General features: G+C 72.3%; 50 protein-coding genes (1 of these 50 running past the window's edge). 26 read left to right on the forward strand and 24 right to left on the reverse strand.

Features of this window, described 5'->3' with window-relative positions; genetic code table 11:
- Both AB0J40_RS36350 and AB0J40_RS36355 read right to left on the reverse strand, forming a co-directional pair.
- A partial coding sequence (locus AB0J40_RS36350) for a hypothetical protein (RefSeq protein WP_364462588.1) occupies positions 1–535 on the reverse strand: 535 nt, incomplete at its 3' end.
- Positions 532–1608: a dihydrodipicolinate reductase gene (locus AB0J40_RS36355; protein ID WP_364462591.1), complete on the reverse strand. Its 1077-nt coding sequence runs from the start codon at positions 1606–1608 to the stop codon at positions 532–534. The genes AB0J40_RS36355 and AB0J40_RS36350, both read right to left, overlap by 4 nt.
- Positions 1609–1723: 115 nt before the next feature.
- Here AB0J40_RS36355 and ilvD point away from each other — a divergent pair, with 115 nt between their 5' ends.
- Positions 1724–3415 carry a dihydroxy-acid dehydratase gene (gene ilvD, locus AB0J40_RS36360; RefSeq protein ID WP_364462594.1) on the forward strand — a complete coding sequence of 564 codons (1692 nt, stop codon included), beginning with the start codon at positions 1724–1726 and terminating at the stop codon, positions 3413–3415.
- On the opposite strand, the gene AB0J40_RS36365 is transcribed toward ilvD, so the two are convergent.
- Both AB0J40_RS36365 and AB0J40_RS36370 read right to left on the reverse strand, forming a co-directional pair.
- The gene (locus AB0J40_RS36365; protein ID WP_364462597.1) at positions 3405–4742 is read right to left on the reverse strand and encodes a fatty acid--CoA ligase family protein; all 1338 of its coding nucleotides are present in this window, start codon (positions 4740–4742) and stop codon (positions 3405–3407) included. The two genes, ilvD and AB0J40_RS36365, sit on opposite strands and share 11 nt — an antisense overlap.
- A gap of 14 nt (positions 4743–4756) precedes the next feature.
- Positions 4757–5170: an SsgA family sporulation/cell division regulator gene (locus AB0J40_RS36370; RefSeq protein ID WP_364462600.1), complete on the reverse strand. Its 414-nt coding sequence runs from the start codon at positions 5168–5170 to the stop codon at positions 4757–4759.
- A gap of 386 nt (positions 5171–5556) precedes the next feature.
- Here AB0J40_RS36370 and sigK point away from each other — a divergent pair, with 386 nt between their 5' ends.
- The 4 genes from sigK (at position 5557) to AB0J40_RS36390 (ending at position 9151) form a co-directional block, all read left to right on the forward strand.
- Complete coding sequence (gene sigK / locus AB0J40_RS36375) at positions 5557–6150, forward strand: ECF RNA polymerase sigma factor SigK (protein ID WP_364462603.1); 594 nt, start codon at positions 5557–5559, stop codon at positions 6148–6150.
- Entirely contained in the window at positions 6147–6827 is a 681-nt protein-coding gene (locus AB0J40_RS36380) for an anti-sigma factor (RefSeq protein ID WP_364462605.1), read from the forward strand. Before sigK ends, AB0J40_RS36380 begins: the two co-directional genes overlap by 4 nt.
- 13 nt (positions 6828–6840) lie before the next feature.
- On the forward strand, positions 6841–8385 hold the full coding sequence (locus AB0J40_RS36385; RefSeq protein WP_364462608.1) for a molybdopterin-dependent oxidoreductase: 1545 nt from the start codon (positions 6841–6843) through the stop codon (positions 8383–8385).
- Between the two features lie 94 nt (positions 8386–8479).
- Complete coding sequence (locus AB0J40_RS36390; protein ID WP_364462611.1) at positions 8480–9151, forward strand: fasciclin domain-containing protein; 672 nt, start codon at positions 8480–8482, stop codon at positions 9149–9151.
- Position 9152: 1 nt separating this feature from the next.
- Here AB0J40_RS36390 and AB0J40_RS36395 read toward each other — a convergent pair whose 3' ends face one another.
- Together AB0J40_RS36395 and AB0J40_RS36400 are read right to left on the reverse strand one after the other, a co-directional pair.
- On the reverse strand, positions 9153–10145 hold the full coding sequence (locus AB0J40_RS36395; RefSeq protein WP_364462614.1) for an LLM class flavin-dependent oxidoreductase: 993 nt from the start codon (positions 10143–10145) through the stop codon (positions 9153–9155).
- A 45-nt stretch (positions 10146–10190) separates the two neighbouring features.
- Positions 10191–10850, reverse strand: a complete 660-nt coding sequence (locus AB0J40_RS36400; protein ID WP_364462616.1) for a TetR/AcrR family transcriptional regulator C-terminal domain-containing protein — start codon at positions 10848–10850, stop codon at positions 10191–10193.
- Positions 10851–10940: 90 nt separating this feature from the next.
- Here AB0J40_RS36400 and AB0J40_RS36405 point away from each other — a divergent pair, with 90 nt between their 5' ends.
- On the forward strand, positions 10941–11921 hold the full coding sequence (locus AB0J40_RS36405) for an NAD(P)-dependent alcohol dehydrogenase (protein ID WP_364462618.1): 981 nt from the start codon (positions 10941–10943) through the stop codon (positions 11919–11921).
- Between the two features lie 4 nt (positions 11922–11925).
- Here AB0J40_RS36405 and AB0J40_RS36410 read toward each other — a convergent pair whose 3' ends face one another.
- The gene (locus AB0J40_RS36410; RefSeq protein WP_364462621.1) at positions 11926–12855 is read right to left on the reverse strand and encodes a dienelactone hydrolase family protein; all 930 of its coding nucleotides are present in this window, start codon (positions 12853–12855) and stop codon (positions 11926–11928) included.
- Positions 12856–13096: 241 nt separating this feature from the next.
- On the reverse strand, positions 13097–13696 hold the full coding sequence (locus tag AB0J40_RS36415) for a QsdR family transcriptional regulator (protein WP_364462624.1): 600 nt from the start codon (positions 13694–13696) through the stop codon (positions 13097–13099).
- Between the two features lie 84 nt (positions 13697–13780).
- Here AB0J40_RS36415 and AB0J40_RS36420 point away from each other — a divergent pair, with 84 nt between their 5' ends.
- Positions 13781–14404 (forward strand): DsbA family oxidoreductase, encoded by a 624-nt coding sequence (locus AB0J40_RS36420; protein WP_364463014.1) that lies wholly within the window; start codon positions 13781–13783, stop codon positions 14402–14404.
- Here the strand turns inward: AB0J40_RS36420 and AB0J40_RS36425 are convergent.
- Positions 14382–14564, reverse strand: coding sequence for a hypothetical protein (locus AB0J40_RS36425; RefSeq protein WP_086856983.1), 183 nt, complete (start codon positions 14562–14564; stop codon positions 14382–14384). The genes AB0J40_RS36420 and AB0J40_RS36425 overlap by 23 nt on opposite strands.
- Before the next feature lie 142 nt (positions 14565–14706).
- Positions 14707–15693, reverse strand: a complete 987-nt coding sequence (locus AB0J40_RS36430) for a LacI family DNA-binding transcriptional regulator (RefSeq protein ID WP_364462627.1) — start codon at positions 15691–15693, stop codon at positions 14707–14709.
- 130 nt (positions 15694–15823) lie between these two features.
- Between AB0J40_RS36430 and AB0J40_RS36435 the strand changes: the two genes are divergently transcribed.
- From AB0J40_RS36435 to AB0J40_RS36460, 6 genes are all read left to right on the forward strand, one after another.
- The gene (locus AB0J40_RS36435; protein ID WP_364462630.1) at positions 15824–16753 is read left to right on the forward strand and encodes a sugar ABC transporter permease; all 930 of its coding nucleotides are present in this window, start codon (positions 15824–15826) and stop codon (positions 16751–16753) included.
- A gap of 70 nt (positions 16754–16823) precedes the next feature.
- Positions 16824–17633: a carbohydrate ABC transporter permease gene (locus AB0J40_RS36440; protein WP_364463016.1), complete on the forward strand. Its 810-nt coding sequence runs from the start codon at positions 16824–16826 to the stop codon at positions 17631–17633.
- 28 nt (positions 17634–17661) lie between these two features.
- Positions 17662–19002, forward strand: a complete 1341-nt coding sequence (locus AB0J40_RS36445) for a sugar ABC transporter substrate-binding protein (RefSeq protein WP_364462633.1) — start codon at positions 17662–17664, stop codon at positions 19000–19002.
- Complete coding sequence (locus AB0J40_RS36450; protein WP_364462636.1) at positions 18999–20537, forward strand: alpha-L-arabinofuranosidase C-terminal domain-containing protein; 1539 nt, start codon at positions 18999–19001, stop codon at positions 20535–20537. Before AB0J40_RS36445 ends, AB0J40_RS36450 begins: the two co-directional genes overlap by 4 nt.
- Complete coding sequence (locus AB0J40_RS36455; protein WP_364462639.1) at positions 20530–22278, forward strand: beta-galactosidase family protein; 1749 nt, start codon at positions 20530–20532, stop codon at positions 22276–22278. Before AB0J40_RS36450 ends, AB0J40_RS36455 begins: the two co-directional genes overlap by 8 nt.
- Positions 22279–22312: 34 nt before the next feature.
- On the forward strand, positions 22313–24274 hold the full coding sequence (locus AB0J40_RS36460; RefSeq protein ID WP_364462642.1) for an RICIN domain-containing protein: 1962 nt from the start codon (positions 22313–22315) through the stop codon (positions 24272–24274).
- Positions 24275–24358: 84 nt separating this feature from the next.
- Here the strand turns inward: AB0J40_RS36460 and AB0J40_RS36465 are convergent, their stop codons facing one another.
- Positions 24359–24697, reverse strand: a complete 339-nt coding sequence (locus AB0J40_RS36465) for a DUF3140 domain-containing protein (RefSeq protein WP_364462645.1) — start codon at positions 24695–24697, stop codon at positions 24359–24361.
- A gap of 176 nt (positions 24698–24873) precedes the next feature.
- Between AB0J40_RS36465 and AB0J40_RS36470 the strand changes: the two genes are divergently transcribed.
- Positions 24874–25593 carry a GAF and ANTAR domain-containing protein gene (locus tag AB0J40_RS36470; protein ID WP_364463019.1) on the forward strand — a complete coding sequence of 240 codons (720 nt, stop codon included), beginning with the start codon at positions 24874–24876 and terminating at the stop codon, positions 25591–25593.
- Here AB0J40_RS36470 and AB0J40_RS36475 read toward each other — a convergent pair.
- The 3 genes from AB0J40_RS36475 to AB0J40_RS36485 all read right to left on the reverse strand — a co-directional run bounded on the left by AB0J40_RS36475 (position 25553) and on the right by AB0J40_RS36485 (position 28202).
- On the reverse strand, positions 25553–26512 hold the full coding sequence (locus AB0J40_RS36475) for an RNA polymerase subunit sigma-70 (protein ID WP_364462648.1): 960 nt from the start codon (positions 26510–26512) through the stop codon (positions 25553–25555). The genes AB0J40_RS36470 and AB0J40_RS36475 overlap by 41 nt on opposite strands.
- Before the next feature lie 5 nt (positions 26513–26517).
- A complete protein-coding gene (locus AB0J40_RS36480) occupies positions 26518–27246 on the reverse strand; it encodes an SDR family oxidoreductase (protein ID WP_364462651.1) in 729 nt (242 codons plus the stop codon).
- A 77-nt stretch (positions 27247–27323) separates the two neighbouring features.
- Entirely contained in the window at positions 27324–28202 is an 879-nt protein-coding gene (locus AB0J40_RS36485) for a MurR/RpiR family transcriptional regulator (RefSeq protein WP_364462654.1), read from the reverse strand.
- Between the two features lie 128 nt (positions 28203–28330).
- Between AB0J40_RS36485 and AB0J40_RS36490 the strand changes: the two genes are divergently transcribed.
- The 4 genes from AB0J40_RS36490 to AB0J40_RS36505 all read left to right on the forward strand — a co-directional run bounded on the left by AB0J40_RS36490 (position 28331) and on the right by AB0J40_RS36505 (position 33677).
- The gene (locus AB0J40_RS36490; protein ID WP_364462656.1) at positions 28331–29722 is read left to right on the forward strand and encodes an MFS transporter; all 1392 of its coding nucleotides are present in this window, start codon (positions 28331–28333) and stop codon (positions 29720–29722) included.
- The gene (locus AB0J40_RS36495; RefSeq protein ID WP_364462659.1) at positions 29719–30141 is read left to right on the forward strand and encodes a GAF domain-containing protein; all 423 of its coding nucleotides are present in this window, start codon (positions 29719–29721) and stop codon (positions 30139–30141) included. The genes AB0J40_RS36490 and AB0J40_RS36495 overlap by 4 nt, the downstream gene beginning before the upstream one ends.
- Positions 30138–31358: an amidohydrolase family protein gene (locus AB0J40_RS36500; RefSeq protein ID WP_364462662.1), complete on the forward strand. Its 1221-nt coding sequence runs from the start codon at positions 30138–30140 to the stop codon at positions 31356–31358. Before AB0J40_RS36495 ends, AB0J40_RS36500 begins: the two co-directional genes overlap by 4 nt.
- A gap of 96 nt (positions 31359–31454) precedes the next feature.
- Complete coding sequence (locus tag AB0J40_RS36505; RefSeq protein ID WP_364462665.1) at positions 31455–33677, forward strand: tetratricopeptide repeat protein; 2223 nt, start codon at positions 31455–31457, stop codon at positions 33675–33677.
- A 422-nt stretch (positions 33678–34099) separates the two neighbouring features.
- On the opposite strand, the gene AB0J40_RS36510 is transcribed toward AB0J40_RS36505, so the two are convergent.
- On the reverse strand, positions 34100–35323 hold the full coding sequence (locus AB0J40_RS36510) for a hypothetical protein (protein ID WP_364462668.1): 1224 nt from the start codon (positions 35321–35323) through the stop codon (positions 34100–34102).
- A 228-nt stretch (positions 35324–35551) separates the two neighbouring features.
- Here AB0J40_RS36510 and AB0J40_RS36515 point away from each other — a divergent pair, with 228 nt between their 5' ends.
- Both AB0J40_RS36515 and AB0J40_RS36520 read left to right on the forward strand, forming a co-directional pair.
- The gene (locus AB0J40_RS36515; RefSeq protein ID WP_364462671.1) at positions 35552–38590 is read left to right on the forward strand and encodes a BTAD domain-containing putative transcriptional regulator; all 3039 of its coding nucleotides are present in this window, start codon (positions 35552–35554) and stop codon (positions 38588–38590) included.
- A 339-nt stretch (positions 38591–38929) separates the two neighbouring features.
- Positions 38930–39256 carry a hypothetical protein gene (locus AB0J40_RS36520; RefSeq protein ID WP_364462674.1) on the forward strand — a complete coding sequence of 109 codons (327 nt, stop codon included), beginning with the start codon at positions 38930–38932 and terminating at the stop codon, positions 39254–39256.
- A gap of 533 nt (positions 39257–39789) precedes the next feature.
- Here the strand turns inward: AB0J40_RS36520 and AB0J40_RS36525 are convergent.
- Together AB0J40_RS36525 and AB0J40_RS36530 are read right to left on the reverse strand one after the other, a co-directional pair.
- Positions 39790–40860 carry an aldo/keto reductase gene (locus AB0J40_RS36525; RefSeq protein ID WP_364462677.1) on the reverse strand — a complete coding sequence of 357 codons (1071 nt, stop codon included), beginning with the start codon at positions 40858–40860 and terminating at the stop codon, positions 39790–39792.
- 84 nt (positions 40861–40944) lie between these two features.
- Entirely contained in the window at positions 40945–42456 is a 1512-nt protein-coding gene (locus tag AB0J40_RS36530; RefSeq protein ID WP_364462679.1) for a tannase/feruloyl esterase family alpha/beta hydrolase, read from the reverse strand.
- A 136-nt stretch (positions 42457–42592) separates the two neighbouring features.
- Here AB0J40_RS36530 and AB0J40_RS36535 point away from each other — a divergent pair, with 136 nt between their 5' ends.
- The gene (locus tag AB0J40_RS36535; RefSeq protein ID WP_364462682.1) at positions 42593–45289 is read left to right on the forward strand and encodes an AAA family ATPase; all 2697 of its coding nucleotides are present in this window, start codon (positions 42593–42595) and stop codon (positions 45287–45289) included.
- Positions 45290–45381: 92 nt separating this feature from the next.
- The gene (locus AB0J40_RS36540) at positions 45382–46416 is read left to right on the forward strand and encodes an alpha/beta hydrolase (RefSeq protein WP_364462685.1); all 1035 of its coding nucleotides are present in this window, start codon (positions 45382–45384) and stop codon (positions 46414–46416) included.
- A gap of 52 nt (positions 46417–46468) precedes the next feature.
- On the opposite strand, the gene AB0J40_RS36545 is transcribed toward AB0J40_RS36540, so the two are convergent.
- The 3 genes from AB0J40_RS36545 to AB0J40_RS36555 all read right to left on the reverse strand — a co-directional run bounded on the left by AB0J40_RS36545 (position 46469) and on the right by AB0J40_RS36555 (position 49337).
- Positions 46469–47242 carry an alpha/beta hydrolase gene (locus tag AB0J40_RS36545; RefSeq protein ID WP_364462688.1) on the reverse strand — a complete coding sequence of 258 codons (774 nt, stop codon included), beginning with the start codon at positions 47240–47242 and terminating at the stop codon, positions 46469–46471.
- Positions 47242–47673 (reverse strand): organic hydroperoxide resistance protein, encoded by a 432-nt coding sequence (locus AB0J40_RS36550; RefSeq protein ID WP_364462691.1) that lies wholly within the window; start codon positions 47671–47673, stop codon positions 47242–47244. Before AB0J40_RS36550 ends, AB0J40_RS36545 begins: the two co-directional genes overlap by 1 nt.
- Before the next feature lie 71 nt (positions 47674–47744).
- Positions 47745–49337, reverse strand: a complete 1593-nt coding sequence (locus AB0J40_RS36555; RefSeq protein WP_364462694.1) for an ABC-F family ATP-binding cassette domain-containing protein — start codon at positions 49335–49337, stop codon at positions 47745–47747.
- Between the two features lie 193 nt (positions 49338–49530).
- On the opposite strand from AB0J40_RS36555, the gene AB0J40_RS36560 reads away from it, so the two are divergent.
- The 4 genes from AB0J40_RS36560 to AB0J40_RS36575 all read left to right on the forward strand — a co-directional run bounded on the left by AB0J40_RS36560 (position 49531) and on the right by AB0J40_RS36575 (position 54292).
- Positions 49531–50553, forward strand: a complete 1023-nt coding sequence (locus tag AB0J40_RS36560) for an NAD-dependent epimerase/dehydratase family protein (RefSeq protein ID WP_364462697.1) — start codon at positions 49531–49533, stop codon at positions 50551–50553.
- Between the two features lie 123 nt (positions 50554–50676).
- Positions 50677–51201, forward strand: a complete 525-nt coding sequence (locus tag AB0J40_RS36565) for a 2Fe-2S iron-sulfur cluster-binding protein (protein WP_364462700.1) — start codon at positions 50677–50679, stop codon at positions 51199–51201.
- The gene (locus tag AB0J40_RS36570) at positions 51198–52205 is read left to right on the forward strand and encodes a xanthine dehydrogenase family protein subunit M (RefSeq protein WP_364462703.1); all 1008 of its coding nucleotides are present in this window, start codon (positions 51198–51200) and stop codon (positions 52203–52205) included. Before AB0J40_RS36565 ends, AB0J40_RS36570 begins: the two co-directional genes overlap by 4 nt.
- Positions 52202–54292 (forward strand): xanthine dehydrogenase family protein molybdopterin-binding subunit, encoded by a 2091-nt coding sequence (locus tag AB0J40_RS36575; protein WP_364462706.1) that lies wholly within the window; start codon positions 52202–52204, stop codon positions 54290–54292. Before AB0J40_RS36570 ends, AB0J40_RS36575 begins: the two co-directional genes overlap by 4 nt.
- Here AB0J40_RS36575 and AB0J40_RS36580 read toward each other — a convergent pair whose 3' ends face one another.
- From AB0J40_RS36580 to AB0J40_RS36595, 4 genes are all read right to left on the reverse strand, one after another.
- A complete protein-coding gene (locus AB0J40_RS36580; protein ID WP_364462709.1) occupies positions 54293–54763 on the reverse strand; it encodes a DUF4383 domain-containing protein in 471 nt (156 codons plus the stop codon).
- A gap of 75 nt (positions 54764–54838) precedes the next feature.
- On the reverse strand, positions 54839–55108 hold the full coding sequence (locus tag AB0J40_RS36585) for a hypothetical protein (RefSeq protein WP_364462712.1): 270 nt from the start codon (positions 55106–55108) through the stop codon (positions 54839–54841).
- Between the two features lie 122 nt (positions 55109–55230).
- Positions 55231–55683 (reverse strand): TetR/AcrR family transcriptional regulator, encoded by a 453-nt coding sequence (locus tag AB0J40_RS36590; protein ID WP_364462715.1) that lies wholly within the window; start codon positions 55681–55683, stop codon positions 55231–55233.
- Positions 55684–56014: 331 nt separating this feature from the next.
- Positions 56015–56299, reverse strand: the end of a protein-coding gene (locus AB0J40_RS36595; protein ID WP_364462717.1) for a winged helix-turn-helix domain-containing protein. The gene runs 675 nt beyond the window's last position; only the last 285 of its 960 coding nucleotides appear in the window; its start codon lies off the right edge, out of view — the gene reads right to left on this strand; it ends in the stop codon at positions 56015–56017.

Genomic DNA, 56299 nt, shown 5'->3' on the forward strand with positions numbered 1-56299 from the left:
GCGTCGTTTTTTTTTTTTTTATATTTTTTTTAACAACTCTATCACCCCCCCACGACCGGTGGGACGGCAGCACGCAGACGGTGTCCAGGCCCAGGACGTGGTTCAACCGTCCGAAAGCGAGCCACGAGCCCAAGCTCATCGACAGCTCGACGATCTCCTTTTGGCTGTACTGCGCGGACATCCGCTTCCAGAACTCGTCGTCCAGGTTGTGGTGGTCGGTCGCGTACCGCTCGGCGTACTCCGCCGCGAGCCGCGTGCGCTCGTCGAACAGCTCGGTCGTGCGCCACTCCGACACCGCGTCCGCGAACTCCGGCTCGACCTTGACGCCGTCGCGTTCGGTGCGCCAGTCCAGGCAGAAGACGCACCCGTTGATCTGCGCGATCCGCAGCCGCGCGGCCTCGAACTCCCGCAGCCCCAACGTGGTGTGCTCGTACACCGCCAGCGAAAACTGCGACGCGGCGATCCCGATGCCGGGCACCAGTTCGCCCCACACATAGCCGATCGGGTCCTTGCCCTCGGGGATGTCGATGTTCACGAGCGCCTCCTTCCGAGCTTGCCGGCTGCCGGGCGCAGCGGGACGTCGAGTGCGTCGTAGAGGCCGGGTTCCGCCTCGGCCAGCCAGTCGATCGCGCCGACGAGCCGGCCGACGGCGGTGGCATTCCCGCCCGCGGACCGGTTTTCGCCTTCGTCGGAAGCCTCGACGCTGACCTCGATGCGCGGCCGGCCTTCGATGATCACGCGGTGGGCGCCGTCGCCGCTGGGCGGCGTCGGCCAGTCCGGGGCGCACGACGGGTGGATGCGCGTGACGTGCTCGATGACGATCCGCGGCTCGCCGTCGACGATGCCCTGCACCTCGAACCGCACCGCGCCCTGCGTGCCCTTCTCGAAGTCACCCATGGTCCGCGTGGACACGGTTTCCGCCAGCGGACGCCGCTGCAGCGTCTCGCGCAGTTCCTCGACCTCGACGCCGAGCCCGCGCGCGATCAGCCGGACCTGCCCGCCCCACACCATCGACGGCACGCCGGTCATCAGCATCGGCGGGTCGTAGTCCATCGGCTGGCCCATCCCGACCAGGTACCGGACGGAGTCGGGCTGCTCGTAGGTCGAGTAGTCGAAGATCTCCTGGCAGCGGATGACGTCGACGTCCGTGCCGAGCCCGCTGATCAGCAACGGCAGGACGTCGTTGCCCCAGCCGGGGTCGACGCCGGAGACGAACAGCGAGCCGCCGCCCTCCTTGATCGCCGCGAGCACCGGGTCGCGTAGTTCCGGGGGCGCGTTGCGCTGGTCGTAGAGGGGGTAGAGCGCCGGGGTCACCACGACCGCGCCCGTCCCGATCGCGCGGACGATGTCGGCGAGCGCGTCGTCGAACCGGACGTCCCCCGAAGCGGCGTACACGATCGCGCGCGGACCCGCGGCCAGCACGGCGTCGATGTCGTCCGTCGCGGCGACGCCCAGCTCCCGGACGCCCGCCAGCGCGCCCGCGTCCTTGCCGACCTTCGCCGGGTCGTGGACGAGCACCGCGGTCAGCTCCAGCGCCGGGTGGGCGTCGACGGCCCGGATCGCCGCACGGCCGACGTTGCCCGTGCCCCACACCACTGTGCTGATCATTCCGCCGAGTTTTCGCCGGTTCGCCCGGGTCCGGGAAGGGATTCGTTCCGGCCAGCGGACCGCGCGGAGCCGGGTAGCATGCAGTGCGTCCGAACGTCGTATCGGGAGGCCCGCGATGACGATCGATCCGAAACCCCGCAGCCGCACGGTGACCGACGGCATCGAGGCCGCGCCCGCCCGCGGCATGCTCCGCGCCGTCGGGATGGGGGACGGCGACTGGCGCAAGCCGATCATCGGCGTCGCCAGTTCGTGGAACGAGATCACGCCGTGCAACCTGTCGCTGGACCGGCTGGCGCAGGCGGCCAAGGAGGGCGTGCACGCCGGCGGCGGCTACCCGCTGCAGTTCGGCACGATCTCCGTCTCCGACGGCATCTCCATGGGCCACGACGGCATGCACTTCTCGCTCGTGTCCCGCGAGGTCATCGCCGACTCCGTCGAGACGGTCATGCAGGCCGAGCGGCTCGACGGCTCGATCCTGCTGGCCGGCTGCGACAAGTCCCTGCCCGGCATGCTGATGGCGGCGGCCCGGCTCGACCTCGCGTCGGTGTTCCTCTACGCGGGCACCATCGCCCCCGGCTGGGTGAAGCTGACCGACGGCACCGAGAAGGACGTCACGCTGATCGACGCCTTCGAGGCGGTCGGCGCCTGCCGGGCGGGCCGCATGCAGGCGGGCGACCTGGACCGCATCGAACGCGCCATCTGCCCCGGTGAGGGCGCCTGCGGCGGCATGTACACGGCGAACACGATGGCGTCGGCGGCCGAGGCGATGGGGATGAGCATGCCGGGCTCGGCCGCGCCGCCGTCCGCGGACCGCCGTCGCGACCACTACGCGCACCTTTCCGGCGAAGCCGTGGTCGGGCTGCTCGAGAAGGGCATCACCGCGCGGGACATCCTCACGCGCGAGGCGTTCGAGAACGCCATCACCGTCGTGATGGCCCTCGGCGGCTCGACCAACGCCGTGCTGCACCTGCTGGCCATCGCGCACGAGGCGAAGGTCGAGCTGACGCTGGACGACTTCAACCGCGTCGGCGACCGCGTCCCGCACCTGGGCGACCTGAAGCCGTTCGGCAAGTACGTCATGAACGACATCGACCGCCACGGCGGCATCCCGGTGCTGATGAAGGCCCTGCTCGACGAAGGGCTGATCCACGGCGACGCGCTGACCGTCACCGGCAAGACGGTCGCGGAGAACCTCGCCGAGCTGGACCCCGACCCGATCGACGGCGAGGTCCTGCGCCGGCTGGACAACCCGCTGCACCCGACCGGCGGCATCACCATCCTGCGCGGCTCGCTCGCGCCCGAAGGCGCCGTCGTGAAGTCGGCGGGCTTCGACACCGCCAACTTCGAAGGCCCAGCCCGCGTGTTCGAGCGCGAGCAGGAGGCGATGGCAGCGCTGAACGAGGGCCGCATCCAGGCCGGGGACGTCGTCGTCATCCGCTACGAAGGTCCCAAGGGCGGGCCGGGCATGCGCGAGATGCTCGCCATCACCGCGGCGATCAAGGGCGCCGGGCTGGGCAAGGACGTCCTGCTGCTGACCGACGGCCGGTTCTCCGGCGGCACGACGGGGCTGTGCATCGGCCACGTCGCGCCCGAGGCGGTCGACGGCGGGCCGATCGCGTTCGTCCGCACCGGCGACCGGATCGCCGTGGACATCAAGGGCCGCAGCATCGACCTGCTGGTCGACGCCGCCGAGCTGGCGCGGCGCCGCGAAGGCTGGGAGCCGCTGCCGAACAAGTTCCCGGAAGGGGTGCTCGGGAAGTACGCGAAGCTGGTCCGGTCGTCGTCCTACGGCGCCGTCACGAGCTGAGCGCGCGCTTGTCGACCTTGCCGACCTCGGTGAGGGGGAGTGCGTCGGCGAAGCCCACCTTCGCCGGAACGTAGTGGTCCTGGCCGAAGATCGTCCGGGCGTGTGCCTTCACGTCGTCTTCGGTGACGTCGCCCTCGGCGACGACGACGGCGTGCAGCCGGTCGCCGTGGCCGAAGACGGCGGCGCTCCGGACGGCCGGGTGCGTCTCCAGCGCGTGTTCGACGACGGTCGTGGCGACCTTCGTGCCGTGCTCGCCGACCACGACCACGTCGTCGGCGCGGCCGAGCAGGTAGAGGTAGCCGTCGTCGTCGAAGCGGCCGAGGTCGCCGGTGCGCAGCCAGCCGGCGCCGACGTCCGGGCCGCCGCGGTAACCGTCCATCATGGACAGTCCGCGGACGACGACTTCGCCGTCCTCGACGCGGGCTTCCATGCCCGGCACGATCCGGCCGACCGAGCCGAGCAGTTCGGGGCGCGCGATCAGTTCGGCGGCGGAGATGCTCGCGATCATCGGCGCTTCGGTGAGGCCGTAGCCCTGGCCGACGACCGGGCCGAAGACCGCGAGGGCCTGGGCGAGCCGGTGCGGGGGCAGCGGCGCGGCGCCGAGGGAGAGCGAGCGGACGCTGCCGAGGTCGGTGTTCTCCAGTTCCGGGTGGTCGAGGACGGCGGCCAGCCGCGGCGGCGTCAGGGAGAGCGTGTCGATCCGGTGTTCCTGGATCGCGCCGAGGACCGCGCCTGCGTCGAAACCGTCGTGGACGACGACGGTGTCACGCCGGAGCAGCGCGCCGAGGACGGTGGCGTTGCCGGTCATGTGCGTCATGGGGGCGACGAGCAGCGTGCGGCCGGGGCCGTCCGGGTTCGGCGTGAAGATGTGCGCCATGCCGTCGTAGATGCCGCTGTGGCGGATGAGCTTGGGGGTGCCGGTGGTGCCGCCGGTGGGGAAGAGGAGGTGCACGGTGTCCGGCGGGTCCAGCGGCTCGGGTTCGCCGTCGAGGTCGTCGAGGGTTCTCGTGTCGGCGCCTGGCCAGTCGCCGGGCCGGTCGGTGACGACGGTGGCGCCCCGCGCCGCGGCGAGCCGGTCTTGCTTCGGTGCGGAGGCCGGGACCATCAGCACGGTCGCGCCGCGCAGGAGGGCGGCGAGCTGGACGAGCACCGTCTCGGGCCGGTTGCGCAGGTCGACGGCGACGGTTCCGGTGGTTTCGAGACCGCCGTGCAGCCGGCGCAGGCGGTCGCGGGCCTGGTGGTAGGTGGTGGTGCCGTTCTGGATGAAGAGAGGACGGTCACCGCCGTCCTCGAGCGCGGCGAGGACCTTCGTCAGGAAGAAGCTCACCGCGTGGACGGTACTCAGTCCTGGTAGGAGAGCTTCTCGAATTCCTGGTCGAAGTCGAACCAGTCGCTCTCGCTCCCGGCGGGGATCACGTCGTAGGTCCGGTCGAGGAAGGCGGCGATCTCCTTGGCGGGCGCTTCGAGCACGGCGGCGCCGTCGGGGGAGGTCAGCTCGACCACGATCAGGGCGGGGTCGCCGGCGGGCCCGACGCGGACGTCGCCGTCGCCGCAGCGGGCGAGCAGGCCGTCGGCCAGCAGGTCGCGCCCGAAGAGCCACCGGACGGCGTTCGCGCCGGCGTGCAGCACCACGGCGACCGCGTAGGGGTCGCGGGTGTCGTACTCCAGCTCGGCGGGCACCGGCCGCGGCCCGGCACCGAAGGTGCGCAGGGCGAAGTCGATGCGGGCGCTGGTCACGTTGTGCGGGTCGGCCATCGGGACCGCCTTTGCTACTCGTCGGTTAACTTCGTCTTGTTCCAGGGATAACCCATCGTGAGTTCAACGCCCAGCGTTCCGAAAAACTTTCACACTCTGGGGTGATCAAGAAGTGTCCGAGGTCACCATCGGCGTGGCCGGACGGGCAATTTTTTCACCCTGAGTGAGCAGTCATTCGGTCTTGCTTTAGGGCAGTCGTTTCCCCGCCGGTGTCGTTACGTCCCGGCCCGACCTCGACAGCAGACTTTCGGAGCCACCCCGCCCCCGGATGGGTCGCGGCGGCCGAGTTGCACCGTCCGGGTGGGAAGCGCCACCGCACACCAGTCCGCGGCGCGGTCCGGCCGCGAACGCCTCGCACAACCAGGGTGAGGCGGAGGGTGCCGGGCATGGGTGAGCGAGGGCGGCTGCGGCTGCAACCGGGCGAGGCTCCGGTGCCCGCGGGCGCCGAAGAACTCCTGAGACGGGTCGCGACGGGGGACGAAACCGCCTTCGCGGCGCTGTACGACGTCATCGCCGGCCCGGTGCTCGGGCTGGTGACGCGCGTGCTGCGCAACCACGCCCAGGCCGAGGAAGTGGCGCAGGAGGTGCTGGTGGAGGTGTGGCGCAAAGCCGCCCGGTACGTCCCGGACCGCGGGAGCGCCCTGTCGTGGGTGCTGACCATCGCCCACCGCCGGGCCGTCGACCGCGTGCGCTCGCACCAGGCGGTGCTCGACCGCGAAGAAAAGGCCGGCCGGATGGACGTGCGGCGTCCGTTCGACGACGTCACCGAGTCCACTTTGGCCACGCTCGACCAGCAGCGCGTCCGCCAGTGCCTGGCGCAGCTGACCGATCTCCAGCGCGAGTCGATCGTGCTGGCCTACTACAACGGCTACACCTATCCCGAGGTCGCCGAGGTGCTGAAGGTGGCGCCCGGGACCGTCAAGACCCGCATCCGGGACGGCCTGATCCGGCTGCGTGACTGCCTGGGGGTGGAGCGATGACCGCCGAGCTGCACACGCTGACCGGGGCCTACGCGCTGGACGCACTGTCCGATGTGGAGCGCGCCGGGTTCGAACGGCACCTCGGCGAGTGCCCGGCGTGCCGCCAGGAGGTGGCCGAGCTGCGCGCGACCGGCGCCCGGCTGGGTGCCGCCGACGCGGTCGGGCCGCCGCCGCGGCTGCGGGCGCTGGTGCTCGCCGACGTGGCCCGCACCCGCCAGCTGCCCCCGAAGATCCCGGTCCAGCGGGGCGGCGGAGCCAAGCACGGCAAGGTTTTCCGGCTCCGCGTCGCGCTGTTCGGCGCCGCCGCGGCGGCCGTCGTCGCGGTCGGCGTCGGCGTCCTCACCTCGGCTCCGCCCGCGCCCGTCGACTCGGTGCTGTCCGCGCCCGACGCCTCCGCCGTCCAGGGCACCGGCGAGGGGCACGCCACGCTGGTCGTCTCGCGCAGCCGCAACCAGGCCGTGCTGCTTGCCTCGGACCTGCCCGCCCTCGACGCCGGCCACGTCTACCAGGTGTGGCTGATCCGCGCGGGCGAAGCGCATTCGGCCGGGCTCCTGCGGCCGCGGATGCTGATGTCGGACATCCCGCCCGGCACCGACCGGATCGGCATCACCGTCGAGCCCGCGGGCGGCTCCGCGGGTCCGACGACCCCGGCGGTCACCCGGATCTCCCTTGCCTAGCGATCGGACTGCGATGAGCACCTCGACGACCCCGACGGCACCCGGGCCGAAGCTGCGCCGGTGGGTGGCCGCCCTCCTGGGCATCCTCGCGCTGGCGGCGGCGCTCGCGGCGGGCCACCTCGTCGCCGGCTTCGTCGGCGTCAACGCGTCGCCCTACCTGGCGGTCGGCAACGGCGCCATCGACCTGACGCCGGTGCAGCTGAAGGACTTCGCCGTCCGCACCTTCGGCACGTACGACAAGCTCGTCCTGCTCTCCGGGATGGCCGTGGTCATGGTGCTGGTCGCCGCCGCGGCCGGGCTCGCCTCCCGCCGCACGCCGTGGCCGGGGCTCGTCGTGGTCACCGGGTTCGGCCTCGTGGGCGTCGTCGCGGTGCACGCGCGGCCCGACCTCTCCACCGTCGCCCTGCTCGCCCCGCTGGCGAGCCTGGTCGCCGGCGTCGCGACGTTCGCCTTCCTGCACCGCCTGGCCCGGCGCGACGTCGTGGCGGACTCCTCGCGCCGGACCCTGCTGCTGGCCGGCGCCGGCGTGGTCGCCGGTGCGGGGGTCGCGGGCCTCGGCGGCCGGCTGCTCGCCGGCAGCCGGGACGCGGCGTCGTCGCGCGCGGCCGTGGGCCGGCTGGTCCCGGCGCGGACCGCGCCGGTGATCCCGGCCGACGCCGACTTCGCGAAGCTGGGCACACCGGCGTTCCTCACCCGCAACGCCGACTTCTACCGCGTGGACACCGCACTGTCCGTCCCGCAGGTCCGGACCGAGGACTGGAGCCTGCGCCTGCACGGCATGGTCGACCGCGAAATCCGGTACGGCTACGGCGACATCCGCGACCGGCCGCTCGTGGAACGCACCATCACGATGACGTGCGTGTCCAACGAAGTCGGCGGCACCTACGTGTCGACGGCGAACTTCATCGGCGTCGACCTGGCAGATCTGCTGGAAGAGGCCGGGGTCCGGCCCGGCGCCGAGCAGCTCTACTCGTCCAGTGTGGACGGTTGGACGTCCGGCAGCCCGGTCGCCGCGGCGCTGGATCGCGGGCGCGGCGCCATGCTCGCCATCGGGATGAACGGCGAACCGCTGCCGATCGAACACGGATTTCCGGCGCGCCTGGTGATCCCCGGGCTGTACGGTTACGTGTCGGCGACGAAATGGGTCACCGATCTCGAGGTGACGACCTGGCAGGCTCGGCAGGCCTATTGGCTGAAACGCGGCTGGAGCCGGGAAGCGCCGATCAAGACGGAATCGCGGATCGACACACCCAAGGGTTTCGAAACCGTGCCGTCGGGAAAGGTGCGCGTCGCCGGGATCGCGTGGGCGCAGCACACCGGCGTCGAGAAGGTCGAAGTGCGCCTGGACGACGGCCCGTGGCGCGAAGCCACGTTGTCCCACCAAGTAAACCTCGACACCTGGCGCATGTGGTGGGCCGAGTTCGACGCCGCGCCCGGCGGTCACCAGGTCGCCTGCCGGGCCACCGACAAAAGCGGGTACACGCAGACCGACGCGCGCGCCGGAACCGTGCCCGACGGTGCCACCGGGTGGCACGGCATCAATTTCACGGCGAGGTGACCGGCGTCACCCGATCGGTCGGCAATCCGGTTTCCGGGCAGGTCCGAATACCCCGCAAGAAGAAGTTCACAGCCGCTTTTTTGGAGTGATTTTCGTGACCAAGCTTCGTGTCGCCGGAATCGGTTTCGCCGCCGTGGCCGCCCTTTCGCTGACCGCGTGCAGCAGCAGCGACACCGCTTCCTCCGGGAGCTCCGGCAGCGCCCCGGCCCCGGCGCCGTCCTCGTCGACGGCGCCGTCGCCGAGCATGGCCGCCGGGGACGGCGTGACCACCAACGCCGACGTCTTCGGCCCGGCCTGTTCCCAGCTGCCGCAGGGTTCCGCGCCCGGTTCGCTGGACTCGATGGGCCCGCAGCCGGTCGCTTCGGCCGCGTCGACGAACCCGCTGCTGACCAAGCTGGTGGCGGCGGTCAAGGCCACCAACCTGGTCGACACCCTCAACAGCCAGCAGGCCATCACGGTGTTCGCGCCGGCCGACCCGGCGTTCGCCGCGCTGGGCGACGCGAAGTTCGCCGAGCTGGCGGGCAAGCCGGCCGAGCTGGCGCCGATCCTGCAGTACCACGTCGTCGGCAAGCGCTACGACGCCAAGGGCCTCGAGTCGGCCGGCACGCTGGAGTCGCTGAACACCGCGGGCGGCCCGCTGAAGATCGAAGGCTCGGGCGACAACCTGACCGTCAACGGCGCGAAGGTCCTCTGCGGCAACATCCCCACGAAGAACGCCACGGTCTTCGTGATCGACAAGGTGCTGACCCCGGGCGCCAACAAGTGATCTAACGTCCGAGCAGAGGGCCCAGGCGTTCCGCGATGTCGGTGAGGATCTGCACGTAGTCTTCGTGGTCGAAGGTGAACGGCAGGGCGAAAGCCACCTCGTCGATCTCGCGGAACGCCTCGTGCGCGTGCAGCCGCTCGGCGATCTCCGCGGAGCTGCCGACGAAGTCGGGGGAGAACAGCATCCGCGCCGGGCCCTGCGGTTCCGCGGTGCGCGGCAGCCGTTTCGCGGCGTAGGCCTCGTACTTCGCGCGCTGCTCCGGCGTCGCGGAGTCGGTCGGGATGACGACCAGGCCCTGGGAGACGCGGCCGGCGGGGTGGTGCTCGCGGAAGGTCCGGATGTGCGACGCCTGGATCTCGGCGAAGTCCACGCTCTCACCCTCGGCCTTGACCACGCTGCTGGTCAGGAAGTTCATCGCGTGCTTGCCCGCCCACTCGGCCGAGCGCAGGCTCGCGCCGCCGTACCAGAGGCGCTCGCCGAGCCCGGGTGCCTGCGGCTGGACCCGGTCGGAGAAGACCTCGAAGCCCTCGGTGCCGCTGAACCCGGTGGCGGGCTCGCCGCGCACGAAGTCCAGCAGCCGTCGCACGCGCTCGTAGGAGAAGTCCTCGACGTCGGCGGTGTCCGGGTAGAGGGCGCGTTTGACCTCCTCGTAGCGCATCGGCGGGCCGACGCTGATCCCCGGGTTGAGCCGGCCGCCGGAGAGCAGGTCGACGGTGGCGAGGTCCTCGGCGAGCCGCAGCGGGTTCTCCCAGCCGAGCGGGATGACGGCGGTCCCGAGCTCGATCCGGCGGGTCCGCTGCGACGCGGCGGCCAGCACGGCGACCGGCGAGGAGATGCCGTGCTGCAGGTGCCGGTGCCGCACCCAGGCGCTGTCGAAGCCGAGCTGCTCACCGAGCTCGATGATCTCCAGCGTCGACTCGTGCCCCCGCCGCGGGTCGGCGGGGTCGAACAGGCCGATGGTCAGGAAGCCGAGCTTCCGCAGTGGTCGGGGCACGCCGCCGATTCTGCCCCGTCCGCCGGGGTGTCCCACGTGCTGGAACTACCGGTCCCGCAGCAGGTCCAGGCCGTCGAGGATGAGGTCGAGCCCGAATTCGAACTCCGCCTGGTCGTCGCACCAGCCCAGCGTCGAGTCCGGGTCGTCGTGGGCGATCTCGCTCAGCATCCCGGCCAGGTTCGGCAGCTGCGCCGCCAGGTCCCCCGGGATTTCCGCCGACGCGCCGGCGTTCGGGTCGAACACCTCGTGGCTGAACCCCAGGGCCCGGCTGCCGAGCGCGTGCAGGGCGTGGTGGATCCGGTCGTGCGAGAACCCGCCGTCGCGCATCACCCCGACCAGGGCGTCGTAGTACTTCAGCACCGCGAGGCTGGTCGACGACCGCGTCTCGAACAGCGCGGGCGCCCAGCGGTGGCGCAGGAACACCTCGCGGGCCGCGAGGATGCGCCGCCGCACCGTCCGCCGCCAGTCCGGACCGGGCTCGAGCCGGTCGACGGCCTCGTTGATCTCCTGCGCGACCACGTCGACGATCCCGTCGAGCAGGTCTTCCTTCTTGGCGACGTGGTAGTAGAGCGACATCGCCTCGGCGTCGAGCTCGTCGGCGAGCCGGCGCATCGTCACCGCCCGCAGGCCGTGCTCGTCCGCGAGCGCGACGGCCGCGCGCAGGACGCGCTCCCGGCTCAGCGGAATCCGGGCTTCGGTGGTCACGCCCAGGATCGTACAACGTAAGGCCCCTTGACCCCGTGTCGGAGCCGGAGCTACCTTACAACGTAAGACTTACAACGTAAGGGAGATGTCGTGAAGGCTCTCGTTCAGCGTGTGTACGGCTCATCGGAGACCCTGACCTGGGAAGACGTGCCGGATCCGGTGCCTGGCGAAGGCGAAGTGCTGGTCCGCGTGCACGCCACGTCGGTCAACCCGTACGACTGGCACTTCATGAGAGGCGAGCCGTACGTCGCGCGCCTGATGACCGGCGGCTTCGGCCTGCGCCGCCCGCCGGCCGGGGTCCTCGGCTGCGATCTGGCCGGCCGGGTCGAGACGCCCGGCCAGGAGTTCTCGCCCGGCGATGACGTCTACGCCCTGCTGCCGAGGGGCGCCTACGCGGAGTACGTCTGCGTGCGCGAGGACCTGCTGGCGCGCATGCCCGCGAACCTCACCCACGAGCGGGCGGCGGCGATGCCGATGGCGGCCGTGACGGCGCTGCTGTCGCTGCGGGGAGTGGCGCCGGGGCACCGGGTTCTGGTCAACGGGGCTTCCGGCGGTGTCGGCACCTTCGCCGTCCAGCTCGCGAAAGCACTGGGGACGGCGGTCGACGCCGTCTGCGGCCCGGCGAACGTCGAGCTGGCCCGGTCCCTCGGCGCGGAGCACGTCACCGACTACCACTCGGCGGACTTCACCCGCGGCGGCCGCCGCTACGACTTCGTGCTGGACATCGCCGGCGGCCGGTCGGTGTTCGCCTGCCGCCGGGTGCTCGAACGCGGCGGCACGTTCGTCGCCGTCGGCGGCCCGGCCGGGCGCTGGCTGCAGCCCGCCGGGCACGTCTTCGCCGCGCTGGCCGCCGGGCCGTTCGCGCGGCGGCGCGTGGTGCTCGCGGACGCCGTCGCGTGCCCGGACAAGAAGGCGGTACTGGGTGAGCTGGCCGCGCTGGTGGAGCGTGGCTCGCTGACGCCGGTGATCGACCGGAGCTACCCGTTCGACGACCTGCGGGCCGCGATCGCCTACCAGGAAGCCGGGCACGCCAAGGGAAAGGTGGCGGTCACCCTCGGCGTGCCCGGCTGACCGGTCAGCCGTGGTGCGGGCAGTTGCCGCGGAAGTCCGAAATGGACAGGCTGGTGGCCGGGATCGGGCAGAGGAACTGTTCGTAGCGGGTGTCGTTGTCGATGAACCGCTTGAGCCACGAGAGGGTGTACTTCGCGATCGTCGTGTTCGACGAGTTCGGCGCGAAGTGGCTGGCGCCGCGCAGTTCGAGGTACGCCTTGTCCAAGGTGGACGGCAGGCTGGTGTAGAACGGGATCGAGTGCGTGGCCACCGGGGCGACCGTGTCCGCCTCCGCCCCGACGACGAGCGTCGGCACGCTGACCGTCGACCAGTTCTTGGTCAGGTTCCAGCCGGTCAGCGGGATCGCGGCCTGCAGCGACGGCCGGGAGCGCGCCGCTTCCAGGGTGCCGCCACCGCCCATCGAGTGCCCGACCACGCCGAGCCTGCTGCTGTCGATGCGGGACCGGACGCTGCTCTGCTGGGTCAGGTAGTCGAGCGAGGCCAGCAGCTGCCTGCCCCGGCTGTCGGGCTGGTCGCTGGTCGTCAGGGTGTCGATGGTGAACACGACGAACCCCTGCGACGCGAGCCGCGGGCCCAGCCAGGCGATGCTCGACTGCAGCGCCGTGAACCCGGGTGCGATCGAGATCGCGCCGAACGTGCCGGCGGTCGTGGTGGTGGGGTAGTAGATGGTCCCGCCGCCGAAGCCGGAGACGGCCAGTCGCGACACGGTGACGGTGCTGGTCGCGAAGCTGCCGCGGCTCGCTTCGATGCTGGCGGTGGTCGGGTCGGGCCCCCGTTCGTAGGGGTTGTCGGCGGCGGGTGCCGGCGAGGTGACGGCGGTGGTGACCGTCAACGCGGCCGCGAGGACCCCGGCGGCCTTGGCCCGCCAGGAGCGGCGGCGGGAAATTTTCTCACCCGAGCCAGGCGACGTCGGCGGACTGGTGAGTACGGACATGGATCGCTCTCTTTCCCCGGGCAGGCGAAAGCGCGCCCGGACACGGACGGGCGGACCGATGGAACCGTTGCACGGCAAGGGAGACGTGCCGCGTGCGGGATGCGGGGGAACCGCTTTCCCGTGGACTCATGAAACACTTCGGCCAAATGTTCCACAACACCCGAACGGGTGAGTAGCTGACCGACTGTGCGCTTGATCGGCGAGTCGGAGAGGGCCGGCACTCACGCAGGTGAGTACTCGCTCAGCCGGTCGCGGCCGGCTCCAAGGCCCCGCGCACCAACGTGTCGAGCAACGTCGTCGCCACCTTCAGGTCCACGGTCCGCGCCGCCAGCACGTCCGAGTACAGGAACGACTCGCCGAGCCGCACCACGGCGAACGCCAGGTCCGGCAGCCCCACCAGCGGCGTCAGGCCCGCCGCCGAGGCGTCCTCGCGGAACAGCTCCACGTGCGCGTCGACCAAGGCGGGCTGGACCGCGCCGCGCGGGTCCGTCAGCACTCGCAACGCCACCGTCGACTCGGCCTCGATCAGCTTGCGCATCCCCTCGTTGCCCGCGACCTCGCGGCGGTACTCCTCCATCACCCACAGGCACCGCAGCCGGCCCTCGGGGGTGCGGACGGCCGAGCCGTGGGCGTCGCGCCACCGCTCCAGCGCCCGCTGCCAGGTCCGGTCGGACAGCAGCCGCAGCCCGGCGCCCATCAGGTCGTCGCGGTTGCCGACGCGGCGGAAGAACGTCGTGCGCGAGATCCCCAGTTCGGCCGCCATCCGGCCGAGGTCGAGGCGGGTTCCGGCGAACAGCAGCCGCGCGGCGTGGCGGACGATGTCGTCGGTCGAGACGGTCACCGGGTCACCCTATCCACAGGTCGTCGCCGGTTACCTTGAAGTGCGTGCCACCGGCCGGGTTAGGTTGGTTTCGTGCGTGTTGACATCTGGTCCGATCTCGTCTGTCCCTGGTGCTACCTCGGCAAGCGCCGCTTCGAGCGGGCGGTCGCCGAGCTCGGCGCCGACGTCGAGGTCGTGCACCACTCGTTCCAGCTCGACCCGTCGTTCCCGCGCGGGACGTCCCGGCCGACGCGCGAGGTGCTCGCCGAGAAGTACGGCCGGACGCTCGAAGAAGCCGACGCGATGGAAGCGCAGATGGAGCAGCGCGCGGCCGCCGACGGTCTCGAGTACCACCTCGACGGTGTCCACATGGGAAACACCGTCGACGGCCACCGCTTGGTGCACTTCGCGGCCGAACACGGGCTGGCCGACGCGGTCGTCGACCGGTTCTACCGCGCGCACTTCACGGAGCGGCGGTCGTTGTTCGACCGCGGCTCGCTGGTGGAGCTGGCCGCCGAAGCCGGGCTCGACGCGGCCGAGGCCCGCGCGGTGCTCGAGTCGGACGCGTACGAAGCCGAAGTCGCGGCGGACGGCGAGCAGGCGCGGGAGCTGGGCGCGACCGGAGTGCCGTTCTTCGTGATCGACGGGCGGTTCGGCGTCGCGGGCGCCCAGTCACCCGAGGTGTTCGCCCAGGTGCTGCGCCGGGTCAGCGACGCCGCCGCCGGGTGAACCGCGACCGGTCGGTGGCGACACCGGCCAGGTGCAGGGCGACGCACAGCAGCCCGGCGGTGGTCAGGGTGCCGGTGGTGACGACCGGCCCGAGCCCGAACCCGGCGAGTTCCATGAGCAGGGCGAGCCCGAAGAGCACGGCGGCGAGGATGGCGAGCATGACGGCCTCGTTTCTGCGGCGGTGGGCCGAATGGTCCACACCACTGCGACGTTCGCTTGACCGGGGGATCCGGCTTGGTGGCCGGTAATGCCCGCGGTTCCGCGCGCTCAAACGAGCTTCGTGCCGGCCACGGCTGCCGAGGTCAGGCCGGCGGTGGCGCGGTGCTCGAACGGACCACCAGCTCCGTCGGCACCGAAACCGGCTCGCCCGCCTCCGCGCCCGTCTCGATCTCCGCCAGCAGCGCCGAAACCGCGTGCCGGCCGACCGCCTCGAACGACTGGCGGATCGTCGTCAACGGGGGCCAGAAGTGGGCCGACTCCTCCATGTCGTCGAACCCCACCACGCTGACCTCCGCCGGCACCCGGCGCCCCGACTCGTGCAGCGCCCGCAGCAGCCCCAGCGCCATCTGGTCGTTGGCCGCGAACACCGCCGTCACCGAAGGGTCGCGGGCCAGCGTCAGCCCCGCCTCGTAGCCCGACGACGGGGACCAGTCGCCCGTCAGGACCGGCGGCACGAAAGCCCCCGCCAGCTCCAAAGTGGCCCGCCACGACTTGCGGCGGCGCTCGGCCGAATACGACTGCGGTGGCCCCGCGATGTGCCAGACCGTCTCGTGCCCCAGGGAAAGCAGGTGCTGGGTCGCCGTCGCCGCGCCGTCGGCCTGGTCGGTGTCCACCACCGGGTAGTCGTAGCGCGCGCTCGAGTCGATCACCACCACCGGGAGACCGTGCGGCAGCTCGATCTCGCTCTCGTCGAGCTGGTGCTGCTCGATCAGGATGATGACGCCGTCGACGGCCTGCTCGTCCAGCTTGCTGAACGCGCCCGTCACCTCGCCCTGCGTCGGGCGCGTCACCGGCATCAGGATGATCGAGAACCCCTGGGCGACGACCGCCGCCGCGATGGCGTCGAGCGTGCGGCTGTTGCCGAACGTCGGGAGCGCCGAAATGATCACGCCGATGCTGCGGAACTTGCCGTTGCGCAACGCCCGCGCCGCGCTGTTGGGCCGGTAGCCGACCCGGCGCATCGCCGCGAGGACGCGTTCGCGGGTCGCGTCGTCGACGTTCGTCCGGCCGTTCGCGACCCGGGACACCGTCTGACCCGACACGCCCGCCTCCCGGGCCACGTCCGCCATCGACGGTCCACGACGGGGGGATGCAGCCGGCACGAGTGTCTCCTCGGGAGTGTCCTGGACATGTTTACGTCAACACGTTACCCTTCGGCTGTCCATGTTGACGTAAACATCTGCAACACCGGAGAAGACGATGACGTCCACAGCGGCTCCGCCCGTTCCGGCCCCGGCCCGTCCGCGGCCGACGGCCCGCCGTCCGCGGCGGAAGTGGCGGGGCTGGCTCTTCGTCGCCCCCTTCATGCTGGTGTTCGCGCTGACCTTCATCGCGCCGGTCGGCTACGCGTTCGTGCTCAGCCTCTTCCGCGACCAGGCCTTCTTCGGCGGCACCGTGTTCGTCGGCGCCGACAACTACGCGCAGGTGCTCGGCGACCCGAAGTTCTGGGAAGCCTTCCGGCGGGTGCTGGTGTTCCTCGCCGTGCAGGTGCCGATCATGCTGGTGCTCGCGCTGATCGCGGCGCTGGCGATCGACAGCGCCCGGCTGCACGCCGCCGGGTTCTTCCGCGTCGTGATCTTCCTGCCGTACGCGGTCCCCGCCGTGGTCGCCGCCCTGATGTGGGGCTTCATCTACGGTGACCACTTCGGACTCGCGGCCGACCTGAACCACCTGCTCGGCACCGACGCGGTGCAGCCGTTGTCGCCGAACTGGCTGCTCACGTCGATCGGCAACATCGTCACGTGGGAGTTCGTCGGCTACAACATGCTGATCTTCTACTCCGCGCTGAAGGTGATCCCGAAGGAGCTGTTCGAGGCGGCCGCGATCGACGGCGCCGGCGCGTTCCGCACGATCCTGTCGGTCAAGCTCCCCGCGATCCGGGGTGCCATCGTGGTCGCCACGATCTTCTCGATCATCGGCAGCTTCCAGCTGTTCAACGAGCCGAACATCATGCGCAACCTGGTGCCGAACACGATCGGCACGTTCTACACGCCGAACATGTACGCCTACAACCTTTCCTTCAACGGGCAGCAGTACAACTACTCCGCCACCGTCGCGATCGTGATGGGCGTGATCACCGCGGTCATCGCCTACGTCGTGCAGCTGCGCGGCTCCCGGAAGGAGATGTGACGTGGCCGTTCTTTCGAAGACACAGTTCTCGGTGACCAGGCCCCGCAAGTCCCGTGTCCTCACCGGCTTCATGGCGCTGTACCTGCTCTACACCCTGGTTCCCCTGGTGTGGCTGGTGATCAACGCGACCAAGACCCAGCCGTCCCTGTTCTCGACGTCGGGACTGTCCTTCGGCGACTCGTTCGCCCTCTTCGACAACATCGGCCAGACGTTCACCTACAACGGCGGGATCTTCTTCCGCTGGCTGGGCAACACCCTGCTGTACGTCGTGGTCGGCGCCGGCGGCGCGACGATCCTCGCGACGGCGGCGGGCTACGGGCTGGCCAAGTACCGCTTCCCCGGCCGCCGCGGCGTGTTCGCCGTCGTCCTCGGGGCCGTGGCCGTGCCCCCGACGGCGCTGGCCGTGCCGACGTTCCTGATGTTCAGCAAGATGGGGCTGACCAACACGCCGCTGGCGGTCATCATCCCGTCGCTGATCAGCCCGTTCGGCCTGTACCTGATCTGGGTCTACGCCGCCGACGCCATCCCCGACGAGCTGCTGGAAGCGGCGCGGATCGACGGCGCCGGCGAGCTCCGGATCTTCCTCACCGTGACGCTGCGCCAGCTGGTCCCCGGGATCATCACGGTCACGCTGTTCACGATGGTGCAGACCTGGAACAACTACTTCCTGCCCCTGATCATGCTCAGCGAGCCCAAGTGGTACCCGCTGACCGTCGGGCTCAACCAGTGGAGCGCCCAGGCCAACGGCGCCGGCGCCCAGCCGATCTTCAACCTGGTCCTCACCGGGTCGTTGCTCACCATCATTCCCCTCGTCGTCGCTTTCCTGCTCATGCAACGGTTCTGGCAATCGGGCCTGAGCGCGGGCAGCGTCAAGCAGTAGTCGTCACACCGTCGTGAAGGGACACTCGATGTCACGTTTCCGTAGTCGCGCCAGGGCGGCCGCCGCCGTGGCGCTGGCGGCCGCACTGGCGGTCGGTTGCTCGTCCGGCGGCTCGTCGTCGGCGCCCGCGGCGGCCACCGGCACCCAGGACTCCGTCGACGCCGCGCTGAAGGCCGGCGGGGAGATCACGTACTGGAGCTGGACCCCGTCGGCCAAGGACCAGGTGGCCGCGTTCCAGAAGGAATACCCGAACGTCAAGGTCAACTACGTCAACGCGGGCACGAACAAGGAGGAGTACACCAAGCTGCAGAACGCGATCAAGGCCGGCTCGGGTGCTCCCGACGTCGCGCAGATCGAGTACTACGCGCTCCCGCAGTTCGCGCTGACCGATTCACTGGCCGACCTCAACCAGTACGGCTTCGGTTCGTTCGAAAAGGACTACAGCGCCTCGACCTGGGCGCAGGTCAAGAACGGCAACGGGCTCTACGGCCTCCCGCAGGACTCCGGCCCGATGGCGCTGTTCTACAACAAGGAAGTCTTCGACAAGAACGGCATCGCCGTGCCGAAGACCTGGGCCGAGTACATCGACGCGGCGAAGAAGCTGCACGCCGCCGACCCCACCAAGTACATCACCTCGGACACCGGTGACCCCGGGTTCGTGCTGAGCATGATCTGGCAGGCGGGCGGGCGCCCGTTCTCCGTCGACGGCCGGAACGTGAAGGTCGACTTCGCCGACCCGGGGGTCAAGAAGTGGACCGCCATGTGGGACCAGCTGATCCAGGGCAAGCTGCTCGCCCCGGTCAAGGAGTGGTCCGACGACTGGTTCCGCGCCCTCGGTGACGGCACCATCTCCTCCCTGGTCACCGGCGCCTGGATGCCGGGCAACTTCATCTCGTCGGTGCCCGGTGGCGCCGGCAAGTGGGCGGTCGCGCCGATGCCGACCTACGACGGCAAGCCGGTGACCGCGGAGAACGGCGGCAGCACCCAGTCCGTGGTCAAGCAGAGCAAGAACCCGGCGCTGGCCGCGGCGTTCGTGCGCTGGCTCAACCACGGGAACGGCGTCCAGCCGTTCATCAAGAGCGGCGGCTTCCCATCCACCACGGCCGATCTGACCTCGCCCGCGTTCGTCGACGAGGCCGTGCCGTACTTCGGCGGCCAGAAGATCAACCAGGTGCTGACGAGTGCGTCGAAGGACGTCGCTCCGGGCTGGACGTACCTGCCGTACCAGACCTACGCCAACAGCGTCTTCAGCGACACCGCCGGCAAGGCCTACGTGAACGCCACCGGCCTCGACGCCGGGCTGGCGGCCTGGCAGCAGGCCATCGTGGACTACGGCAACCAGCAGGGCTTCACGGTCAGCGCCGGATGACCGTCCACATCGAAGGCGACGCGGGCGAGGTGATCGGCCCGGTCCCGCGTCGCCTCTTCGGCTCCTTCGTCGAGCACATGGGCCGGTCCGTCTACACGGGACTGTTCGAGCCTGGTCACTCCACTGCGGACGATCGCGGCTTCCGCGGCGACGTGCTGGAACTGGTCCGGGAGCTCGGGCCGAGCGTGATCCGTTACCCGGGCGGAAACTTCGTCTCCGGCTACCGCTGGGAGGACGGCGTCGGCCCGCGGCGGCCGGTCCGGCTCGACCCGGCCTGGCACAGCGTCGAGTCCAACCGCTTCGGCCTGCACGAGTTCGTCGCGTGGGCCGAAGCCGCGGGTGCCGAGGTGATGTACGCCGTCAACCTCGGCACCCGCGGCATCCAGGAAGCCGCCGACGTCCTGGAGTACTGCAACCACGCGGGCGGCACGGAGCTGAGCGAACGGCGCCGCGCGAACGGCGCCGACCGCCCGTTCGGCTTCAAGCTGTGGTGCCTCGGCAACGAGATGGACGGCCCGTGGCAGATCGGCCACAAGACGGCCGACGAGTACGGCAGGCTGGCCGCCGAAACCGCGCGGCTCATGCGGATGATCGACCCGGACGTCGAACTGGTCGTCGCGGGCAGCTCGCACGCGGACATGCCGACGTTCGGGTCGTGGGAACGCACGGTGCTGCGCCACACCGCCGAGCTGGTCGACCACATCTCGCTGCACGCCTACTACCAGGAGCTGCACGGCGACACCGACAGCTACCTGGCCAGCGCGGCCGGGCTGGACCGCTTCATCCGCACGACCGCGGGGATCATCGACGAGACGCTCGCCGAACTGGGCCTGGACAAGAAGATCGGGATCAGCGTCGACGAGTGGAACGTGTGGGACCTGCGCCGGTGGAACGAAGTCGACCAGGCGCGGCTCGCCGAGGGCGGCTGGCGGGAGCACCCGCGGATCATCGAGGACGACTACACCGTGACCGACGCGGTCGTCGTCGGCTCGCTCCTGAGTTCCCTGCTGCGCAACGTCGACCGCGTCACGATGGCGAACCAGGCGCAGCTGGTGAACGTCATCGCGCCGATCCGCACCGAACCCGGCGGGCCGGCGTGGCGGCAGCCGACGTTCCACCCGTTCCAGCGGGTGGCCGCGCTGGCGAGCGGGGAGAGCCTGCGCCTGTCCGTCGAGGGCGACCGGCTCCGCACCGCGCAACACGGTGAAGTCGACCTCGTCGACGTCGCCGCGACGGCGGGGGAATCCGGGCGGGGCGCGGTGTTCCTGACCAACCGCGCCACCGCGTCGCACACGGAAGTCCGGATCCGCCTGCGCGGCGCACGGTACGGCCTGTACGCGGCCGAAACGCTGACCACACCCGACGGCGGGACGCGTCACACGACGAACACCGCCACCGCACAACCGGTCCGGCCGGTGCCGCTGCCCGGCGCCGCCGCGACGTCCGACCCCGGGGGGACGACCATCACCGTGACACTGCCACCGCTGTCCTGGACCGTGCTCCAGCTGAGCCCGGAGGCGGCTTCGCATGCCTGAGTTCGTCATCGGGGAGACCGACTTCCTGCTCGACGGGCAGCCGTTCCGGATCCTTTCCGGTGCTCTGCACTACTTCCGGGTGCACCCGGACCTGTGGGCCGACCGGATCGACAAGGCCCGCCGGATGGGGCTCAACACCATCGAGACGTACGTCCCGTGGAACGCGCACGCCCCTTCGCCGGACGTCTTCGACCTGACCGGCGGGCTCGACCTCGACCGCTTCCTGGGGCTCGTCGCCGAGGCCGGGATGTACGCGATCGTCCGGCCCGGCCCGTACATCTGCGCGGAGTGGGACAACGGCGGCCTGCCGGCGTGGTTGTTCCGCGACCCGGCGGTCGGGGTCCGCCGGTACGAACCGCGGTACCTCGCGGCCGTGCGCGAATACCTGACGCGCGTCTACGAAGTCGTGGTGCCGCACCAGGTCGACCGCGGCGGCCCGGTGCTGCTCGTCCAGGTCGAGAACGAGTACGGCGCCTTCGGCGACGACAAGCAGTACCTGCGGGCGCTGGCCGACCACACGCGCGCGTCGGGGATCACCGTGCCACTGACCACAGTGGACCAGCCGGACATGCTCGAAGCCGGCAGCCTCGACGGGCTGCACCGCACCGCGTCGTTCGGCTCCGGCGCGCGGGAGCGGCTGGCGATCCTGCGGGCGCACCAGCCGACCGGGCCGCTGATGTGCAGCGAGTTCTGGAACGGCTGGTTCGACCACTGGGGCGCCCACCACCACACGACACCCGCCGCGGACGCCGCCGCGGAGCTCGACGCGCTGCTCGCCGCGGGCGCGTCGGTCAACCTGTACATGTTCCACGGCGGCACCAACTTCGGTCTCACCAACGGCGCCAACGACAAGGGCGTCTACCAGCCGCTGGTGACGTCCTACGACTACGACGCGCCGCTGGACGAAGCCGGTGACCCGACACCGAAGTACCACGCGTTCCGGGACGTGATCGCGCGCTACCACAAGGTGCCGGACTCCGTCCCGCCGCCGGCGCGGCCCGCTCCGGCCGCCCACGCGGTCCTGCGCGACCCGGTCCGCCTGCTCGACGCCCCGGACCGCTGGGGCACCTGGGAGTTCCACGAGGAGCTGCCCGCGTTCGACGCCCTGACCCCGATGCCGCGCCTGGCGCTGCTGCGCTGCTCGATCGAGGGCGACCGGCCGGGCGTGCTGACCTTCGGCGAGGTCCGTGACCGCGCGACGGTGTTCTTCGACGGCGACCCGGTGGGCACGCTGCAGCGCGACCACCACGAGCGGGCGATCGCGCTGCCGCGGGCGCGGGGCGAGCTGCTGGTGCTGGTCGAGGACCAGGGCCGCGTCGACTACGGCCCGCGGATCGGCGAGGCGAAGGGCATCATCGGCGGCGCGGCGGTGCACGGCGAGCCGCTGACCGGCTGGGACGTGCTGCCGCTGGAGCTCGACGCGCTCCCCGGGCTGCGGCCGGCGACGCCGTCGCTGGTCGCCGGACCGGTGGCCGGGCCGGTGCTGCTGCGGGCTTCGGTGGACGTCGACGCGTCCGCGGACCTGTTCCTCGACACCGGCGAGTGGGGCAAGGGCCTGGTGTGGTTCAACGGGTTCTGCCTCGGCCGCTACTGGCGGCGCGGGCCGCAGCGGACGCTGTACGTGCCGCGCCCGATCGTCCGCGCGGGCGCCAACGACCTCGTCGTGCTCGAACTGGACACGATGCTCGACCCGGCGGCCCGGTTCGTACCGCGGCCGCTGCTGGGCCACACGGAGGCCTGAGGAAGTCCCCACCGAAGCGAAGGGCAGTTCGACGATGAACCTGCGGCGTTTGCTCACCGTCCTTTGTGTACCGATTGTCGCGGTGGGGGTGGCCGCGGCACCCGCTTCCGCGGCCGCTGCCGTCACCGTCCGCCCCGATCCCACCTACCGCCAGCAGCCGTTCGAGGGCTGGGGGTCGAGCCTGGCGTGGATGGCCGAGGCGACCGGCGGCTACCCCGACTCCGTCCGGAACCGCCTGGCGGACCTGGTCTTCGGCCCGGACGGGCTGAACCTGAACATCGCGCGGTTCAACATCGGTGGCGGCAACGCCCCGGACGTCCCGGACTACCTGCGCAAGGGCGGCGCGGTCCCCGGCTGGTGGAAGGCGCCGGCCGGGACGACCCGGGCCGACAAGGACTGGTGGACGCCCGGGGACCCGGCCGAGTTCGACGCGAAAGCCGACCCGAACCAGCGGTGGTGGGTCGACAAGATCAAGAACCGCGTCACGAAGTGGGAGGCGTTCAGCAACTCGCCGCCGTACTTCCAGACCGTGTCGGGGTACGTCTCGGGCGGCTTCAATGCGACCGACGAGCAGCTGCGCCCGGACAAGATCGGCGACTTCGCCGCGTACCTGGCGCAGGTCGTGCGCACGCTGGAACGCGCGCACGGCATCAGGTTCTCCTCGGTCGACCCGCTGAACGAGCCGAACACGAACTACTGGAAGACCACCCTCGGCGCCGACGGCAACCCGGTCGGCGGCCGGCAGGAGGGGGCGCACATCGGGCCTGCCGTGCAGTCGCGGCTGATCCCCGCGATGGCCGCGGCGCTGCCGGGGAAGGTGGTCTCCGCGCCCGACGAGACGAACCCGGACATCTTCGCCGCGGACTGGAACGGCTGGTCCGCCGACGCTCGCGCCGCGGCGGGGCGGCTGAACGTGCACACCTACGGCACCGGCAACCGGCCGATCCCGCGTGACCTGGCGAAGGGCGCGTCGAAGCCGTTGTGGATGAGCGAGGTCGGCGGGAGCTGGCTGGACCGGCAGGACTTCACCAGCATGGACCCGGGGCTCGGGCTGGCCGGCCAGATCACCGACGACCTGCGCCTGCTGGAGCCGGGCGCGTGGGTCGGCTGGCAGCCGATCGAGGACTACGACAACATGAAGCCGGGCGGGGAGTCGGCGGCCGGGATGAACTGGGGCGAGATCCAGGTTCCCTTCGATTGCACGACTTCGGACTGTCCTGTTCGGACGAACACGAAGTTCGACACGATGCGGAACTTCACCCACTACATCCGGCCGGGCGACCGGCTGATCGCGTCGAACGACACCGCGTCGACGGCCGCGATGCGCGGCGACGCCCTGTCGTCGGTGGTCCACGTCAACGCGGGCACGGCGGACCAGGACGTCACGCTGGACCTGTCCGGCTTCGGGTGCGTCCGGCCGGGCGCATCGGTGACGCCGGTCGTCACGGACGTGACCGGTGCGCTGCGACGCGGGAAGCCGGTGCGGGTGACGTCGGCGCGGGCGACGCTGCGGGTCCCGGCGCGATCGGTGACGACGTTCCTGGTCGACGGGGTGTCGTCGGCGGCCGCGGGCACGGGACCGGGTTCGGGAAAGCCGTTCACGTTCACCGGCGTGCAGAGCGGCAAGTCGCTGGCGGCGGAGAACGGCGGCCTGGTCCAGCGCACGACGGACGCGTCTTCGGCGGCGCAGCGGTGGACGTTGACCGACCGCACGGGCCGCTACGGCAACCGCGACCGGTTCTCGATCACGTCGGCGGCGACGGGCGAGGTGCTGAGCACGTCCGGCGGAGCGGTGGCGCTGGCCCCGCCGGGAACGACGGACGCGGCGGCGCAGTGGACGCTGTCGACGACGGGCGACGGCACGTGGACGTTCGTCAACGCGGTGAGCGGCCAGCTGCTGGACGTCACGGGCGAGTCCCGCGACGACGGGGCCCGGATCGGGCTGTACCGGCCGACGAACGGCCCGAACCAGCGCTGGCAGGCCGTGGCCCGCTAGGCGCTGTGGACAACCCACGCGGCCACCCGCGGAGGGCGCCGATTTTCGTCGGTGCCCTCCGCTAGCGTGGAAACCGGGGGCTGCTCAGTCCGCCGGCTTCAACGGATCGTGGCCGATCGACATCAGCCGGTGCCGCCAGTGCGGTTCGCCCGCCGTCGGCTCGAGGTCGTCGCGGCGCTGCGCGTGCACCCGGTCGACCACCTTCCGCATCACGTCGGCGTCGCGGGAGTCCACGTCGCTCCGGCGCTTGCGCAGCACCGCCAGCACCTGGTGGCCGGTCGGCGGGCCAGCCTCGTCGGGCAGCGGCTCGGTCTCCGGGCCCGCGTCGCGGGTGCGCAGCCAGTCCTCCAGCTCGCGCGACGTCATGTTCACCACCCGGTGGAACTCCGCCCACAACTCGTCGTCAACTGCCGTGTTGCTCATTTCCCCGGGCTACCCGGCGCGGCCCTCGCCAAACCGGCGGCGCGCGGCCGGTAGAGTTCTCCCGGACCCGTTGAAACGCCAGCGGTGGTCTCGGTTGACGCTGCTGGCGAGCTCTTTCCCATGGCTCGCCGCTTGACGCATGGGAGGGGTGGATCTTGCCGACCACTGGCGACGCCATGGCGGAGCGGGTCGACGAGCTGAACGCCGTCCTGGCCGACCTCGTCGGGGTCCTCGAATCGGTCTCGGACACGCCAGGTCTGCTGGACGCGGTCTGCGGCGAAGCGGTCCGGGTCGTCCCGGACGCGGACCTGGCGAGCATCGTGGTGGTCCGCGACGGCGTGACGCAGACGGCGGCCTTCACGGACGAGCGCGCCCGGCGCATCGACGACGTGCAGTACGCGGCGGGCGACGGTCCCGGCCTGTTCGCGGCGCTCACGGGCGAGGTGGTGCGGGTCGCCGTCGGCGACACCGGCGACCGGTGGCCCGAGTTCGTCCTCGCGGCCAAGGAACTCGGCGTGGGCAGCTACCTGGCCGTTCCGCTGCGCGTGGACGACACGCTCGTCGGCGCGATCACGCTGTTCGGCTTCGGCGCGCACGGCTACCACGAGTTCGACACGAAGGTGCTGCGGCTGTTCACGTTGTGCGTGGAAACGGTCCTGCGGCTGACCCGCCGCTACCGGGAGGCCCGCCGGCTCGCCGACGAGCTCCGCAACGCGATGGAGACGCGCGCGGTGATCGAACAGGCCAAGGGCATGCTGATGCTGATCCACCGCGCGAGCGAGGACGCGGCGATGCAACGCCTGATCGTCGAGTCGCAGCACACGAACACGAAGCTGCGCGACGTCGCGGCCCGCTTCACGAAGAGGATGAGCTCGGCCGACGGAGGTCGTGGCTAGGGGCCGCGAAGAGCGGGACCAGCGCGGCGTCGTTGAACGCGGTGATCCGCGCGACCCGGGTCCCGAGCACCGTCAGCACCTGGACGCCGTGGGCGGCGAACCGTCCGCCGCCCACGGCTTCGTACTCGACCAGCGCCGGCTGGCCGTTCGCCCGGGTCGGCACCAGCCGCCAGGCCCCCGGCCGCAGCACGCGGCGGCCCAGGAACCCGAGCACCGCGTCCCGGCCGGTGAACCACGTCGGGACCGGCGGCATCTCCAGCTCGACGTCCGCGCGCACCAGCGTCACCAGTGCGTCCGGGTCGGCGCGGACGAACGCGTCCACGTACCGGTCGAGCAGCCGGGCCTGCCCGGCCGGCTCGGCGAGGTCGTCCTGCACCGGGCCCGCCTCGGCGAGCCGGCCGCGGGCGCGGCGCAGCGTGCTGTCGACCGCCGCCGGGGTCGTGCCGAGCATCTCGGCGACCTCGCCGGTGCCGAACGCCAGCACGTCCCGCAGGGTCAGCACCGCCCGCTGCCGGGCGGGCAGCAGCTGCAGCGCGGCGACGAACGCCAGCCGCACCCCCGCGCGCCCGGCCACGACCGCGGCCGGGTCGAGGAGTGCGTCGGGGATCGGCTGGAGCCACGGCACCGACGGATCGGCGGCCGCCACCGCCACCCGGTGGTCGTCGGACGGCGCGCCCAGCCCCGACGGGAGCGGCCGCCGGGCCCGGGTTTCCAGCGCGGTCAAGCACGCCGTCGTGGCGATCTTGTACAGCCAGCGCCGCACCGAAGACCGGCCCTCGAACCCGCCGAACGCGCGCCACGCCCGCAGGTACGTCTCCTGCACCAGGTCCTCGGCGTCGTGGATCGAGCCGAGCAGCCGGTAGCAGTGCGCGAGCAGCTCGGCCCGGAAGGGCGCGGTCTCGGTGGCGAAGTCGGGCATGGCACTCAGAGCGTACGCAGGCCGGTGCCGCTGACCTGGTATTCGGCGGCGTCGCCGTCGAGCACTTCGAGGACGGCCTTGGCGACCTGCTCCGGCGTCAGGACCGACTCCATCTTCGCGACGAAGGTGTCGCGGTCGACGCCGTTGCGCGCGGCGTAGCCCTCGACGCCGACGCTGCCGAGGCCGGTAGCGGGCGTCAGCTGCGGCAGGAGCGTGGCGAACCGGAGGCCGAGCCCCGCGCGTTCGGACTCCTCGGCGCCGTACGCGCGCAGGTACCGGATGGCGGCTTTCGCGCTGGCGTACCCGCCGCTGAGCGGCGACCCGCCGAGGGCGGCCCCGCTCGACATCGAGACGACGACGCTGCCCGGGGCCAGCGGCGCCCGGAGCGCCGCGCGGGTCCAGGCGAAGACGTGCCGCGTGTCGACGTGCCAGTTGCGGCTGAACGTCTCCCAGGTCTGTTCGTGCACGGGCGCCATGTGCGGCACGGCGCCCGCGTTGAGGACCAGCAGGTCCGGCCGGTGTTCGCGCAGGACGCTCTCGGCGAGCGCGTCGTCGGTCGCGTCGGCGGCGATGGGGACGAAGCTCGCGCCGAGCTCGTCGCGCACGGCGTCGAGTTCGCGCGCGGTGCGGGCGATGCCGGCGACGGTGCGGCCGCCGGCGACGAGCGCGGCGGCGATGGCGCGCCCGAAGCCGCGGCCGGCCCCGGTGACGACGGCGGTGGACTGGGTGGACATGGGCTCTCCCGAGGTGGTCGATGCGGACGGGATCGAGACCACCGGGGGAGCGGAAAACCGTCGCGAAGTGACGCAGCTCACACAGGCTTGGTGGACGGGCGGCGGTGCAGCAGGTCGAACCGCGACCACATCGCCTCCGCGGCCTCGATCGACTCGCTCGTCCGCGCCGGGTCCACGGCCGCCAGCTGGGCGACGATCGCCTGGACCAGCGCCATCCCCGCGGTCAGCGACGGGAAGAACGTCACGCCTTCCGCCGGCACCATCAGCACCTGCTCCACCGCGCCGGCCAGTGCCGGGCTGGCCGCGTCCGTCACGGCGAACACCCGCGCGCCCCGGCTCTTCGCCTCGCTCGCCGCCAGGACCGTGCTCTCGTAGAGGCGCCAGAAGCTGATCGCCACCAGGACGTCGGCCGAGGTCAGCTTCGCCGTCTGGTTGGCGAGTTCGGCGTCGCCCGCCGTCACCGCGTGGACGTCGTAGCCCGCGAGACGCGCGTTGTGCGCGAAGGCGATGCCGACCGCCGCGTAGCTGCCGTCGGCGATCACCAGCGTCCGGCGGGCCGCCGCGATCGCGCGGGCGACCTCGCGGATCACCTCCTCGTCGAACCGCCGGTTGAGCAGGGCGAGGCTGTCGAGGTCGCGGCGCAGCGACGCGGACCCCGGTGAGTCGACGCCGCGGTGCTCCTCGGCGACCTGCGGCGCGCTCAGCGACGACATGTACCGGGCCCGCAGCTCCTGCTGCAACGCCGGCCAGCCGGCGAAGCCCAGCGCCTGCGCCGTGCGCGTCACGGTCGCGACGTTGACGCCGGCGAGCTGCGCCAGCTCGGCCGTCGAGCCGAAGGACGCCCGCCGCGGCTGGGAGACGAGGACCTCCAGCACGGCGGCCGATTTCGGCCGCAGCCCGCGCTCGGGCAGCCGGTCCCGCAGCCACGCCTCGAAACCGTCGTCGGTCTCCGTCACTCGTCCCCTCCTCGGTCGGGTAAACCGTAACGCAGGGATGTCGACTTGCAACGAACATTGCAAAACCGTGAAAACGCAGTATACGTTGTCCGCACTCCCCGGCGCCCGGACACGGAAGGCGTTCCCCCATGACCCTGCTGGCACGACTGGACCGGCTGCCGCTCAGCCGGCCCCACTACAAACTGCTGCTCATCGGCGGGCTCGGCTACACCTTCGACGGCATGGACTCGGCGGTCGTCGCGTTCCTGCTGCCCAGCGCCAAGGCGGCGTGGGGCCTCGACAACGGCCAGCTCGGGCTGATCGGCTCCGCGACGCCGTTCGGCTTCCTCTTCGGCGCGATCGCGGCCGGCCTGCTCGGCGACCGCATCGGCCGCAAGAAGGTCATGATGTACGCGCTGGCCTTCTACGCGGTGTTCTCCGTCATCGCGTCCTTCTCGCCCAACTACGAGGTCTTCCTCGGCGCCCGGGTGCTCGCGGGGGCGGGCGCCGGCGCGGAAAGCGCGATCATCGCGCCGTTCCTGTCGGAGTTCGTGCCTGCCAGGCGGCGCGGCTGGTTCGTCGGCGCGCTCGCCGGGTTCTTCTCCTTCGGGTTCGTCGCGGCCGCGCTGATCGGGCGGTTCGTCGTGCCGTCGTTCGACGAGGGCTGGCGGATCGCGCAGCTGGTCACCGCGCTGCCGATCGTGATGCTGCTGTGGTGGCGGCGGTCGCTGCCCGAGTCGCCGCGCTTCCTGCTCGCCCAAGGCCGGGTCGCCGAAGCCGAGAACGTCGTCGCCAAGATCGAGCGAGACGTCGAGAAGGCCACCCGCACGGCGCTCCCGCCGGTCCCGCCCGCCGACGCGCAGCCGGCCACCGAGACGCCGAAGGTCAACCTCTTCAGCGCGCTGAAGTTCCTCTGGAGCCCGGCGATGCGGCGCCGGACGGCGGTGATCTGGACCGTCTGGTTCGTGATCACGTTCTCCTACTACGGCTTCTTCTCGTGGATCCCGACGCTGCTCGTCGAACGCGGCATCACCGTCACGAAGAGCTTCGAGTTCTCGATCATCATCTACCTGGCCCAGGTGCCCGGGTACTTCTCCGCCGCGTGGCTGTCCGAGCGGCTCGACCGCAAGCACACGATCGCGCTGTACCTCGCCGGTTCGGCCGTGAGCGCGTTCTGGCTGAGCCAGACGAGCGCGCCGTGGTCGATCACGCTCGCCGGGGCGGTGCTTTCCTTCTTCCTCAACGGCACCTACGCAGGCGTGTACTCCTACACGCCCGAGGTGTTCCCGACCTGGATCCGCGCCAGCGGCACCGGGCTGTCGAGCGCGTTCGGCCGGGTCGGCAGCATTCTCGCCCCGACGATCATCGGCCTGTCCTCGGCGAGCCTCGGGTTCGCCGGTGTCTTCGGCATGACGACGGCGGTGCTCGCGGCCGGGGTCCTCTGCGTGCTCGTCTTCGGCCTGTCGACCGCGGGCCGGTCCCTGGAAGAACTGACCGAACACGGCGCGCCGAAGGCGGCCGCGAAGGAGATGACGAAGTGAGTTTGTCCACTGTGGAGGAACGGGTGCGCGACGCGATCGGCGTGCGGCTGTTCACGGTGCTCGCGTGGGTGCCGGAGCGGCGCGCCCTGCGGCGCGTGCACAGCAGCCACCCGGCGGAGTACCCGGTGGGCGGGGAGAAGACGGTCGAGGTCGCCGCGGGCTGGCTCGACACGTGCATCACCGCGCAGGAACCGTACTTCGGGCCGGATCGCGCGGCGGTGCGCGAGATCTTCGCCGACCACGACCTGATCGAAAGCCTCGGCTGCGGGTCGATCATCAACGTGCCCGTGGTCGACGGCGGCCGGACGCTCGGGGTGCTCAATATCCTCGACGCCGAAGGCAGCTACGACGAGGATGCGGTGGCGGTGGCCGAATCGCTCGCGCCGCTGGCCGTGCCCGCGCTTCTGGAGGAACGATGACGGAACTGTTGCTGCGCAACGCCCGGCTGCTCGACCCGCTGTCCGGCGAGTACACCGAAGGCGACCTGCGTGCTTCCGGCGGCCGCATCGTCGAAACCGGGCCGAACCTGGCCGCGGCCGACGTGCCGGTGCTCGACGTCCGCGGCGCGGTGGTGCTGCCGGGGCTGGTCGACGCGCACGTGCACGTCACGGCGTCGACGGCGGACCTGGGTTCGCTTTCGTCGTCGTCACCGTCCTATGTGGCCGCTCAGGCCGCGCGGACGATGAGCCGGATGCTCGACCGCGGGTTCACCACGGTCCGCGACGCGTCGGGGGCCGACTACGGACTGGCCGACGCCCAGGCGGACGGCCTGTTCCGCGGCCCGCGGCTGCTGTTCTGCGGCCGCGCGCTGAGCCAGACGGGCGGCCACGGCGACAGCCGCACCCGCGGTACCCAGGTGAAGGACGACCACCCGTGCTGCGCGGGCCTGGGCCGGGTGGCCGACGGCGTGGACGCGGTCCGCGCGGCCGCCCGCGACGAGCTGCGCAAGGGCGCCCACCACATCAAGGTGATGGCCTCGGGCGGTGTCGCGTCCCCGACCGACCGCATCGACTCGACGCAGTACTCGGCGGAGGAGCTGACGGCGATCGTCGAGGAGGCCTCGGCGGCGAACCGCTACGTGGCGGCGCACGCGTACACCGCCCGCGCGGTGAACCGGGCACTGGAGCTGGGCGTCCGTTCGATCGAGCACGGCAACCTGCTGGACGACCGGAGTGTTTCGCTGTTCCTGGCCCGGGACGCGTACCTGGTCCCGACGCTGGTGACGTACTGGGCGCTGAAGGAGGAGGGCCGCGAACACGGCCTGCCGGAGGCGAGCTGGCGCAAGGTCGACGAGGTACTGGGCGCGGGCATGGCGGCACTGGAGCGAGCGGCCCGCGGCGGCGTGAAGCTGGTCTACGGAACGGACCTGCTGGGCGGCATGCACCGCCACCAGAACCACGAGTTCCGCCTGCGCGGCGAAGTCCAGCCACCGTTGGAGGTAATCCGTTCGGCAACCTCGACAGCGGCGGACTTGCTGAACCTTACGGGTGAAATCGGCACCTTGGCCGTCGGCGCGCACGCGGACCTGCTGGTGGTGGACGGAGATCCGGTGGCGGACATCGGGGTTTTGGCGGACCCGAAGCACTTCCGCCACATCGTCCAGGGCGGCGAGGTGGTCGCCGGAACGGCGATCTGAGGCCGGCGCTGTCGGCCAATTCACTTGCCCGCCCACTGACTTTTCGGTGCGCACCCTGTAGACAGGGAAGTTCCGGGTACGTCGGGGGGTGTTCGGGTGAACGGCGTCAGCGAGGGTGGACGCGGGGCGGCGAACGGCGCGGAGGAGCGGGACGCGGGCCGGTCGCCGGGGACGGCGCGGTTGCCGGGCGTGCCGGCCCAGCACGGTGCCGCCGACCCGGAGCCCGCCGCCACGGTTCCGGGCGCCGGGGCGTGGGGCGGTGCTGCCGACGCGCTGCGCGGCGCAGCGGTGGGGCCGGGCCGGGAGCCCGCCGTCGTGCCGGGCAGCCCTCGCCAGCTGCCCCCGCCACCGGCGCACTTCGTCAGCCGCGCCGATGAACTCTCGAACCTCGATGCGCTGACCGGGTCCGGGCCCGGCTCCCGCGCGCGGGTGGTCGTCGTGGTCGGTCCCGGTGGGGTCGGGAAGACCGCGCTGGCCGTGACGTGGGCGGCCGGCCACGCCCACCGCTACCCCGACGGGCAGCTCTACACCGATCTGCGCGGCTTTTCCGCGGACACGGCCGTGGCACCGGAAGAGGTGCTGGGGGTCTTCCTGCGTGCGCTGGGCGTCGCGCCGGAGCGGGTGCCGGCCGGGCTGGCCGAGCAGGTCGGGCTCTACCGGACGGTGACCGCGGGGCGCCGGTTGCTCGTGGTGCTGGACAACGCCGTTTCGACGGCGCAGGTGCGGTCGCTGATCCCGGCGTCGGCCGGGTGCGCGGTGGTCGTGACGAGCCGGCTCCGCCTGGACGGGCTGCTCGCCGACGGGGCCCGGTTCGTGGACGTCGCTCCGCTGCCGCGCGAAGACGCGATCGCGTTGCTCACCCGGACGCTCGGCCCGAGCCGGGCCGGAGCGGAGCCGGCGGCGGTGGCGGAGCTGGCCGAGCTGTGCGGCCGGTTCCCGATCACCTTGCGGGTCGCGGCGGCCCGGCTGGCCGCCCGGCCGCGCTGGCCGGTGTCCCGGGTGGTGGCGCAGCTGCGCGACGAGCGGTCACGGCTCGCCACGCTGTCCCGGCTGGCGGGTGCGGAGGATTCGGCGACGGCGGCGTTCGACTGGTCCTACCGCGAGCTGCCGGCGCACGCGGCGCTGCTGTACCGGCTGACGGCCGAGATCCCGGGCCCCGAGTTCACCGCGGGGCTGGCGGCCGCGGTCACGGGCATGCGCGAACCCGACGTCGCCGACGCGCTGGAAGTGCTGGTCGACGCGAGCCTGCTCGAAGAGGCCGACCTCGACCGCTACCGGTTCCACGACCTGGTCCGGCTGCACGCGCGGGCCCAGCGGGACGACGACCGGTTCGAAGCCGTGCCGCGCGCCGCCCGGTGGTACCTGCGGGAGCTGACCCGGGCGAACCTGGTGGTGATCCCGTCGCGCTGGCGCGTGAGCCCGGTCGCCGAGGAGGTGGAGCCGGCGCCCTTCGCCGACGACGGCGAGGCGCTGGACTGGCTGGCCGGCGAGCTGCCGAACGTGCTGCCGCTGCTGGAGGAAGCGGTGGCCTACCGGCACGACGAAGTGGCGTGGCAGCTCTGCGAAGCGTTGTGGGAGTTGTTGCTGTACCGCAAGCACTACCCGGAATGGCTGCGGTCGCACGAACTGGGCATCACCGCGGCCCAACGCTGCCACGACCGGGTGGCCGAGTCGCGGCTGCGGTGCCAGCTCGGGCGGGCCCACCTGGACCTCGGGCAGCTCGAGCCGGCCGAGCGCGAGACGCGGTGGGCGGCGGAGCTGGCGCGGGAGGCGCACGACCGGCGCAACGAGTCGGCGGCCCTGGAACAGCTGGGGATGGTGGTGCAGGGCCGCGGCGACGTCGACGCGGCGGTCGTGCTGTTCGCCGACAGCCTGCGCATCGAGGAGGAGCTGGGCATCGACCGCGGCGTGGCGGCGCGGCACCGCCGGATCGGCGAAGCGCTCCTGCAGGCCGGTCGCGAGGCCGGCGCGGCACGGCACCTGGATGCGGCCTCGCGGCTGTTCGAGGAGATCGGCGACGACAAGGGCGCGGCCAGGGTGGCGCTCGGCCTCGCCCGGATCGACGTGCGATCCGGGCGGACCGAGGCGGCGGTCCGCCGGCTGGAGCGGGCGCGGGCGGTGCTGGGGCGATCGGGATCAGCGGTGTACGAGGCGGAGGCGCTGCTGGCGCTGGCCGAAGTCGCCGAGGCCGACGACCAGCGCGGCCGGGCCCGTGCCTACCTGACCGAAGCGGTCGAGCTGCTCGCCGAGGTCGGCGGGGCGACGCTGGACCGGGCACGCGCGGCGCTCGAGGCGCTGGACGGCGGCGAGAGCGGGTAGCCGTCGCCCGGAGACGAGCCAGAGGCAGGCGGCGGCCGCGGCGAGTTCGCCGGCGTCGGCGCCGAGCAGGGTGGTGCCGCCGGTGTGGTCGCCGAGCAGCAGCCCGGCCGCACCGATCGGGACGGCGGCCACGGTCAGCCCCGGCAGCCGATCGAACAGCGCGGCCAGTGCCACCCGGCCGTCGGCGTGGGAGGGGCGGGGGTCGGCGAGCACCGCGTCGGCGAGCGAAAGCCGGCCGGTGCTCGTGGTGCCGCAGAGGTTTCCCCGGTCGGACACCGCGCCGGCAAACGAAAGCCGACCGGGCGGTGTGCCGTCTGAGCCGCGCCGGTTTCCGTCATGGGCGAACGAAAGCCGGCTCGATGGCGAGCCCGTGACCACCGCAGTGCGCCGGCCTTCCCATGTGCAGCACCACCTGGTGAGGTTCACGCCGCCACCGGCTTCGGCAGCGGCACCGGCGAGACCGGCACCGCGCGAGCGGGTTCCGGGAGGCCGAGCAACCGGTAGCACGTCCGGCGCAGGATGTGCCCCGCCTGCCCGGGCCGGGACGTGAGCAGCCCGCCGACCAGGCCGGGCAGCCCGGCCGCGTCGCGCACGTCGGCCGCGGCGCGCAACTGGGGTGGCAGCGCCACCTCCGGCCGCCACCGCGGTACGTGCCGCGCCAGGACCTCGCTCGGGCTACCCGGCAGGAGCGGCCGGTCCCGGCTCTCGGCGAGCAGGATCGCCGCGCCGGCCGCGGCGCCGTAGCCGGTCACGGATCCGTAGTCGCCCAGGACGTGGTCGGCGGCGGCCAGCGCGGCGCGCCACCCTTCGTCCGGCGGGACGAGCGTCAGGCCGGCGCGGACGGCGTCGGCGAGCCAGGAGCGGACCTGCCACGCCCCGTGGTGGGCCCAGATCTGCGGGTGCAGGGCGCCGACGACGTGGTAGCGGTCGCGGGGCAGCTCGGCCAGGACGCGGTCGAACAGGTCCGGGTGCCTGCCGAAGGCCGACTGCGGCGACCAGGTGGTCGAGACCACGACGACCTCCTGCTCCTCGGTGGCGCCGAGGGCCCGCCGGTACCGGTCGCGGAACGGCAGGCTGGCGGTGAGCCGGTCGAGCGCGATGTCGCCGGCCACGACCGCGGCGGGCAGGGCGGCGGGGCAGACCTGAGCGAGGAGCTCGTGCTCGCGGTCGTGGACGAGGACGATCGCGTCGGCGCGGACGCGGCCTTCGCGCATCAGCTGGTCGGGTCCCAGCCCGGTCTGCGGCCGGTGGGGCCGCGCGGTGGCCGGCGGACGCCACGGCCGGTACTGCCCGAACCCGCCGCCGTGGGGCACCAGCACGGCCGGGGCGGCCAGGTCGTCGAGGCCGCGGGTGCTCCCGGCGAGGACGAGGTCGAAGTCGCCGCGGCGCGCCTGGGCCCACGGGAGCACGGTGCCGCCGTGCGCGCGGAGGAAGTCGTGCGTGGCGGGCCAGCCGTCGCCGTCCTCGGGATCGGCGAACACGATCTGGATGCGGTGGTCGGCTTCGAACAGCGGCAGCAGGTCCAGCAACCGGGTGCCGGCCACGATGTGCGGCACGAGCACGAGAACGGATTTCGTGCCGCGCCGGGTGGCGAAGTGCGCGTCGGCGGTTCCGATGGGGCTGCGTACCCAGGTGCGCTCGGCCATCGCGGTCCTCCAGAAGTCGTGTCCAGTTGTTGTCACGAATGTCGGGGACCCGGTTGAGAAATGGCTTTCGGCCTGTGCTTTCGCCGGTTGACAATGGATCAACGTTGATCGTCAACGAGCTTTCCGCGCCCTCCTGACGTGGTTCTTCGGTGGAATCAATGGGAAAGTGGCCGAGGAGGAGCGGGCGGTGGACGGCGTTCACCGTGGGGAAAGGGGGGTGGCGTGGAAATGGTGTTCGGAATTCTCGGGCAAACGGCCTTGCTGCTGCACGGGAAAGTGGATGTGAAGTGGGCCCAGCCGCGGTCGAGGCAGGTGCTCGCCGCTTTGCTGACGCGGCCGAACCACCGGTTCTCCGTCGACGACGTCGTCGAATGGGTGTGGGCCGACGACGAGAACGTGCCGCGCGGAGCGCTCGCGACCCTGCACCAGAACGCCGCGCACCTGCGGCACGCCTTGTCGGCGAAGGGGATCGACGCGCGCGTCGGGGTCGGCAAGACCGGGTGCGTGGTCGAAATCGACCCCGGGCTCGTCGACCACGTCGCGTTCGGCCGCCTGCTGGCGCCCGCGCGGCAGCTGCGTGACCGGGGTGACCACCACCGCGCCCACGTCGAGGCGCAGGCGGCGCTGCGGCTGTGGCGCGACGAGCCGCTGTCCGACCTGCGGACGCGCCGGGCCGCGGACTGGCGCGCGCAGTGGCTGCGCAGCCAGTGGCTCCCGGCGAACGCGTTGCTGGTCGCCGAACTGCTGGCCGTCGGGCAGTCCGAGGTCGCGCTCGGCAGGCTGATGGAGCTCGAACAGGCCCATCCGCTGGAGCTGAGCCTCGCGAAGCTGCGGATCCGCGCCCTGGCCGCGGCCGACCGCCCCGGCGAGGTGACCGAGTTCTACCTCGCGATGCGCCGGCAGTACCAGGAAGCGGGAGAGCTGCGCGCCGCGGACGAACTGCGGGCGGTGCACGAGGAGGTGCTCGCCGGCGACGGCGCTTTCCCGCGACAGGTGGTGAAACTCCCCGCCGTCGCGGAGGAACCCGGTGCCTCGTCCGTGTGGCACGTCCCGCCGGACTGCGACGAGCTCGAGGGCCGGGACGGGCTGCTCGCGGAGCTGGACGCGTTCACCTCCGACTCCAGCGGGGCACCGCGCCCCGGCGTGGTCGTGGTGACCGGCGGACCGGGCGTCGGCAAGTCCACCGCGGTGGTGCGGTGGGCGCACCGGGCGCGACGGCGGTTCCGCCACGGCGTCGTCCTCCTGGACCTGCGCGGAGACAGCCAGGCGACGGCCGCGGACGCCGGCGAGGTCGTCGACACGCTGTTGTCGCTGCTGGACTTCCCGGTCGACCAGGTGGTGAACCCGGTGGCGCGCGCGGCGAAACTGTCGGCGCTGCTGCGCCGCCGCCCGCTGGCGGTGGTGCTCGACAACGTCCGCAGCCGGGAGCAGGTCGCCCCGCTGCTGGGGGTGCTCGCCCCGTGCACCGTGCTGGTGGTGTCGCGGTGGCGGCTGCCGTCGCTGGCCGCGACGGTGTCCCCGCCGGTGGTGACCGTGCAACCGCTGGCCGCCGCGGACGCGACGGCCATGCTGGAACGCCGGATCGGCCGGCGCGCCCGCGACGACCGCCGTGGCGTCGCCGAACTGGTGCGGCTGTGCCGGGGCAACCCGCTGGCACTCACCCTGGTGGCCGACCGGGCGCTGGCCCGCACGGGCATGGTGCTGCCGACGCTGGCCCGGCTGCTGCGCGACGCCGACCTGCTGCTGGACCTCGGGCACGAGGGCGACTGGCCGCAACGCAGCCTGCGCGCCGCCTTCACCGTGTCCTACCAGGCGCTGGCCGCGGACGAGCGGCGCGCGCTCGCGGTGATCGGGCTGCACCCCGGCGCGGAGGTCACGGCCGAAGCGGTCGCGGCCGCGGACGGGCGGCCGCTGCCGGCCGTGCGCCGCTCGCTCGACGTCCTGGTCTCGGCGCACCTGCTCGAGCACCCCGGCGACCTCGACCGCTACCGCGTCCACGACCTCCTGCACGCCTACGCCGCCTCGGTTGCGGCGCAGCTCGACGACGTCGCGGCGGTGCGGCGCCGGCTGTTCGAGTACTACCTGCTGATGGCCCGCGACGCACACCGGCTGGTGTTCCCGCACAAGCCGCCGTCGCCGCTGCCCGCGACGACCCTGGAGTGGCCGGGCGCCGGGTTCACCGGCGCGGCGGCGGCCCGGCAGTGGGTGATCCGGGAGCGGAGCCTGCTGGCCGAGGTCGTCGCCGGCGCCGCCGCGGCCGGGCTGCACGAAATCGCCTACCACCTGCCGGCGCTGTTCGCGGAGTTGTTCGTGGCGAAGGGGTACTTCGCCGACGCGATCGGCTGCCTCACGACCGCGGTCGCCAGCGTCGAAGCGGCGCTCGCCGAGCCCGGCGGCGACCAGGCGCGGCTGCGGCAGTTCCTGGGGTCGAACCTGAACGACCTCGGCGTCGTCCTGATGCACCGCGGGGAGGAGAAACAGGCCGAACAGCACCTCCGGCGCGCGCTGGAACTGGCGGAGGCGGACGGCTCCCCGCTGGGCCGGATCGCCTCGACGCTGAACCTGGCCCGGTGGCACTTGCGGGCCGGCCGCGCGGCCGAAGCCGCGGTGCTGGGCCGGCTGGCGCTGGAGGTGGCCTACGAGCTGGGCGAGCCGTCGTTGTGCGCGGTCGCCGCGCACCGGCTCGCGAACGCGCTGGTGGCGGCGGGCGGGTTCGAGCAGGAGGCGGCGGAGCTGTACGCCGAGGCGCTGGCGGACCTGCGGGACACGGCCGAGGTGACGACGCGGCTGGAGATCCACACCGCGTGGGCGTCCCTGCTGACCGACCAGGGCCGGCTGGCCGAGGCCGACGACCAGTGCCGGCGCGCCTCGGAGCTGACGTCCGCGAGCCTGAGCCTGCCGGCGGTGATGAAGCTGAACACGGTCCTGGCCAGGCTGCGGCACGAGCAGGGCAACGCGCGGGCGGCGTTGTGGTACGCGTACCGGGCCGTCGAGCTGGCCGACCGCACGGGGCATGCGACCGGGCAGGCCCGGGCGTTGTCGGCACTGGCCGCCATCCTGCGCGAGCGCGAGAACCGGGCGGACGCGCGGGCGCTGTGGCTGCAGGCGGCGGAGCTCTACCGGGGGCGGGAGCGCGGCATGCGGGTGGCGGAGCTGGACGAGCTGATCGCGGAGCTGGACGCATCGGAGCCGGCCATCCCGGCCGCGCGCGACGGGGAGCGCGACACGGTGGCGATGCTGCCGCCGCGGTTGCAGCGAGAGCAGTGATCCGGGAATCCCGTTTCGTTCGGGTGCCGGGGTTCTCTCGTGCGGCCATGATCCGCGGATGATTGTCCACAGTGGAATCGCCCGGTTCGGTGATTGGTGTCAACCGGATGCGATGTGTTGGCTACGAAGCCATCGGGGCGGTGGCGTCGGCCACAGAATCGCCGATCCGCGTCATCATCGTCGGCCGTGGTCGTTCCACCAGGGCAGCGAGGGGAGCGGCCATGTGCGGGGAGCGACCGGGCACCACCACACTCGCGGCGGTGTACGCGCCGGGGGCGATGCCGTTGGCTGGGTACGTACGGAGTGCGAAGCACCCGGACCAGCTGGGCGGTTGATCTCGTGAGCGAGGACCACAGAGCCGAGCCCGTGCCCGACGACGTGGTGCGGGAACTGGTGGAGCACTACGCGGCCGGGAAGACGATCGAAGCCCTGGTCGCGAAGTACCCGTACAGCTACCGCAAGATCCGGACGGCGTTGCTCGACGCCGGAGTCACCCTGCGGCCGCCGCGCATTCCGCTGCCGCCGACCCCGCCGGGCCTGGTCAACGCCTATCGAGACGGGCGCTCGATCCGCCAGCTCGCGACGACCTACGGCATGTCGTACAACCAGACCCGGAACGTGCTGCTCGCCGAGGGAGTGGAGCTCCGCCGGCGCGGTCAGCCCTGACGCTTGCCGGGCTCCGCGGGAAGCCGCGAAGCCCGGGCGCGGTGCGGTCGTGGCTCAGGCGGCGCCACGCATGATAATCCACCACAGGGGCAGCATCATGGATTCCTCCTTCGTCGTGCGGGGACCGGCTCGCCGCCCACCCCGGTCCGAGCGGATCAGGTACAATCTTTGCTCGCGTGGGTTGCTGGGGTGGGTATGGGTGGGCTCTTTTGGTGGTCACGCTTTAGTGTTGGGAGCACCGTACTCGTGACGGATCGGGTCACATCAACCGGGTCGGTTATTCGCCGGCGAACTCGTTCGTGGAATACGTACCCATGGCCTGAGCTGGCTAAATACGCTGCGAATTCAACGGGTCGCAGTGTTGTTGACGCTCCACTGTAGAGCTTCGGGGGGCCGGTTGTCCCTGAGGCAGCAGGAGTTCCCGTTCAGGTCGCCTCGGACAGAGCAATGCGGCCACCCTTCCGGGTGGCCGCATGCGGCCGCTGTCTACGTCCGCCGACAAAAAGCGAGAAATCTTCACTCCAAAGAGTGGGCTACCAGTTCCGGACCGCGGGTGCGTACCCCGCCGGCTTGTCGCCGACTTTCGTGTCCGGGGTGACGATCCAGTTCTGGTACTGGGCCGTGAACATCCGGTACACCGACGCCGGTGGCAGTGCGCTCGCCTCGTCGAGCACCGCGCGCAGCTCCGCGGGGATCTCGAACTCCAACGCCGCCATGGTCGTTTCCAGCTGGGCCGCGCTGCTCGCGCCCACGATCGCCGATGCGATGCCCGGTTGGGTTGCCACCCAGTTGATCGCCACCTGGGCCATCGTCACGCCCAGCTTGCCCGCCACCTCCTCCAATGGCTTCAGCAACTGCCAGTCGTGGTCGGTCCAGGTCTGTGCGGCCGGGTCGGAGAAGCGGCCCGAACCGCCGTCGCGGTACTTGCCCGTCAGGAAGCCGCCGGCCAGGGGGCTCCACGCCGTCACCCCCAGGCCGAGCTCCTGGCCCATCGGGACGTGCTCGGTCTCGATCTGGCGCTGCACCAAGGAATACGGCAGCTGCAGGTTGATCATCGGGCTCAGCGAGTTCGACTCGGCGATGCTCTGGGCGCGAGCCGCGTACCAGGCCGGGACGTCGGACAGGCCCGCGTAGCGGATCTTGCCCGCGCGGACGAGGTCGTCGAGCGTGCGGACGACCTCCTCGACCGGCGTCAGCCGGTCCCACGTGTGCAGCAGGAACAGGTCCACGTGGTCGGTGCCCAGCCGGCGCAGCGACGCCTCGAGCGCGCGGATCATGTGCTTGCGGCCGTTGCCGCCCGCGTTCGGGTCGCCCGGGTCGACGCTGTTGGTGAACTTGGTGGTCAGGACCACCCGGTCGCGCACCTTCGCTTCGGCGATGAGGCGGCCGAGGATCGTCTCGCTTTCGCCGGCGGTGTAGAAGTCCGCCGTGTCGACGAAGTTGCCGCCCTCGTCGAGGTACTTGCGGAAGATCGGGCGGGCTTCGTCCTCGGTCTTCCCGTAGGCGGCGTGGAAACCGCCGGTGCCGAAGTTCATGGTGCCGAGTGCGAGCCTGCTGACGCGGAGGCCGGACCGGCCGAGGAGGTAGTACTGGTCGAGTGCCATGACTCCACCGTGCCGAGCCGTTTTTGGACCCGCAAGTCCATTCGCCGTGGGTGCCGGAGGGAGGCCGGCACCCACGGCGGGGACTCAGCGGCAGCGGTAGCTCGACGCCACCGCCGGGTCGCCACCCGTGTAGCGCGAGACCGACGGGTACGGGCACAGGTTGCGGGTCTTGCCGTCCGCCGAAGCGGCCGTCAGGGTGGCCGGGGCCTTGCCCTGCTCGACCCAGTCGACCAGCTGTCCGAGCGCGTTCGTCGGCTCCGGGCCGCCACCACCGAAGCAGTGCTCGACACCCGGTGCCGAGAACAGCCGGTAGAAGTCGTTCACCCGCTGCGCGCCGCCCATGGTCCGCTCCACTTCACGGCGGTAGGAGAGCGTGCCGCCCGGCGGGATCAGCTGGTCGTTCGCGCCCACGAACGTGATCAGCTTGCCGCCGGCGCGGCGGAAGGCCGACAGGTCCGGGTCGGACGTGCCGATGACGTCGTCGTACTCCCGCACCGACTGGCGGAACACGTCGGCGTACTGGGCGTAGGTCAGCTTCGAGGTGTCGAAGCCGGCCTGCTTCTCGACGAACGACTGCACCCACTTGACGGCCACCGGGAAGCCCGACGCGACGAGCGTGCCGTCGGGGCCCGGCGTCGTGCCGGCCAGCCACGTGAAGTCCGCGCCCTTGGGCAGCCCGGACCACAGCTTGCGGCCGCGCTCGTCGGTGGGGCCGGCCCAGATCTTGCGCATGACGTCGGCGTCCGCCGCCGTCACGGTGAACTCCCGGCCGTCGCAGACCACCTTCGTGCCGACGAGGCTGCGCGGGTCGTAACTGCATTCGTCCGGCCGGTCGACGATGCCGTTGGTGACGCCGTCGTTCGCGTCGCAGGCCTGGACCGCGGCGGTCCGGAACGCCGTGAGCACGCAGGTGCTCGGGAAGTCGTGGCTCTGGTTCATCACGATCTGCGGCCACAGCGTCGCGACGGCGAACTGCGTCCAGTCGACGGCCGGGGCGTTGGCCAGGATGCCGTCGAAGTCGTGGGCGTGGTTCTGCGCTTCGGAGTAGCCCTGGCGACCGCCGGTCGAGCAGCCGGTCCAATACGAGTACGTCACCGGGCGGTGGTAGTACCGCTGTGTGACGGCCTTGCCGATCAGCGCCTCTTCGTGCACCGAACGGGTGGCGAAGTTGGTCAGGAGCGTCTGGTCGACCTTGCCGGGGGCGGTCAGCGCCCACGACGTGTCCAGCCCGTCCAGTGACACGCCGGCGTCGGTCGTCACGGCGGTGTAGCCGTCCTTGACGGCCTGGGCGAGGCCGTCGAAGTTGCCGGCGGCGTAGGCGCTGCCGCCGAGGGCCTGCAGCCGGCCGGTCCAGCCGGTGTCGGGCAGGGCCACGGCGACCTTGACGTGGTCGCTGCCGGAGTGGGTCAGGGTGACGGTGAGCTGGCAGTACGCCGTCTTGTGCTCTGCCTGGACCGACTCGATCTTCGCGCCGGCCGGCGCCTCGACCGGCACGGCGGCGCAGACCGGGGTCGCCGACGCGCTCGGGGCGAGGGGGACCAGGCCGGTCAGCAGGAGCGGCACGGCGGCCGCCAAGAACTTGGGGATGCGTCTCATCGGTTCCTCGGGTCGCTTGCTTGGACGCTGCGAAGCTAGGGGGCGCCGAGCGGTCGCCGCGCCCGTCGGGTGACGCTGTTGATGTACGTCACTCGGCGTTGAGCTGCGGAAACACCGGTTGGGTAAGGTCGGTCGCATGGCGTTGCGCGGGCGGGAAGCCGAGCTGAAGGAGCTGGGCGAGCTCGTCGACGGGCCCGAAGACCGCAGCGGCGTCGTCATCCGCGGCGAGGCGGGCATCGGCAAGTCGGCGCTGGTGGCGGAGACGGCGGACGCGGCGTCGGTCGCGGGGCTGCGCGTGCTGCGGACGACCGGGGCGGAGGCCGAGCAGAACCTCGCGTATGCGGGGTTGCACCAGCTGCTGTACCCCGTCCGGGCGGGGGTGGCCGAGCTGCCCGCGCCGCAGCGGGACGCTTTGCGCACGGCGCTGGGCCTGGCGGACGGCGCCGCGCCCAGCGCGTACCTGGTGGGGCTGGCGGCGTTGACGTTGCTGGCCGAGGAGGCGGCGGCGAAACCCCTGCTGCTGGTGGCGGAGGACGTGCACTGGCTCGACCGGGCGAGCGCGGACGTGCTGGCGTTCGTGGCGCGGCGGATCGAGAACGAGCCGATCGTGCTGGTGGCGACGCTGCGGGAGGGAGCTGCTTCGCCGCTGCTGGACGCGGGTCTGGCCCCGATGGTGCTGGACCGCCTGGCGGCGGACGACGCGGCGGACCTCCTGGACGCGGTCGCGCCGCGGCTGGCCCCGGCGGTCCGCACCAGGTTGCTGACGGAGGCGGCGGGGCACCCGCTGGCGCTGACGGAGCTGCCGTCGGCGTTGGCGGACTTCGACGGGCTGGACCCGGTGCTGCCGTTGACGGAGAGGCTGGAGCGCACGTTCACGGCCCGGGTGGCGAGCTTGCCGGAGCCGACCCGCACGGCGCTGCTGGTGGCGGCACTGAACGAGACGACGGCACTGGCGGAGACATTGGCGGCGACGGGTGCGCTTGCAGCTGGGGAGGTTGTCGAGCCTGACGTTCTCGCTCCCGCCGTCGATGCTCGGCTTGTCGAGCTCTCCGCCGGGACCGTCATCTTCCGGCACCCCCTCATGCGCTCCGCCATCCCCGCCGCCGCCTCTCCTGCCGAGCGGCGGCGGGCGCACCTCGCCCTCGTCGAAGCCCTGCACGACCAGCCCGACCGCCGTGCCTGGCACCAGGCCGCCGCCACCGCCGGCCCTGACGAGACCGTCGCCGCCGAGCTCGAACGGACCGCCGAACGCGCCCGGTACCGGGGTGGGGCCGCCGCTGCCATCGCCGCTCTCGAACAGGCCGCGCGGCTCAGCGAAGAGCCCGGAACGAAGACCGAGCGGCTGCTCAAAGCCGCCGAACTCGCCGTCGAATCCGGGCGGCGCGAGACCGCCGAACGGCTCGTCCACGCCGCCAACCCCGTCGGCAAAAGCCACCGCGCCACCGCCGGCCGGCTGCTGAGCGAGTTCGAAGACGGCGTCCGTGAAGACCCCGCCCGCGTCGCCGAGCTGGCGGCCACCGCCGCAGCCGTCGCCGCCGACGGGCAGTACGACGCCGCCCTGCGGATCCTCTGGAGCGCCGCCATGCGGTGCTTCTGGACCGAACCCGGCCCGGCCGCCCGGCGGGCCCTGCTCGACGTCGCCGACTCGCTGCCCGTGCCGGCCGGTGACCCGCGGATCGTGGCCGTGACCGCGTACGTCGCGCCCTTCGAACGCGGCCGGGGCGTCCTCGAAAGACTGAAAGAGCTGGCCGCGCGGACCGGGGCCGATCCCGAAGTCGACCGCTACCTGGGCAGCGCCGCCCTCCAGGTCGGGGCCTTCGACCTCGCCGCCCGCTTCTCCGCGGCCGCCGCACCCGGCCTGCGCGCGCAAGGACGGCTGGGGGCGCTGCCGCGCGCGCTGGCCGTCCTCGCGTGGAGCCGCGTCCGGCTCGGGGACCTCGCCGGCGCCGTGCCCGCCGCCGCGGAGGCGGCCCGGTTCGCGCAGGAGACCGGCCAGCCGTTCATGGCCGGCCTGGCCACCGCCGTCCAGGCCGAGATCGCCGCCCTGCGCGGCGACCACAAGCAGGCGAAAACCCTCGCCGGCGAAGCCGAACGCACCGGGCTGGCCGCCGGCGCGCGGCCGGTGCTCGCCACCGTCCAGCTCGCACGCGGGCTCACCAACCTCGGCGAAGGCCGCTTCGAGGACGCCTTCGCCGACCTAAGCCGGCTGCTCGATCCCGCCGACCCCGCCTACCAGCTGGCCCTGCGCGCGTACTGCGTCGCGGAGCTGGCCGAAGCCGCGGTCCGGGCCGGGCGGACCGGCGACCTGCGGGACGTCCTGGCCGAGCTGGCGTGCCTGGACTCGCCGTCGCCCGCGCTGCACATCGGGCTGCGGTACGCCCGCGCCGTGCTCGACCCGGGCGACGAGCGGTTCGCCGAAGCGCTGGGAGCCGACCTGAGCGGCTGGCCCGCCGAACGCGGCCGCGTCCACCTGGCCTTCGGCGAGTGGCTGCGGCGGCAGCGGCGGGTCGTCGAGTCGCGCACGCACCTGCGCACCGCGCGCGAGACGTTCGACGCCCTCGGCATGACGGCCTGGGCCGAGCGGGCGCGACGCGAGCTGCGCGGCGCGGGCGAGTCGAGCCCGAACCGGGGCCCGGACGCGCGCGAGAAGCTGACCCCGCACGAGCTGAGCATCGCCCAGCTGGCCGCGGAGGGGCTGACGAACCGCGAGATCGGGCAGCGGCTGTACCTTTCGCACCGGACCGTCGGCACCCACCTGCACCGGATCTTCCCCAAGCTGGGCGTGAGCTCGCGCGCCGACCTCGCCGGGATGCTGAAGACCCTCGAAGGGTGACGTACACCGGCTGCGTCACCTGACGGGCGCGAAGGTCACCGGACCGGCTCTAACGTCGTGAAAGTCCCACGGTCTTTCGCACAGGAGTCAAGATGATCAGCAGGAGAAGGTTCGGGCAGGCGTTCGCGGCGGGGCTGGCGGCGACGTCCTTGGCGGCCTGCTCGTCGAACGCGGCCGCCCCCGCCGCGGCGCCGTCGACAACCCCTGACCTGCGGGCCGGCTCCGGCGAGCACACTTCGCTCGGCGAGGTCAAGCACGCCGACGCCGGGGTGCTGACCATGGCGTACCACGAGGCCGGACCCGCGACCGGGCAGCCGGTGGTCCTGCTGCACGGCTGGCCGTACGACCCGTACAGCTACGTCGACGTCGCCCCGATCCTGGCCGCGGCCGGCTACCGCGTGATCATCCCGTTCCTGCGCGGCTACGGCCCGACGGTGTTCAAGTCGGCGCAGACCGTCCGCAACGGGCAGCAGGCGGCCGTCGCGCTCGACGTCGTCGCGCTGATGGACTCCCTCAAGATCGACAAGGCCGTCCTCGGCGGGTACGACTGGGGCTCGCGGACCGTCGACGTCATCGCCGCGCTCTTCCCGGAGCGGTGCAAGGCGATCGTCGCGGTGAGCGGGTACATCGTCACGAACCTGGCGGCGAACCAGAAGCCGCTGGCCCCGCAGGCGGAGCTGGGCTGGTGGTACCAGTACTACTTCGCGACCGAGCGCGGCCGCGCGGGCTACGCGGCCAACCGCCACGACTTCAACAAGCTGATCTGGAAGACGGCGTCCCCGGCGTGGCACTTCGACGACGCGACGTACGACCGCAGCGCGGCCGCGTTCGACAACCCCGACCACGTCGACATCGTCATCCACAACTACCGCTGGCGGCTGAGCCTCGCCCCGGGCGAGCCGCAGTACGAGGCGTACGAGCAGAAGCTGCAGACCGGCCCGGCGATCACGGTGCCGTCGATCACGATCGCCAGCGACTTCGACGGCGCGGCCAAGGACGGCAAGGCCTACCGCGGCAAGTACACCGGCAAGTACGAGCACCGGATCCTCGACGGGATCGGCCACAACGTGCCCCAGGAGGCGCCGAAGCCGTTCGCCCAGGCCGTCCTGGACGCCGACCGCCTGTGACCGTCGTGAGTGGGAAACAGGGTAAGAACACTGTTTCCCACTCACGACGGGTTCAGCGGGACGCGCGGTGGATGACGTCGACCACGGCGGTGGGGGCGGCCGTCGCGATCGCGTGCGGGGAATCCACCTCGGTCACCGCCGCCTGGGCGCGGCGGGCCTCGAACCGCTCCGCCGCCGGGGGGATCGCCTGGTCGCGCGTGGCGACCAGGGCGTACTTGGGAATGCCCGCCGGGGCCGTCGACGCGATCTGCTCGTCGAAGGCCGCCGCCAGGATGGGCCGCTGGCCGGCCGCGGCCACCGCCGTGTCGAGCGGCGGGAGGCCCGCGGCGAACAGCGCGGGGTAGCTCGCCTGGTTGACGAACAGCTCCGGGCCGACCGCGTGCGTCGTCGACGGGCCGAGCAGCGAACCGGGGAACTGGCTGTTCAGCTGCCCGGCGGTCTCACCCGCCTGCGGGATGAACGCCGCCGCGTAGACCAGAGCCTTCACGTCGGCCGTCGTCCCCGCCAGCTCGCTGATCAGCAGCCCGCCGTACGAGTGCCCGACGAGGATCTTGGGGCCCGGCACGGAATCGAGGACTCCCCGCAGCGAAGCCACGTCCGCCGCCACCCCGCGCAGCGGGACCGCCGGCACGAGCACCGGATAGTGCTCGGCCAGCAGCCGCCGCGTGACCGGAGCCCACGCCGACGCGTCCTCGAACGCGCCGTGGACCAGCACGACCGTCGGCTTGGGCCGCGCGGGGACGCCGGCGGCGCCGGGGGTGGCGGCGGTGAGCACGCCCGCCCCGACGACCGCCGCGACGCCCAGCGCGCCGAGTGCGCGCCGCATCACGCGACCGTCGCGTCGAGGGTGACCTCGATGTTGCCGCGGGTCGCCTTCGAGTACGGGCACACCTGGTGGGCGCCCCGCACGAGCTCGTCCGCCGTGGCCTGGTCGATGCCCGTCGCCTCCAGGTGCAGGACCGCGCTCAGCTCGAACTCGTTCGCCTCCGTGTCGTGGTGCAGCGTCACCTCCGCGACGACGGCGAGGTCGTTCAGCGGCACCTTCTTCGCCCCCGCGACCCGGCGGACCGCGCCGACGAAGCACGACGCCCACCCCGCCGCGAACAGCTGCTCCGGGTTGGTGCCGTCGCCCGCGCCGCCGAAGGCCTTGGGGACGGCGAGCGTCACGTCGAGCACGCCGTCGTCGGAGGTCGCGCGGCCGCCGTTGCGGCCCTCCGCGGTGGAGGTGGCGACGGCGGTGTAGGTCACTTCGGACATGTTCTTCCTTTCGGCGGGTGACTTCACCACGCTAGGAAGCCGGCCCGACCCGCGGCGACCGTCGGACGACGTCACCCGTGTACGTCACCGTTCTCCAGCCGCAGCCACCGCTCGATCCCGATCGCGCCGAGGAACCGTTCGTCGTGGCTCACCACCACGAACGCGCCGCGGTACGCCGTCAGCGCGCTCTCCAGCTGTCCGGTGCTGACCAGGTCGAGGTTGTTCGTCGGCTCGTCCAGCAACAGCAGCTGCGGGGCCGGCTCGGCGAACAGGACGCACGCCAGCGTCGCGCGCAGCCGCTCGCCGCCCGAGAGGACACCGACCGGCAGGTGCGCCCGCGAGCCGCGGAACAGGAAGCGCGCCAACAGGTTCATCCGCTGGGCCGGCGGCAACGCGGGCGCGGCGGACGCCAGGTTCTCGGCCACCGTGCGGTCGTCGTCCAGCAGATCCAGCCGCTGGGACAGGAACGCGATCCGACCGTCCACCCGGGACACCGAGCCGCCGTCCGGGGTGAGGTCGCCGTGGATCATCCGCAGCAGCGTGGACTTCCCGGCGCCGTTGGGCCCGGTCAGCGCGATCCGCTCCGGCCCGCGGATCGCCAGGTCGACGCCGCCCGGGAACAGTCCGCGGGCCCGCAGGCCCTCGCCGACGAAGAGCGTGCGGCCCGCCGGGACCTCGGTCTGCGGCAGCTCCAGGCTGATCTTCTGCTCGTCCCGCCGCGCGCGTTCGGCCTGGTCGAGCTTGGCCTTCGCCGCGCCGACGCGGGCCGCGTGCGTGCCGTCCGCCTTGGCGGCGGACTCCTGGGCGTTGCGCTTCATGGTGCCGGCGAAGATCTTCGGCAGCCCGGCATTGCCCAGGTTGCGCGACGCGGTGCTCGCGCGGCGGGCGGCCCGTTCCCTGGCCTGCTGCATCTCCCGCTTCTCGCGCTTGACCTCCTGCTCGGCGGTGCGGATGTTCTTCTCGGCGACCTCACGCGCGGCCCGGACGGCCTCCTCGTACGACGTGAAGTTCCCGCCGTGGAACCGGATTTCCCCGCGGTCGAGCTCGGCGATCCGGTCCATCCGGTCGAGCAGCGCGCGGTCGTGGCTGACCACGACCAGGCAGCCGGACCAGTCGTCGAGCACCGCGTAGAGCCGGCGGCGGGCGTCGAGGTCGAGGTTGTTCGTCGGCTCGTCGAGCAGCAGCACGTCGGGCCGCTTGAGCAGCTGCGCGGCCAGTCCCAGTGAGACGATCTGGCCGCCGGACAGCGTGCCCAGCGACCGGTCCAGCGCGACGTCGAGGCCGAGCCGGTCGAGCTGGCCGCGGGTGCGTTCCTCGATGTCCCAGTCGGTGCCGATGGTGGTGAAGTGCGCTTCGGCGGCGTCGCCGGACTCGACGGCGGCGATGGCCGCCAGGACCGGCGCGACGCCGAGGACCTCGGCGACGGACGGCTCCCCGCTCAGCGGCAGGTCCTGCGGCAGGTAGCCGAGGACGCCGGCGGCGGTGACGCTGCCCGCCGACGGCCGCAGGACGCCCGCGACGAGCTTCAGCAGCGTCGTCTTGCCGGAGCCGTTCGGGGCGACGAGCCCGGTGCGGCCGCCCGGGAACGTGGCGGAAAGGCGGTCGAACACGGGGGTGTCGTCCGGCCAGGAGAAGGACAGGCCGGACAGCACGATTTCGGACATGGTGAAGACCTCGAAGTGGTGTGAAGCGAACGGGGGACGTCGAAAGCGGCCCGCACCGGCACTGCCGGGGGCCTGCACACTCCGGAGCTATCCGGAGATGTCGACGTCACCTGCCACGACTGCTCTCCTCCATGGGGATCTTCACTTCGAACATAGCAGGGTTGTCCAGTGGCCGGCCGGGTAACCGGCCCCGATGCGCATCGTGGTCACGGGAGCAACGGGCAACCTCGGCACCGGCGTCGTCGCGGCGCTGCGGGCCGATCCGCAGGTCGAGACGGTCGTCGGGGTGGCGCGGCGGCCGGCCGAGGGCGTCGTCGCGGCCGACGTCGGGCGCGACGACCTCGGGCCGCTCTTCCGCGGCGCCGACGCGGTCGTCCACCTGGCCTGGCTGTTCCAGCCCACGCGCCGCCCGGAGACCACCTGGCGCGCGAACGTCCTCGGGTCGCTGCGGGTGTTCGACGCCGCGGCCGCGGCCGGCGTGCCCAAGCTCGTCTACTCGTCGTCCGTCGGCGCCTATTCGCCGCGGGAGAACGACGAACCGGTGACCGAGGACTGGCCGACGCACGGCTGGCCCGGCGCGGCCTACACGCGCGAGAAGTCCTACGTGGAGCGTTACCTCGACGCGTTCGAGCAGCGCCACCCGAAGCTCGACGTCGTGCGCGTCCGGCCCGCGTTCGTCTTCCAGCGGGCGGCCGCGACGGCGCAGCGCCGGCTGTTCGCCGGGCCGTTCCTACCCGGCAGCCTGGTCCGGCCGGGGTTGATTCCGCTGGTCCCGGACGTCCGGGGCCTGCGGGCGCAGGTCGTGCACACCGCCGACCTGGCCGACGCGGTCCGCCGGGCCGTGACGCGGCCGGTGCGCGGGGCGTTCAACATCGCGACGGGCCCGGTGGTCGACCCGAAGTTCGCCGCGGACCTGCTGCACGCCCGGACGGTCCCGGTGCCGGCCGGCGTGGTCCGGGCCGCGGTGGACGCGGCCTGGCGCCTGCACGCGGTCCCCGCGTCGCCGGGGCTGTTCGACGCCGTCCTGCGGCTGCCGCTGATGGACACGAGCCGGGCGGAGTCCGAGCTGGGCTGGCGGCCGGAGCACGATGCCGCGGTCACGCTGAACGAGTTCCTGAAGGGACTGCGCGAAGGCGCGGGCGCGGACACGGCGCCGCTGGCCCCGGACCGGCACCGGCTGCACGAGATCGCGACGGGCGTCGGCAAGCGTCCCTAGCCGACCTCGGCCGTCCGCTCCGCCGTCGTGTCGATCAGCAGGTCGGCGTGCTCCACGCGATCCGGTGGTTGACATCGGTCCCCGTGGGGTAACCGCCCGGTTCGCCGCCGACGAGGAGGGCCCATGACGACCATCGGTGGGGCGTACGCCCTCGAGCTGCGGGTCGACGGGACCGCGCGCCGCGTCTCGGTCGATCCGCGGCGGACCCTGCTCGACCTGCTGCGCGACCAGCTCGGCGTGTACAGCCCGAAGAAGGGCTGCGACCACGGCCAGTGCGGCGCCTGCACGGTGCTGCTCGACGGCCGCCGCGTGCTCGCTTGCCTCGTCCTCGCGGTCACCTGCGAAGGCGCCGAGGTGACGACGGCGGCGGGCCTGGCGCCGGACGGCGAGCTGCACCCGGTGCAGCAAGCCTTCCTGGAGCACGACGGCTTCCAGTGCGGCTACTGCACCCCCGGCCAGATCTGCTCCGCAGCCGGGCTGCTGACCGAGTTCGCCGAGGGCGCGCCGAGCCACGTCACCGAGCCGGTCACCCGGGATCCACAGTGGACGGACGACGAGATCGCCGAGCGGATGAGCGGGAACCTCTGCCGCTGCGGGGCCTACGCCGGGATCGTGGCGGCCGTCCGGCAGGCGGGAGGCGACCGGTGAAACCCTTCGCGTACGGCAGGCCGGCCACGGCGGCCGAGGCGGTCGACGCCGTCGCGGGCGACCCCGCCGCGGCGTTCCTCGGCGGCGGCACCAACCTGGTCGACCACCTGAAGCTCGGCGTCGCGGCACCCCGCCGGATCGTCGACGTCACGGCGTTGACGTCGACGGAGATCCGGGAGGACGCCGACGGCGGCCTGGAGATCGGCGCCGGCGTGCGCAACAGCGACCTCGCGGCCGACCGGCGCGTGCGCGAGCGCTACCCGGTGCTGGCCCAGGCCTTGCTGTCGGGCGCGTCGGCGCAGCTGCGGAACATGGCCACCACCGGCGGGAACCCGTTGCAGCGCACCAGGTGCCTGTACTTCCAGGATGTCACGACGCCGTGCAACAAGCGGAAGCCCGGCGAGGGCTGCTCGGCGCTGGGCGGGGCCACCCGGCAGCACGCGATCATCGGCGCGTCCGAGCACTGCGTCGCCACGCACCCGTCCGACCTGGCGGTCGCACTGTCCGCCTTGGACGCCCGCGTGCACGTGCTCGGGCCGGGGGGCGACCGCGAAGTCCCGTTCACCGATCTCCACCGCCTGCCCGGCGACCGGCCGGACCGTGACACGGTTCTCGAGCACGGCGACCTGATCACCGCGTTCACCGTCCCCGCGCTGCCGTGGGCCCGCCGGTCGGCCTACCGCAAGGTCCGCGACCGCGCGTCCTACGCGTTCGCTCTGGTGTCGGTGGCCGCTGCCGTGTCCATTGTGGACGACAAGATCGACGACGTCCGGATCGCGCTCGGCGGTGTCGCGCACAAGCCGTGGCGCGCCCACCGCGCCGAAGACGTGTTGCGCGGCGAGCGCGCGGAGGAAGCCCTGTTCCGCGCGGCCGCCGAGGCCGAGCTGGCCGACGCCCGCCCGCTCGACGGGATCGACGGGGGAAACGCTTTCAAGCTCCCGCTCGTCACCCGCACCCTGACCGCCGTCCTGCGCGACCTGACCGCCGAGGAGCCGGGCCGATGACCGAACTGCTGGAGCCACGGGCCATCGGCCGCGCCCTCACCCGCCGCGACGGGCCGGCGAAGGTCACCGGCACCGCGCCGTACGCCTACGAGGCGCCCGTCGAGGGCGCCGCGTACTGCCACCCGGTGCAGGCGACGATCGCCCGGGGCCGGTGCACGCGGGTCGGCACCGTCGAGGCCGAGTCGCTCGACGGCGTCCTGCGGGTGCTGACGCCGTTCACCGCCGAACGGCTGGCCGACACCGAAGACGCCGAGCTGGCCGTGCTGCAGGACCGGGAGATCCCGTTCCGCGGCCGCGTGCTCGCCCTGGTGGTCGCCGACAGCCCCGAGACCGCGCGGCAGGCGGCCGACCTCGTCGAGATCGAGTACGACCGCGACGAAGCCGACGTCGAACTGCGCGCGGACCGCGACGACCTGTACAAACCGGAGAAGGTCAACCCGTCCTTCCCGACGGACACCGACGAGGGTGACGTCGACGCCGCGTTGCGCGAAGCGGCCGTGACTCTCGATCGGACGTACACGACGGCGATGTACCACAACAACCCGCTCGAACCGCACACGACGACGGCGCTGTGGGAGGACGGCACGCTCACGCTGTGGGACTCCACGCAGGGCGTCCACCCGGTGCGCGGGACGATCGCGAAGGTGTTCGGCCTGCCCGAAGAGCGGGTGCGGGTGAGCTGCCCGTACGTCGGCGGCGGCTTCGGGTCGAAGGGCACCGCGCACGCGCCCGTCGTCCTCGCGGCCCTGGCCGCGCGGGCCGTGCCGGGCCGTCCGGTGAAGCTCGCGCTGACCCGGCAGCAGATGTTCAGCCTGGCCGGCTACCGCACGCCGACGATCCAGCGGATGCGCCTGGGCGCGGGCCGCGACGGGCGGCTGACGGCGCTCCGGCTGGACGTCGTCGAGCAGACCTCGCGGATCAAGGAGTTCGCGGAGCAGACGGCGGTGCCCGCGCGGATGATGTACGCCACGCCGAACCGGCGGACCGGCCACCGCCTGGCCGCGCTCGACGTGCCGGTGCCGTCGTGGATGCGCGCGCCGGGGGAGTGCCCCGGCATGTTCGGCCCCGAAGTGGCGATGGACGAGCTCGCGTACGAGCTGGGCATCGACCCGGTCGAGCTGCGCGTGCGCAACGAACCCGAGCGCGACCCGGAGACCGGGAACCCCTTCTCCAGCCGCCATCTCGTCGAGTGCCTGCGCGCCGGCGCGGAAGAATTCGGCTGGGCGGACCGCGATCCGCGGCCCGGCGTGCGCCGGGACGGCCGGTGGCTGGTCGGCACCGGCGTCGCCGCGTCGGTCTACCCGGCGCGCCGGCAGCCCGGCTCGACCGCCGTCGTCCGGTTCGGAAACGGCCGCTACACCGCGGAAATCGGGGCCGCCGACCTCGGCACGGGCGCGTGGACGGTGCTGCCGCAGATCGCGGCGGACGCACTGGGCGTGCCGGTCGAGGACGTCGACGTCCGCATCGGCGACACCGAGCACCCCAAGGCCACGGTGGCCGGCGGGTCCACCGGCACGACGTCGTGGGGTGCGACGCTGGTCGCGGCCGCCGAGGCGTTCCGCGACAAGTACGGCGACGACCCCGGCGACGGGGACGAGGTTTCGGCGGAGACGCCCGAGAACCCGGACGAGGACCGGTACGCGATGTACGCCTTCGGGGCGCAGTTCGCCGAAGCCCGTGTCGACGCCGACACCGGCGAGGTCCGGGTGGCGCGGCTGCACGGCACGTTCGCGGCCGGCCGGATCGTCAACCCGCGCACCGCGCGTTCGCAGTTCCTCGGCGGCATGACCATGGGCGTGTCCATGGCCCTGCACGAGCACAGCCTGCTCGACCCGCGGTTCGGCCACGTCGTCAACCACGACCTGGCGGAGTACCACATCGCGGCCAACGCCGACGTGCCGGACCTGAAGGCGGACTGGCTCGACGAGACCGACCCGCACGTGAACCCCATGGGCAGCAAGGGAATCGGCGAGATCGGCATCGTCGGAACGGCGGCGGCGGTGGCCAACGCGGTCTTCCACGCCACCGGCGTCCGGGTGCGCGACCTGCCGATCACCCTGGACAAGCTGCTGCCGGGACTGCCTTGATCAGTGCCCCTGGATCTCCGGTTCGGGGTACTCGCCGCGACGGCGGTCGATGGCCGTCGTCGCCACGCCGAGGACGATCATCGCGACGCCGAGGCCGAGGTGCAGCCAGTCGTCGGCGTTGTCGACCGGGATGAAGTTGGCCGGGCTGTCGTGGTTCATCGCCAGGCCGAACACGAAGAGCAGCACGTACACCCCGCCGCCGATCATCAGGAACGCCCGCGACCCGCCGTTGCTCCGCGCGGCCAGCACACCGAGCACGCCGAAGACCAGGTGGACCAGGTTGTGCAGCACGGAAACGGTGAACACCCCGAACAGCCGTGCCCCCGATTCGTGCCCGGCGAAGTGCAGGTCGCCGTAGCCTGCGGTGATGCCCGGCACGAACCCGAGCACCCCCACCAGCAGGAACACGATCCCGACCGCCAGCGCGGCCGTTCGGGCGGTACTCCGCCGCGACCGGATTTCCGTTGCCATGACACCTCCGCATGAGTGGGTGGCCGCGTGGCTACCCGGCGGGGGCGCGGACAAACCGCGGCACGGCTCGACGGGCTAGGCGAGTTCCGCCGAGACGACCGACGGCAGCGCACGCAGCCGGTCGAGCAGGGGCTCGGTCTCCTCCGCGGCCAGCAGGACCGCGCAGACCATGCTGCTCTCGCGGACGCCGTCCTTGATGTCGACGGACAGTTCGTGGACCAGGTGGCCGCCCAGGGCGGTGACCAGCGCCGGGATCTCGTCGGCGCCGCCGACGAAGTACGTGGCGATGCGGCGGCGCAGCAGCATCGCCGACCGGGCGGCGGGGATGGCGAAGGACGTGGACATGGCGGATCTCCCGAACGAAGAAGGAATGAGATCGGGGCCAGGTCCCGAGAAGAGCGATCGACGACGCTGCGCGCCGGCGACCTGGGTTCAGCCGGCGCGCCGGGTTACGAGTCGCGAGGACGTCATCGGGCGCTGCACGGCGTCAGGCTAACACGCAGGCCGCTCGGGAACGCAACACCCGATCGAGGAGGCTGGTCACCGTGTCGCGGTAGCGGCGCGGGTCGAGGTCCGGCTCCCACGAGCGCTGGAGCAGGAAGCCCTGGCTGAGCGCGAGCAGGATCCGCGCGAACATGTCCGGCCACGATGCCGTGGACCGTGACGCGCCGCCGTCGCGCCTCCTCGGGGTCGGCCACCCAGCCGAAGCAGGTGTCCAGGAACCGCTTCAGCGCGTCCGGCCCGCCGTCCGTGATCGCCGCGGCGACGAGGTCGCGCTCGTGCTCGTGCCGGTCGGCGGCGACCGCCTCCTTGCCGTCGAAGTAGCGGTAGATCGCGCCGGCCTGCTCGAAGCAGGTCATCGCGGCGTCGAGGATCCGCTGCCGCTGGGCCGCGCGGCGCTCGTCACCGATGCGGAGCATCGGCGCTCCTCGCCGCGACCGCGATCCGGTAGCGCCGCGAGCCGCCGCCCGCTTCCTGCGCCGAGAGGTCTTTTCGCAGGCGAAGCCGTGCCCGGCCGGGAACGCCCACCGGCGCGCCTCGGGGAACGGCCTGGGCTCTCGAAGACGGCCCGGCCGGCGAGCGCGGGCAGCCGGTGGGCGCGCGCGTCGTAGAGGCCGAAGGCGAGGTGCCGGACGCCGGGCAGCCGCGCCGCTTCGGCGAGGACGCGCAACGACGGGCGCAGGAAGGCGGTCGCGTACGGGTCGGCGAAGAGGCGGCCCCCCCGGGTGGGCCGAGCAACCCCCCCCGCGGTCAGCCGGCCCGGATGACGCCCAGGCCCAGCGGGGTGATCTCGTGGATCTGCGACTTCCCCGACCGCGCGCTGGTGATCAGCCCGGCGGCCCGCAGCACCGACGCGTGCTGGCTGGCCGTCGCCAGGGACACGCCCGTCGTCGCGGCCAGCTCGCTCGTGTTGCACCGGCTGGTCGCGACCGTCACCAGCACCCGCGCCCGCGTCTGGCCGAGCAGCGCGACCAGGGACGCCCCGGGCTCGGCGTCGCTGTCGAAGCGCGGGTGGCCGATCGAGTAGACCAGCAC

Origin of the sequence: Amycolatopsis sp. NPDC049691 (assembly GCF_040675005.1) — a bacterium.
Classification (GTDB): Bacteria; Actinomycetota; Actinomycetes; order Mycobacteriales; family Pseudonocardiaceae; genus Amycolatopsis.

Excerpts from the sequence above, each read along its gene's own strand:
- AB0J40_RS36355 (WP_364462591.1), bottom strand. The coding sequence starts at position 1,608 with ATGATCAGCACAGTGGTGTGGGGCACGGGCAACGTCGGCCGTGCGGCG.
- ilvD (WP_364462594.1), top strand. The coding sequence starts at position 1,724 with ATGACGATCGATCCGAAACCCCGCAGCCGCACGGTGACCGACGGCATC.
- AB0J40_RS36370 (WP_364462600.1), bottom strand. The coding sequence starts at position 5,170 with ATGGCCGACCCGCACAACGTGACCAGCGCCCGCATCGACTTCGCCCTG.
- sigK (WP_364462603.1), top strand. The coding sequence starts at position 5,557 with ATGGGTGAGCGAGGGCGGCTGCGGCTGCAACCGGGCGAGGCTCCGGTG.
- AB0J40_RS36380 (WP_364462605.1), top strand. The coding sequence starts at position 6,147 with ATGACCGCCGAGCTGCACACGCTGACCGGGGCCTACGCGCTGGACGCA.
- AB0J40_RS36385 (WP_364462608.1), top strand. The coding sequence starts at position 6,841 with ATGAGCACCTCGACGACCCCGACGGCACCCGGGCCGAAGCTGCGCCGG.
- AB0J40_RS36410 (WP_364462621.1), bottom strand. The coding sequence starts at position 12,855 with ATGTCCGTACTCACCAGTCCGCCGACGTCGCCTGGCTCGGGTGAGAAA.
- AB0J40_RS36425 (WP_086856983.1), bottom strand. The coding sequence starts at position 14,564 with ATGCTCGCCATCCTCGCCGCCGTGCTCTTCGGGCTCGCCCTGCTCATG.
- AB0J40_RS36430 (WP_364462627.1), bottom strand. The coding sequence starts at position 15,693 with ATGGCGGACGTGGCCCGGGAGGCGGGCGTGTCGGGTCAGACGGTGTCC.
- AB0J40_RS36435 (WP_364462630.1), top strand. The coding sequence starts at position 15,824 with ATGACGTCCACAGCGGCTCCGCCCGTTCCGGCCCCGGCCCGTCCGCGG.
- AB0J40_RS36440 (WP_364463016.1), top strand. The coding sequence starts at position 16,824 with ATGGCGCTGTACCTGCTCTACACCCTGGTTCCCCTGGTGTGGCTGGTG.
- AB0J40_RS36445 (WP_364462633.1), top strand. The coding sequence starts at position 17,662 with ATGTCACGTTTCCGTAGTCGCGCCAGGGCGGCCGCCGCCGTGGCGCTG.
- AB0J40_RS36450 (WP_364462636.1), top strand. The coding sequence starts at position 18,999 with ATGACCGTCCACATCGAAGGCGACGCGGGCGAGGTGATCGGCCCGGTC.
- AB0J40_RS36455 (WP_364462639.1), top strand. The coding sequence starts at position 20,530 with ATGCCTGAGTTCGTCATCGGGGAGACCGACTTCCTGCTCGACGGGCAG.
- AB0J40_RS36460 (WP_364462642.1), top strand. The coding sequence starts at position 22,313 with ATGAACCTGCGGCGTTTGCTCACCGTCCTTTGTGTACCGATTGTCGCG.
- AB0J40_RS36465 (WP_364462645.1), bottom strand. The coding sequence starts at position 24,697 with ATGAGCAACACGGCAGTTGACGACGAGTTGTGGGCGGAGTTCCACCGG.
- AB0J40_RS36470 (WP_364463019.1), top strand. The coding sequence starts at position 24,874 with ATGGCGGAGCGGGTCGACGAGCTGAACGCCGTCCTGGCCGACCTCGTC.
- AB0J40_RS36475 (WP_364462648.1), bottom strand. The coding sequence starts at position 26,512 with ATGCCCGACTTCGCCACCGAGACCGCGCCCTTCCGGGCCGAGCTGCTC.
- AB0J40_RS36480 (WP_364462651.1), bottom strand. The coding sequence starts at position 27,246 with ATGTCCACCCAGTCCACCGCCGTCGTCACCGGGGCCGGCCGCGGCTTC.
- AB0J40_RS36490 (WP_364462656.1), top strand. The coding sequence starts at position 28,331 with ATGACCCTGCTGGCACGACTGGACCGGCTGCCGCTCAGCCGGCCCCAC.
- AB0J40_RS36500 (WP_364462662.1), top strand. The coding sequence starts at position 30,138 with ATGACGGAACTGTTGCTGCGCAACGCCCGGCTGCTCGACCCGCTGTCC.
- AB0J40_RS36510 (WP_364462668.1), bottom strand. The coding sequence starts at position 35,323 with ATGGCCGAGCGCACCTGGGTACGCAGCCCCATCGGAACCGCCGACGCG.
- AB0J40_RS36515 (WP_364462671.1), top strand. The coding sequence starts at position 35,552 with ATGGTGTTCGGAATTCTCGGGCAAACGGCCTTGCTGCTGCACGGGAAA.
- AB0J40_RS36525 (WP_364462677.1), bottom strand. The coding sequence starts at position 40,860 with ATGGCACTCGACCAGTACTACCTCCTCGGCCGGTCCGGCCTCCGCGTC.
- AB0J40_RS36530 (WP_364462679.1), bottom strand. The coding sequence starts at position 42,456 with ATGAGACGCATCCCCAAGTTCTTGGCGGCCGCCGTGCCGCTCCTGCTG.
- AB0J40_RS36535 (WP_364462682.1), top strand. The coding sequence starts at position 42,593 with ATGGCGTTGCGCGGGCGGGAAGCCGAGCTGAAGGAGCTGGGCGAGCTC.
- AB0J40_RS36540 (WP_364462685.1), top strand. The coding sequence starts at position 45,382 with ATGATCAGCAGGAGAAGGTTCGGGCAGGCGTTCGCGGCGGGGCTGGCG.
- AB0J40_RS36545 (WP_364462688.1), bottom strand. The coding sequence starts at position 47,242 with ATGCGGCGCGCACTCGGCGCGCTGGGCGTCGCGGCGGTCGTCGGGGCG.
- AB0J40_RS36550 (WP_364462691.1), bottom strand. The coding sequence starts at position 47,673 with ATGTCCGAAGTGACCTACACCGCCGTCGCCACCTCCACCGCGGAGGGC.
- AB0J40_RS36555 (WP_364462694.1), bottom strand. The coding sequence starts at position 49,337 with ATGTCCGAAATCGTGCTGTCCGGCCTGTCCTTCTCCTGGCCGGACGAC.
- AB0J40_RS36560 (WP_364462697.1), top strand. The coding sequence starts at position 49,531 with ATGCGCATCGTGGTCACGGGAGCAACGGGCAACCTCGGCACCGGCGTC.
- AB0J40_RS36565 (WP_364462700.1), top strand. The coding sequence starts at position 50,677 with ATGACGACCATCGGTGGGGCGTACGCCCTCGAGCTGCGGGTCGACGGG.
- AB0J40_RS36575 (WP_364462706.1), top strand. The coding sequence starts at position 52,202 with ATGACCGAACTGCTGGAGCCACGGGCCATCGGCCGCGCCCTCACCCGC.
- AB0J40_RS36580 (WP_364462709.1), bottom strand. The coding sequence starts at position 54,763 with ATGGCAACGGAAATCCGGTCGCGGCGGAGTACCGCCCGAACGGCCGCG.
- AB0J40_RS36585 (WP_364462712.1), bottom strand. The coding sequence starts at position 55,108 with ATGTCCACGTCCTTCGCCATCCCCGCCGCCCGGTCGGCGATGCTGCTG.
- AB0J40_RS36590 (WP_364462715.1), bottom strand. The coding sequence starts at position 55,683 with ATGCTCCGCATCGGTGACGAGCGCCGCGCGGCCCAGCGGCAGCGGATC.